The sequence below is a fragment of the Burkholderia sp. BCC0405 genome, from assembly GCF_902833075.1.
In the GTDB taxonomy this organism is placed as follows: domain Bacteria; phylum Pseudomonadota; class Gammaproteobacteria; order Burkholderiales; family Burkholderiaceae; genus Burkholderia.
Window position 1 is genome coordinate 1 of sequence record NZ_CADFEO010000030.1, and the last position, 56,472, is coordinate 56,472.

53 protein-coding genes and 1 pseudogene (1 of these 54 only partly in view) are annotated in these 56,472 nt (G+C 65.7%); 13 read left to right on the forward strand and 41 right to left on the reverse strand.

What is annotated here, in order from left to right; translation table 11 throughout:
- Positions 1-322: 322 nt before the first annotated feature.
- The 4 genes and pseudogenes from HWX36_RS33660 to tssI form a co-directional block, all read right to left on the reverse strand.
- The gene (locus tag HWX36_RS33660; protein WP_175958080.1) at positions 323-610 is read right to left on the reverse strand and encodes a PAAR domain-containing protein; all 288 of its coding nucleotides are present in this window, start codon (positions 608-610) and stop codon (positions 323-325) included.
- Positions 611-622: 12 nt separating this feature from the next.
- Positions 623-1,585, reverse strand: coding sequence for a T6SS immunity protein Tli4 family protein (locus tag HWX36_RS33665; protein ID WP_244136598.1), 963 nt, complete (start codon positions 1,583-1,585; stop codon positions 623-625).
- Positions 1,586-1,659: 74 nt separating this feature from the next.
- Positions 1,660-3,588, reverse strand: coding sequence for an alpha/beta hydrolase (locus HWX36_RS33670; RefSeq protein ID WP_175958081.1), 1,929 nt, complete (start codon positions 3,586-3,588; stop codon positions 1,660-1,662).
- A 36-nt stretch (positions 3,589-3,624) separates the two neighbouring features.
- Positions 3,625-6,406, reverse strand: a pseudogene (gene tssI, locus HWX36_RS33675) (type VI secretion system tip protein TssI/VgrG).
- A gap of 475 nt (positions 6,407-6,881) precedes the next feature.
- Here tssI and HWX36_RS33680 point away from each other — a divergent pair.
- Positions 6,882-7,316, forward strand: a complete 435-nt coding sequence (locus HWX36_RS33680) for a hypothetical protein (protein WP_175958082.1) — start codon at positions 6,882-6,884, stop codon at positions 7,314-7,316.
- 89 nt (positions 7,317-7,405) lie between these two features.
- Here the strand turns inward: HWX36_RS33680 and ppx are convergent, their stop codons facing one another.
- Entirely contained in the window at positions 7,406-8,920 is a 1,515-nt protein-coding gene (gene ppx, locus HWX36_RS33685) for an exopolyphosphatase (RefSeq protein ID WP_175958083.1), read from the reverse strand.
- Between the two features lie 277 nt (positions 8,921-9,197).
- On the opposite strand from ppx, the gene ppk1 reads away from it, so the two are divergent.
- The gene (gene ppk1 / locus HWX36_RS33690; RefSeq protein WP_175958084.1) at positions 9,198-11,261 is read left to right on the forward strand and encodes a polyphosphate kinase 1; all 2,064 of its coding nucleotides are present in this window, start codon (positions 9,198-9,200) and stop codon (positions 11,259-11,261) included.
- 126 nt (positions 11,262-11,387) lie between these two features.
- On the opposite strand, the gene phoR is transcribed toward ppk1, so the two are convergent.
- The 11 genes from phoR to HWX36_RS33745 form a co-directional block, all read right to left on the reverse strand.
- A complete protein-coding gene (gene phoR, locus HWX36_RS33695) occupies positions 11,388-12,707 on the reverse strand; it encodes a phosphate regulon sensor histidine kinase PhoR (protein ID WP_175958085.1) in 1,320 nt (439 codons plus the stop codon).
- Between the two features lie 57 nt (positions 12,708-12,764).
- Positions 12,765-13,466, reverse strand: a complete 702-nt coding sequence (gene phoB, locus HWX36_RS33700; RefSeq protein ID WP_027787869.1) for a phosphate regulon transcriptional regulator PhoB — start codon at positions 13,464-13,466, stop codon at positions 12,765-12,767.
- Between the two features lie 31 nt (positions 13,467-13,497).
- On the reverse strand, positions 13,498-14,202 hold the full coding sequence (phoU, locus tag HWX36_RS33705) for a phosphate signaling complex protein PhoU (RefSeq protein ID WP_175958086.1): 705 nt from the start codon (positions 14,200-14,202) through the stop codon (positions 13,498-13,500).
- 18 nt (positions 14,203-14,220) lie between these two features.
- Positions 14,221-15,069 (reverse strand): phosphate ABC transporter ATP-binding protein PstB, encoded by an 849-nt coding sequence (gene pstB / locus HWX36_RS33710; RefSeq protein ID WP_175958087.1) that lies wholly within the window; start codon positions 15,067-15,069, stop codon positions 14,221-14,223.
- Positions 15,070-15,084: 15 nt separating this feature from the next.
- Positions 15,085-15,978 carry a phosphate ABC transporter permease PstA gene (pstA, locus tag HWX36_RS33715; RefSeq protein WP_175958088.1) on the reverse strand — a complete coding sequence of 298 codons (894 nt, stop codon included), beginning with the start codon at positions 15,976-15,978 and terminating at the stop codon, positions 15,085-15,087.
- Positions 15,975-16,961, reverse strand: coding sequence for a phosphate ABC transporter permease PstC (gene pstC, locus HWX36_RS33720; RefSeq protein WP_175958089.1), 987 nt, complete (start codon positions 16,959-16,961; stop codon positions 15,975-15,977). The genes pstA and pstC overlap by 4 nt, the downstream gene beginning before the upstream one ends.
- Before the next feature lie 94 nt (positions 16,962-17,055).
- Complete coding sequence (pstS, locus tag HWX36_RS33725) at positions 17,056-18,090, reverse strand: phosphate ABC transporter substrate-binding protein PstS (RefSeq protein WP_175958090.1); 1,035 nt, start codon at positions 18,088-18,090, stop codon at positions 17,056-17,058.
- 453 nt (positions 18,091-18,543) lie between these two features.
- Positions 18,544-19,899 carry a phosphoglucosamine mutase gene (gene glmM, locus HWX36_RS33730; RefSeq protein ID WP_175958091.1) on the reverse strand — a complete coding sequence of 452 codons (1,356 nt, stop codon included), beginning with the start codon at positions 19,897-19,899 and terminating at the stop codon, positions 18,544-18,546.
- A 28-nt stretch (positions 19,900-19,927) separates the two neighbouring features.
- Positions 19,928-20,869: a dihydropteroate synthase gene (gene folP, locus HWX36_RS33735; RefSeq protein ID WP_175958092.1), complete on the reverse strand. Its 942-nt coding sequence runs from the start codon at positions 20,867-20,869 to the stop codon at positions 19,928-19,930.
- Positions 20,870-20,897: 28 nt separating this feature from the next.
- Entirely contained in the window at positions 20,898-22,796 is a 1,899-nt protein-coding gene (ftsH, locus tag HWX36_RS33740) for an ATP-dependent zinc metalloprotease FtsH (RefSeq protein WP_175958093.1), read from the reverse strand.
- Between the two features lie 166 nt (positions 22,797-22,962).
- Positions 22,963-23,625, reverse strand: coding sequence for an RlmE family RNA methyltransferase (locus HWX36_RS33745; protein WP_046545366.1), 663 nt, complete (start codon positions 23,623-23,625; stop codon positions 22,963-22,965).
- 193 nt (positions 23,626-23,818) lie between these two features.
- Here HWX36_RS33745 and HWX36_RS33750 point away from each other — a divergent pair, with 193 nt between their 5' ends.
- Positions 23,819-24,346, forward strand: coding sequence for a YhbY family RNA-binding protein (locus tag HWX36_RS33750; RefSeq protein ID WP_175958094.1), 528 nt, complete (start codon positions 23,819-23,821; stop codon positions 24,344-24,346).
- Positions 24,347-24,426: 80 nt separating this feature from the next.
- On the opposite strand, the gene HWX36_RS33755 is transcribed toward HWX36_RS33750, so the two are convergent.
- From HWX36_RS33755 to gloB, 8 genes are all read right to left on the reverse strand, one after another.
- Positions 24,427-24,885, reverse strand: coding sequence for a DUF4149 domain-containing protein (locus tag HWX36_RS33755; protein ID WP_046545365.1), 459 nt, complete (start codon positions 24,883-24,885; stop codon positions 24,427-24,429).
- 14 nt (positions 24,886-24,899) lie between these two features.
- Entirely contained in the window at positions 24,900-25,376 is a 477-nt protein-coding gene (gene greA / locus HWX36_RS33760; protein ID WP_057927897.1) for a transcription elongation factor GreA, read from the reverse strand.
- 118 nt (positions 25,377-25,494) lie between these two features.
- Positions 25,495-28,749 carry a carbamoyl-phosphate synthase large subunit gene (gene carB, locus HWX36_RS33765; RefSeq protein ID WP_175958095.1) on the reverse strand — a complete coding sequence of 1,085 codons (3,255 nt, stop codon included), beginning with the start codon at positions 28,747-28,749 and terminating at the stop codon, positions 25,495-25,497.
- A gap of 49 nt (positions 28,750-28,798) precedes the next feature.
- Positions 28,799-29,458, reverse strand: coding sequence for a leucine efflux protein LeuE (gene leuE, locus HWX36_RS33770; RefSeq protein ID WP_175958096.1), 660 nt, complete (start codon positions 29,456-29,458; stop codon positions 28,799-28,801).
- Between the two features lie 37 nt (positions 29,459-29,495).
- Positions 29,496-30,641, reverse strand: coding sequence for a glutamine-hydrolyzing carbamoyl-phosphate synthase small subunit (gene carA, locus HWX36_RS33775; protein ID WP_175958097.1), 1,146 nt, complete (start codon positions 30,639-30,641; stop codon positions 29,496-29,498).
- A gap of 363 nt (positions 30,642-31,004) precedes the next feature.
- The gene (locus tag HWX36_RS33780) at positions 31,005-32,222 is read right to left on the reverse strand and encodes an MFS transporter (RefSeq protein WP_175958098.1); all 1,218 of its coding nucleotides are present in this window, start codon (positions 32,220-32,222) and stop codon (positions 31,005-31,007) included.
- A 156-nt stretch (positions 32,223-32,378) separates the two neighbouring features.
- Positions 32,379-33,953 (reverse strand): transglycosylase SLT domain-containing protein, encoded by a 1,575-nt coding sequence (locus HWX36_RS33785; RefSeq protein ID WP_175958099.1) that lies wholly within the window; start codon positions 33,951-33,953, stop codon positions 32,379-32,381.
- A gap of 151 nt (positions 33,954-34,104) precedes the next feature.
- Positions 34,105-34,911 (reverse strand): hydroxyacylglutathione hydrolase, encoded by an 807-nt coding sequence (gloB, locus tag HWX36_RS33790; RefSeq protein WP_175958100.1) that lies wholly within the window; start codon positions 34,909-34,911, stop codon positions 34,105-34,107.
- Positions 34,912-34,929: 18 nt separating this feature from the next.
- Here gloB and HWX36_RS33795 point away from each other — a divergent pair, with 18 nt between their 5' ends.
- The 3 genes from HWX36_RS33795 to dnaQ are packed head-to-tail and all read left to right on the forward strand — an operon-like array spanning position 34,930 to position 36,955.
- Complete coding sequence (locus HWX36_RS33795) at positions 34,930-35,742, forward strand: class I SAM-dependent methyltransferase (protein ID WP_089439696.1); 813 nt, start codon at positions 34,930-34,932, stop codon at positions 35,740-35,742.
- A complete protein-coding gene (rnhA, locus tag HWX36_RS33800; RefSeq protein ID WP_039347704.1) occupies positions 35,739-36,182 on the forward strand; it encodes a ribonuclease HI in 444 nt (147 codons plus the stop codon). The genes HWX36_RS33795 and rnhA overlap by 4 nt, the downstream gene beginning before the upstream one ends.
- 38 nt (positions 36,183-36,220) lie before the next feature.
- Positions 36,221-36,955, forward strand: coding sequence for a DNA polymerase III subunit epsilon (gene dnaQ / locus HWX36_RS33805; protein WP_175958101.1), 735 nt, complete (start codon positions 36,221-36,223; stop codon positions 36,953-36,955).
- A 27-nt stretch (positions 36,956-36,982) separates the two neighbouring features.
- Here the strand turns inward: dnaQ and HWX36_RS33810 are convergent, their stop codons facing one another.
- The gene (locus HWX36_RS33810) at positions 36,983-37,315 is read right to left on the reverse strand and encodes a YnfA family protein (protein ID WP_175958102.1); all 333 of its coding nucleotides are present in this window, start codon (positions 37,313-37,315) and stop codon (positions 36,983-36,985) included.
- 539 nt (positions 37,316-37,854) lie between these two features.
- Here HWX36_RS33810 and proP point away from each other — a divergent pair.
- Positions 37,855-39,345 carry a glycine betaine/L-proline transporter ProP gene (gene proP / locus HWX36_RS33815; protein WP_175958103.1) on the forward strand — a complete coding sequence of 497 codons (1,491 nt, stop codon included), beginning with the start codon at positions 37,855-37,857 and terminating at the stop codon, positions 39,343-39,345.
- Positions 39,346-39,455: 110 nt separating this feature from the next.
- Here proP and HWX36_RS33820 read toward each other — a convergent pair whose 3' ends face one another.
- Together HWX36_RS33820 and HWX36_RS33825 are read right to left on the reverse strand one after the other, a co-directional pair.
- Positions 39,456-39,662, reverse strand: a complete 207-nt coding sequence (locus tag HWX36_RS33820) for a hypothetical protein (RefSeq protein WP_175958104.1) — start codon at positions 39,660-39,662, stop codon at positions 39,456-39,458.
- Positions 39,663-39,835: 173 nt separating this feature from the next.
- Positions 39,836-40,465, reverse strand: coding sequence for a glutathione S-transferase (locus tag HWX36_RS33825; protein ID WP_175958105.1), 630 nt, complete (start codon positions 40,463-40,465; stop codon positions 39,836-39,838).
- Positions 40,466-40,718: 253 nt separating this feature from the next.
- On the opposite strand from HWX36_RS33825, the gene HWX36_RS33830 reads away from it, so the two are divergent.
- Positions 40,719-41,936 (forward strand): polyhydroxyalkanoate depolymerase, encoded by a 1,218-nt coding sequence (locus HWX36_RS33830; RefSeq protein WP_175958106.1) that lies wholly within the window; start codon positions 40,719-40,721, stop codon positions 41,934-41,936.
- Between the two features lie 7 nt (positions 41,937-41,943).
- Here the strand turns inward: HWX36_RS33830 and HWX36_RS33835 are convergent, their stop codons facing one another.
- From HWX36_RS33835 to madL, 11 genes are all read right to left on the reverse strand, one after another.
- Positions 41,944-42,588 (reverse strand): phosphoribosyltransferase family protein, encoded by a 645-nt coding sequence (locus tag HWX36_RS33835; RefSeq protein WP_175958107.1) that lies wholly within the window; start codon positions 42,586-42,588, stop codon positions 41,944-41,946.
- Positions 42,589-42,713: 125 nt separating this feature from the next.
- Entirely contained in the window at positions 42,714-43,235 is a 522-nt protein-coding gene (locus HWX36_RS33840) for a phospholipase D-like domain-containing protein (RefSeq protein WP_175958108.1), read from the reverse strand.
- 117 nt (positions 43,236-43,352) lie between these two features.
- On the reverse strand, positions 43,353-44,285 hold the full coding sequence (locus HWX36_RS33845; protein WP_175958109.1) for an acyltransferase domain-containing protein: 933 nt from the start codon (positions 44,283-44,285) through the stop codon (positions 43,353-43,355).
- Positions 44,282-45,148 carry a triphosphoribosyl-dephospho-CoA synthase MdcB gene (mdcB, locus tag HWX36_RS33850; RefSeq protein ID WP_175958110.1) on the reverse strand — a complete coding sequence of 289 codons (867 nt, stop codon included), beginning with the start codon at positions 45,146-45,148 and terminating at the stop codon, positions 44,282-44,284. The genes HWX36_RS33845 and mdcB overlap by 4 nt, the downstream gene beginning before the upstream one ends.
- Positions 45,145-45,813 (reverse strand): malonate decarboxylase holo-[acyl-carrier-protein] synthase, encoded by a 669-nt coding sequence (gene mdcG, locus HWX36_RS33855; protein ID WP_175958111.1) that lies wholly within the window; start codon positions 45,811-45,813, stop codon positions 45,145-45,147. The genes mdcB and mdcG overlap by 4 nt, the downstream gene beginning before the upstream one ends.
- Positions 45,800-46,507: a biotin-independent malonate decarboxylase subunit gamma gene (mdcE, locus tag HWX36_RS33860; protein ID WP_175958112.1), complete on the reverse strand. Its 708-nt coding sequence runs from the start codon at positions 46,505-46,507 to the stop codon at positions 45,800-45,802. The genes mdcG and mdcE overlap by 14 nt, the downstream gene beginning before the upstream one ends.
- Entirely contained in the window at positions 46,494-47,429 is a 936-nt protein-coding gene (locus tag HWX36_RS33865; RefSeq protein ID WP_175958113.1) for a biotin-independent malonate decarboxylase subunit beta, read from the reverse strand. Before HWX36_RS33865 ends, mdcE begins: the two co-directional genes overlap by 14 nt.
- Positions 47,426-47,740, reverse strand: a complete 315-nt coding sequence (gene mdcC / locus HWX36_RS33870) for a malonate decarboxylase acyl carrier protein (protein WP_027787896.1) — start codon at positions 47,738-47,740, stop codon at positions 47,426-47,428. The genes HWX36_RS33865 and mdcC overlap by 4 nt, the downstream gene beginning before the upstream one ends.
- Positions 47,741-47,750: 10 nt before the next feature.
- Positions 47,751-49,397, reverse strand: a complete 1,647-nt coding sequence (gene mdcA / locus HWX36_RS33875) for a malonate decarboxylase subunit alpha (protein WP_175958114.1) — start codon at positions 49,395-49,397, stop codon at positions 47,751-47,753.
- A gap of 132 nt (positions 49,398-49,529) precedes the next feature.
- Positions 49,530-50,297 carry a malonate transporter subunit MadM gene (madM, locus tag HWX36_RS33880; protein ID WP_175958115.1) on the reverse strand — a complete coding sequence of 256 codons (768 nt, stop codon included), beginning with the start codon at positions 50,295-50,297 and terminating at the stop codon, positions 49,530-49,532.
- Between the two features lie 11 nt (positions 50,298-50,308).
- A complete protein-coding gene (madL, locus tag HWX36_RS33885; protein ID WP_034186756.1) occupies positions 50,309-50,704 on the reverse strand; it encodes a malonate transporter subunit MadL in 396 nt (131 codons plus the stop codon).
- Positions 50,705-51,033: 329 nt separating this feature from the next.
- Between madL and HWX36_RS33890 the strand changes: the two genes are divergently transcribed.
- Positions 51,034-51,882, forward strand: coding sequence for a LysR substrate-binding domain-containing protein (locus HWX36_RS33890; protein WP_175958116.1), 849 nt, complete (start codon positions 51,034-51,036; stop codon positions 51,880-51,882).
- A gap of 166 nt (positions 51,883-52,048) precedes the next feature.
- Entirely contained in the window at positions 52,049-52,330 is a 282-nt protein-coding gene (locus HWX36_RS33895) for a DUF4148 domain-containing protein (protein ID WP_175958117.1), read from the forward strand.
- 15 nt (positions 52,331-52,345) lie between these two features.
- On the opposite strand, the gene HWX36_RS33900 is transcribed toward HWX36_RS33895, so the two are convergent.
- Positions 52,346-53,263 carry a 3-hydroxyacyl-CoA dehydrogenase NAD-binding domain-containing protein gene (locus HWX36_RS33900; RefSeq protein WP_175958118.1) on the reverse strand — a complete coding sequence of 306 codons (918 nt, stop codon included), beginning with the start codon at positions 53,261-53,263 and terminating at the stop codon, positions 52,346-52,348.
- Positions 53,264-53,510: 247 nt separating this feature from the next.
- Here HWX36_RS33900 and HWX36_RS33905 point away from each other — a divergent pair, with 247 nt between their 5' ends.
- The gene (locus HWX36_RS33905) at positions 53,511-53,948 is read left to right on the forward strand and encodes an Hsp20/alpha crystallin family protein (protein WP_175958119.1); all 438 of its coding nucleotides are present in this window, start codon (positions 53,511-53,513) and stop codon (positions 53,946-53,948) included.
- Between the two features lie 16 nt (positions 53,949-53,964).
- A complete protein-coding gene (locus tag HWX36_RS33910; protein ID WP_175958120.1) occupies positions 53,965-54,375 on the forward strand; it encodes an Hsp20/alpha crystallin family protein in 411 nt (136 codons plus the stop codon).
- An 87-nt stretch (positions 54,376-54,462) separates the two neighbouring features.
- Here the strand turns inward: HWX36_RS33910 and HWX36_RS33915 are convergent, their stop codons facing one another.
- Together HWX36_RS33915 and HWX36_RS33920 are read right to left on the reverse strand one after the other, a co-directional pair.
- Positions 54,463-54,798: a zf-TFIIB domain-containing protein gene (locus tag HWX36_RS33915; RefSeq protein WP_175958121.1), complete on the reverse strand. Its 336-nt coding sequence runs from the start codon at positions 54,796-54,798 to the stop codon at positions 54,463-54,465.
- 91 nt (positions 54,799-54,889) lie between these two features.
- A complete protein-coding gene (locus HWX36_RS33920; protein ID WP_175958122.1) occupies positions 54,890-55,645 on the reverse strand; it encodes a TerC family protein in 756 nt (251 codons plus the stop codon).
- A gap of 108 nt (positions 55,646-55,753) precedes the next feature.
- On the opposite strand from HWX36_RS33920, the gene HWX36_RS33925 reads away from it, so the two are divergent.
- Positions 55,754-56,472, forward strand: the 5' portion of a protein-coding gene (locus HWX36_RS33925; protein ID WP_175958123.1) for a LysR family transcriptional regulator. 175 nt of this gene lie beyond the right edge of the window; the window shows 719 of its 894 coding nt (coding positions 1-719); its start codon is at positions 55,754-55,756; its stop codon lies beyond the right edge, outside the window.

Here is a 56,472-nt window from a genome sequence, read left to right on the forward strand (position 1 = left end):
GACGCCCGACGAGTTCAAGCAGCGGTATTGTTTAACTGAAGTAACCGAGGCCATTCCCCAAGATTGAAATGGCCCGAAGAAACCAGGCAGGTCAAACGGAATCGATACTGATGATGTACGGTATGCCACTTGCGGTCGAGTAATACAAAACCCGCGTCCGCAAGGTAAGCCCGAAGCATTTCGAAACGTTCGTCACGGGTTGTCACTGAAACAGGGTCTCGCTATCGATAGAGTAGAAAAGAAGCCGGCATCTCGATATCGGCCCAGTGCCAAACGGAGTGCCACTTGATCCGTTCAATATTCCGCTCGTATCACCTGCCGTTCAGACCTCGACATACGATACCGACTGCGACGCCACCAGCTTCGGCGGCGTCGGACATGCGCACCGACAGAGGTCGTCACTCAGCGCCGCCTGTCGGCCATCCGGCCCGGTACTTGAATAACGTGGCCCGTCGCACTCAATCACGCCGAGTGTCTTGCACACTGGGCACCACACCGGATCGTGTTCATACGCTTGTTCGCGGTCGTGCAGAATGTCTTGCCCGTCACCACCCTGCACGATGCCTCCGACTGTCGTCGTGTCACCCTTCACGATGTCATAACGCCTCATCCGCTGGCCCCCTTAAACCGCGCCAGGCCGCAGCCTCAAGCTATTCAGGAGCGTATCCCATGACTGCAACGCCCCCGCCTCGTCGACCGGAGAAGTTCGCTCTTCAGTCGGCATATCATGACCAGCTACATCCCCAAGGATCATCTGGATCGACGTATGCGGTTTCGCTAACGTGCTCGGGTCACCCGGCGCAAGCAGAGAGAAACGGTATTCGGTAACGCCGCCATCTTTAACTTCGAACAGTACTTCTTCCGCATCCATGCCCGCAATCTTGCGATGGCCTTGGCGCAAAATGCGATAGGGTGCCCCAATTGCATCCAATTTTGCGCGCAAATCAGGCAGGGTCTTCAGGAGGGATGCAGCAGGATCACGATCTTGACTAACTGAATCGCGCATTTGAATCAACAGTAACGCTGGGCGACGTTCTGGCATCAACGCAAACGACTGCGTGACCTCCTCACTGTAGGTCGACGAACCGGTCACAATTCCGCCATCGATGCAAAACCCTGACTCTGTCGGCACCGACCAGTTATCACGACTCTTGATACGACGATACGTATCCTTATAAATCTCTTCGACCTGCCCGAGCGCATCTGCTCCAATCCCGCCAACAGTATGGAAAAGATTTCCACCATCAAAAAAATAACCTTCCGTTTTAAAATCAAGGCCAGATTTCGAATAATACTCCTGATAAACAAATACCGCAGAATCGTTTCGCGGATGCAGCTCCCTCTCCAACCACGCGCGATTAATTTCCACACCAGTCCCGGGATTTACTCGCCTATGACCGCTCAACTTGGAATTCAAAGATTTCACCTTTGAATCATAATCTGCCATCGAAGACTTGTGCGTAACATCAATTTTTTCACCACGAAATTCATACCCTTGGCTACTTATTTCACTCGCCACTGGCCGATCAAACACAAAGCGACCAACACACCACGGGCGCGACTTGGACAGCAGAGGGTTAGTCATCGCCGACTCTCCAGAAAAGGCAATTGGGCTTGCACACATACTCGCAAGAAATACCAAAAAAAATACAATACGGTTCAGCACATTGACTCCGGGACGTTCCACACAATCTGCACAATACTATAAAGAACAGACCAACGCGTCCACGGATGGTCGTAACTAAACTGATGCTGATACCCGCCTTGCTCAAACACCATCTGCATGCCTTTCGCCGTCCCTCCGCTCACACCCGGCTTTAACCCACGGGCTTGCGCACGCGCCGACCACACCGGCACCGTCCCGTCCCCTGGAATAATACCGTTAGACGTCTTTTCTAAATCGTTGGCAGCCCGCGGCAACGTCGGCGTCCTCTGGACCTGAAACTCGACAGCCACTTTCCGGGATTCCAGATACACCCGCAAAGTCCCGTTACGAGAGTCAGACAAAGGAGTTGCAGCAAGCAGTTCCTCCTCCGTAACCCCCGCCGGAATGTTTCCAGTCCACACTGCGTTCCCCCACGTCAATAGCTTGTCAAGCGGTTGCCCCTTCTCGATGCTTGGCTTACCTCCGTTCTTTTCAGGTGCGCCATCCGGCGATTTAGCATTGAGTTCACCATTCGCGTACGCAGCATACGTATAGTCATGGTACTTATTGATAATCTTTCGTTGATTCTCAACAGCTTTGGACAGTACATCCTTAAAATTGCCCAACACCGTCTTATTGACCTTATTCCTCTTGAGCCTATCTTGGACAATTCCAGCAGGATCTAGCATTGACGCGTCCGGAACAAGCCCATACCACTTTGAGTTTGTGTATATGTCGTCGTAAGCATTACCCCCTTTCGGCAGTTTAGCGACAGGGTCACCATTTATTCTTGCAAATATCCACCACGACTCTCCGTTGTTGTAATCAGGCATTGGTAAAAGCTCAAGCGGACCCGGAGCGTTCGCGGTCACTGCGACGAATTCATTCTCGTCTCTTCCCATCAATGCAGCATTTTGATACCCGGTTTGAATCGGAATCATGGACGGCCCCTCAGATTCAGCTCCAGTTCGGAATCGCTTGGCCGCCAACGGAGCCCCTGTTGCGGGCTGCACTCCATGAAAGACACCGTGCATCAAACTTCCAGCGCCATGCATCGCGATTGCCATGCGTGCCACGAGCCCGCCCATCGAATGCGTTAAGATAATCGCTTTACCACTGTGGTTTTCGGCGATGATCTCATTGATTCCCATTAGATGGGTTTTCTTCTTTGATTTCGGATTGTAATAATCCTTACCCGTCAACACATCTTTTGCCGAGTCGGCATTCGATTGAAGCCAGTTATATCCAATCGCATACACTCGATATCTGAATTTTGCGAAATGATTGAACCTTGTCGAATCTGCCTCAATCGGTCCTCCCTCACCAAAGCCGCCATATTTTTTCGGATCGGTCCCGAGCACCGGATGAAGTGCCCACGTCTCGCCAGTCGGATCTGGAGTGATCCACGGACCTACGATCTTGCCGAAAAATTTCGGAGAGTTCAGAGTCTGCTCAAGCCACAAAAGAAATGGGTGATAGCTCCAGCGATGTATGGACCCCCAGCCCCGTCGTCTGGCCTCATCCTCACTGATTGCCTTTCCGTCACCAACATTGATGGGGCCAAGCGTCGTGACTTTTGCGACCAGTGGGTTGAATTTCGTCTCCCGCTCAGCCGCGTTCTGATGGTAAGCACCGTACAACCAAGCTCCCGCTGAAGCCTTTGAATCGCCGGGCCCCGCATTCGGCGGGAAAAACATCTCATCACCGGTATTCTCATTGACCAATAGAGTACCCATCACGCCGGGAATAAAAATCACCGGAATAATTGGGCGCACGTCGCACAGAAGCTCCTTGCTTCGTGTGTCGCTGGCTGGCGTCAACGTAAATTGCCCGAAAGACGACCCGTCAGGGGCAGTACGGCCCATGAGCTGCACGGCCTCTTGATCGAAGTTGTCATTGAACGGCGAGACGACGTTTGGATTACCTGTCGGATTGGTGCCCATAGCATTCGCAAAGTTAGTTTGGACTGAGCAGCGAACTTATTCCGCAGCCCCACCTGTGCCCGGCGTTCGCCTCAACGCGTGAAGCATCAGCGATTCAACGTCATCGCTCTTCTGTTCAGCAACCTGCCCCAGCTCGTTCGTCATTCCCGTCAAACGCGTACCATCGCCTCGCACCAATTCGTATGGGTGATTCTTCAACACCTCGCCAGTGATGCTATCCCGAAGCACATAGGGATCGTTAAACTTGGCCTGCGGCAGACTGTTCATGTGCTGCGCGATCGAGCTCGGCCCCTGACGACTCAGTGAAGCCGACTTGATCGTTCGCGGGCCTTGCGTGCCATCCTCGATGCCAGCAGCAACCCACCTCGTGTACGAGCCGCCAGCCTTGATGATGATTTCATCGGCATCAAGCACAATGCGCTTGGCCTTAACCGTCACATCTTTGCCTGCATTGACGTTCACATCATCCGTGTTAGCCGACAGCTTGATCGGGCCTTTCGCCGTCACAAAGAACGCGCCAAGTTTCTGTGCGAAGAAGCTCACCTTTTCCGCGGCCGCCACGACAAACGACTTGCCCGTCGCAACGTACGTGTTCTCGTTACTGACAACGTTGACCTCTTTCTCGGCTACGATATGCGTCGAGCTGTCTGCGACTAGTGCAATGTCTTTCGGCGTTGATACCAATATGTTCGGTTGCGCAAATCCATTGGCGCTACCGGTACCACCGCCTGCCGTTACCCCTCCCGACGTATCGCCCGATACTGGGTGCTGGATATTCTTCGAAAGTGCCTTGAGCGCGTCCTGCCCTGTTTGCAGCGATTCCGCCTGGGCAGTCGTGCTCGCGCTAGACAGCGACTCGACCAACATCCCGGCCTGCTGCAACTGCGATCGCGCCTCATCCACGCCCATCTGCTCGTCGTCGTAGGATTTCGAGTGAGCACTGATGGACAGCCCCTTGCTGGCACGAACCGCACCGAACTCGTCGGCGTGCAAGATGAAACCGGCCCCCAGATACTGCCCTCGCGTGTTGCCGTCATGCTTGATCAGGTAGCCCTGCGTCAGTGCCGCATAGCTCTTGCCCGTATAGCTGACCAGCCGCGTCCCGCTTTGATTCGTGGAATCATCATGGACGAACGAGTTGTAGGCGCCTGTTTTGCCGAACCCTTCCGACTTGAACCCGGACAGTAATGCGTTCGAATGCCATTGCGAAGGCGTCGTACCGCCATTGATCCGCCCCAACACGAACGGCTTGTCACAATCCCCGTTCCAGTAACCGACGATGACCCACTCCCGCGCCCTCGGCACGTGAACCGATCCATAGCCGTTACCCGTATCGGATTGAAGCGTCGACAGCAGCGGTGAGGAATTGAAGGCGTCCGGTGGATTCTTGCGATCCCATGCAAAATGCACCCTGATCTGGTTCCGGTCGTTCGTCCACGCCTCCGCGCCATCCGGTGTCACAACAAGCGCGTGTTCGATCGACATGACAGGCTTCGGATGATCCAGCGGGCTCCGGTACTCGACAGCCGTAGGTTGCGCCTCGACTTCGAGCACGAAAAATCCGGCCGAACCATCCGCCTCATGCCCCAGCGTCTTGAATCGCTCACGGTGAATCGCCTGCTGCTCGGCCAGCGTTGCGCGAAGACTTTGCGGAAACTCGGCCGTCTGCGGGCCAATCGGGACGTTGTTCTCGATGAACCACCGGGCCTCGACCACCAGAAACTCTCGCTTCTTCGAATCGCCGTCCTCGTGGCGGGGATGACCATTCAAGACGAACCGCAAACCGGCATCCAGCCACCGCACACCGCCTACGCCGAAATATCGGCTTGCACGTGCATCCCATATCTCCACTCGCCGTCGCGCTCGCACCTCACCCGTATCTGAGCTGGAGTAGCCGTAAGCCGTCGATTCGTAGACCGTCATCGGCGCGTCGGGAACGCTATGCTCGGCTTTCTGGCGGCGGTCCTCCGTGACATAGCTCGTCGCGGCAAGCCCAGTCTCCACCTGAAAATTGGACGCGGGCCGCTTGTAATCAAACGCACGCGACATGTAGCGCGTGCTCTGCATCGTCTGCACCGCTGCCCAATGCGCGAAACCGTCAGATTCGTTGCTGTCGTTCGCCCGAATGAATTCAACCGACTTGGCGTCGGGAAGTGTCGAGACACGGTCAACGATAATGAGCGTCGTCTTGGGAGCGTCACCTTCGCTAACGTTTTCGTGGACCCAGTAGAAATACCAGCCCTCGGCTTCGGCCAAGCGGTTCACGAAGTGAAGATCGGACTCGCTTTGCCTGCACCACGAACGCTTGCCAGGATCAGACGACAGCGAGAAACGGTACTGTCCGCGTAGCTGCGGATACCGATCAAGCACGTCGGAAATGATCTCGCGGGCGTCTTTCTCGAGCCAGCCCTCTTCGTTGTGGGTTTTCTCAAGGAAGACCAGCGCCGATGAAAACTCGATCTGGTACGTGGAAAGACCACCGTTCCCCCCCCAAATAGGCGACCCGATGCACGAAACCGTGGATCGGACGATAGACGGGAACCGCAAAGGGGGCCGTGACTTGCTGAATCTGTAGGGTCACAGGCTGGTGCATCAGCGACAGCAGCGCAGTATCATCACGCGTCGACGCAACGTCGATCGTGTACGAGTAGTCACGCCCAATTCTGGCCGATCCGCGCGCACGTAACGGCACCAGCGCATTCTCGCCGAGCGGCGTATTCAGCATCAACAACCGCCCCTGCTGCAAAACGCCCTTACTGATCGCCTCGTAGAGGTCGCGTGCCTTCAAGTCCCCGAGTGCGGACGGTCTGATATCCATTTTCGTTATCTCTCTCAGGTTCGACCGTCAAGAAAGTGACACAAAGTGACGGTCAGCCATTCGCGACAGCAAGTCGCTCGCGCGATTTTATCTAAAGTCTGAGCAATATGTGCCGGCTTGACAGAAATTGAAGCCACGCTGCCTAGCGATGCAGGGGATCGAGCTAAAGGTCGCCCACTTGCGCTCTCAGCCGAGAAAGCGAGCGCGCAACATCGGTGCTCCGGCACAATTGCGGGGCATCGACGCCAAACGATCCACACAGCCCTCGGCGGCCATTTTTCAACAGTCAACACGAAGCAAATGGCTTATGGCCTTTCGCGCTCGATGCAGGAAAGACTGACTGGAGATGATCAAGGGCCCGCCTCGCCCGGCACGTCGGAATGCCGACAGCATACGTGCCAACGTGCCACCCGCGGCCCGCATACGGCACTTGCCGGAACACGCGATAATGCGCGTGAACAACCCGCATCCGCGCATGAAAAACAACATTCTGAACACCGCCCTCTGCGCATCGCTGCTCGCGCTCGCGACTGCCGGCACCGCGTCGGCCAAGGCGCTCGACGACGCACTCGACTGCCACTCGACCGGCCACAAGTTCGTCGCGCCGCTGCTCGCCGCCGGCGACATCCAGTCGGAGCCGATGCACGTCGAATCGAACTCGGTCAATGCATTCCGCACCAGCCACTCACTGACGGCGTACGGCTTCGGCGTCTATGTCGTACTCGGATACCAGGCGAACGACCCGCTCTTCCGCACGGGCGACGGCACGCCGATCGGCGACTGGGCCTATGGCGTCGTGGTGCGCGGCACGAAAAGCGCGGTGGAGGAAGCCGTGCGCAAGGCAGGGAGCGACGCGACCGTCAAGCAGGCGTTTCCGTTCCTGACTGCGATCGTCTGCTCGTCGGACTGAGCAGCCGTCAGGACGATCATGCGGCATTCATGAGGGGGCACAACCCAAGCCGTCTGCTGCCGCCCCCTTCCGGCCCCACTTTCAACCCTTTACGCGCCGGTATACACCACGCGATACGGGATACCGACCTTCTCCCACTCCGCCGCCTCCTGGCTGAGGCTGTAGTCGGTGAGCGGGTTCTGCTCGACCCACGCGCTCGGCAGGCGCACTTCATACCCGCCCTTCTTCATCTGCGAGACGGAAATGTCCGGCAGCCCGGCATCGGTCCGGCGCCGGCACAGCAGCGCCGCGAGCCGCAGGCAGAACAGCAGCGGCCACTCGACGTCGCGCGCCTGCGACAGCTTGCCGAGCTTGCCCGCGTGACCGAGCACGAGCGCGGCGAGGCGCGCCTGGTCGGTGCGCGAAAAACCCGGCATGTCCGCGTTGCTCGCGATATAAGCCGAGTGCTTGTGATACGCGCTGTGCGAGATCGACAAACCGATCTCGTGCAACGCGGCCGCCCAGCCGAGGAACATCCGCCCTTCCTCGCGCGCTTCTTCGTCGGCTTCTTCGAGTTCGTCGTAGAAGCGCCCCGCCAGCGCGCCGATCCGCTCGGCCTGCGCACGATCGACACCGTAGCGGCGCGTGAAGCCCTCGACGGTCACCGCGCGCATGTCCTCGTGCTGCGTCCGGCCGAGCAGGTCGTACAGCACACCGAGGCGCAGCGCGCCGTCGGTCGTATCGACGTAGTCGACACCGAGTTCCTCGAACACCGCGAGCATGATCGCGAGGCCGCCCGCGAGCACCGGCACGCGATCGGGCTTCAGCGCGATCAGCTTCAGCCGGTTGACGTTCTCCGACTTGATCAGCGCACGCTTCAGCCGCTCGAGGCCGCCGCGCGAAATGCCGTGCGTGATGCCCGGATCGTTGAAGCCGTTTGCCTCGACGAGTTCCGCAAGCGCACGCGCGGTGCCCGACGAGCCGATCGCCTGGTCCCAGCCGGCCTTCTTGTACTCGCTTGAAATGATCTGGATCTCGCGCTTGGCCGCGAGTTCGGCCTGCCGCATCGTGTATTCGTCGACGTTGCCGGCCGGGAAGAAGGTGCGGCTGTGGCTCACGCAGCCGATATACAGGCTCTCCATCACGATCGGCGTGTAGTGCGAGCCGATGATGAATTCGGTGGAGCCGCCGCCGATGTCGACGACGAGCCGCTTGCCGGCGCTCGCCGGCACCGAGTGCGCGGCGCCCGCATAGATCAGCCGCGCTTCTTCGCGGCCCGCGATCACTTCGATCGGGAAACCGAGCGCCGCTTCGGCCTCGCCGAGAAATTCGGCCGCGTTCTTCGCGACGCGCAGCGTGTTGGTCGCCACCGCGCGCACATGATCGGGATGGAAATCGCGCAGGCGCTCGCCGAACCGCTTGAGCGCCTCCCAGCCACGCTCCTGCGACGCGCGATCGAGCATCTTGTCGCTCGACAGGCCCGCGGCCAGCCGGACGGGCTCGCGCAACGCATCGACGGGATAGATCTGGCTGCCCGCCGACGTTTCCTCGACACGCCCGACGATCAGCCTGAAGCTGTTCGAGCCGAGATCCACGGCAGCCAGCAAGTGGGGGGTTGTAACCATCGAATGGGGCTCCGTGCGCGTTCGCCCGCGGCGGCCGGTCGGCCATCCTGGGCGATCAATCAAAGGCGACATTTTAAGCGTGGAACGCTTGCCATTGCCACGCTTCACGGGCATGCATACTGCTCGATTGCATATAGCCGAAACATTTATGAGACGAAACGGTTGCGGCGTAGAATTTCCCGATATAAATACATTATTGTCATCAGCACGTCATCGTACCGTGAGAGTTTCCGAGCGTCCTTTCGAATCATCGCCCGAATCACCCCCTACTCTGCCGATGTCCGTCCGTTATCCGCTTCTCAATCGTGAACTCGGCATCCTCGGTTTCAACGAGCGCGTGCTGGCCCAGGCGGCCGACCCTCAAGTGCCGTTGCTCGAGCGCCTCCGCTTCATCTGCATCACCAGCAGCAATCTCGACGAATTCTTCGAAGTCCGGATGGCCGGGCTGCAGGAGCAGATCCGCGACAACCCCGGCGCACTGACGCCCGACGGCATGTCGTTACAGCATGCTTACGACCTCGTCGTCGAACGCGCACAACGGCTCGTCCATCGACAGTACACGATGCTGCACGAAACCGTGCTGCCCGCGCTCGAACAGGAAGGCATCTACTTCCACGCGAGCGACATGTGGAACGACGAGCAGCTCGAATGGGCGCGACAGTACTTCCTCGACGAACTGCTGCCCGTACTGACGCCGATCGGCCTCGATCCGGCCCACCCGTTCCCGCGCGTGCTGAACAAGAGCCTGAATTTCGTCGTTGAGCTCGAAGGCCGCGACGCGTTCGGCCGCCAGGCCGTGATGGGCATCGTGCAGGCCCCGCGTGCGCTGCCGCGCGTCGTGCGCATGCCGCACGCGCTGTCCGGCTTCGAGCACGGCTTCGTGCTGCTGAGCTCGTTCATGCAGCGCTTCGTCGGCGAACTCTTCCCGCAACTCGTCGTGAAGAGCTGCAACCAGTTCCGCATCACGCGCAACAGCGAGCTGTTCGTCGACGAGGACGAAATCACGAACCTGCGCGTCGCGCTGCAGGGCGAACTGCCCGCGCGCCACCTCGGCAATGCCGTGCGTCTCGAGGTGTCGGCCGACACGCCGTCGCACATCGTGCGACGCCTGCTCGAGGAAAGCGAACTCGGCGAGAAGGACTGCTATCGCGTGACCGGATCGGTGAACCTCGTGCGGCTGATGCAGATTCCCGATCTCGTCGACCGTCCCGACCTGAAGTTCGCGCCGTTCACCGCGTCGACCCCGGCAGTGATCACGAATGCGCCGACGATGTTCGACGCGATCGACAACGGCGACATCCTGCTGCACCACCCGTACGAGAGCTTCCAGCCGGTGCTCGAACTGCTGCAGCAGGCCGCGAAGGATCCGAGCGTCGTCGCGATCAAGCAGACGATCTACCGCACCGGCACCGATTCGCCGCTGATGGACGCGCTGATGGAAGCCGCGCGCAATGGCAAGGAAGTGACCGTCGTCGTCGAGCTGCTCGCGCGCTTCGACGAGGAAACCAACATCAACTGGGCGTCGCAGCTCGAAGCCGTCGGCGCGCATGTCGTGTACGGCGTGGTCGGCCACAAGTGCCACGCGAAGATGATGCTGATCGTGCGACGCGTCGTGCAGGCCGGCAAGGCGTCGCTGCGCCGCTACGTGCACCTCGGCACCGGCAACTACCACCCGCGCACGGCACGCCTCTACACCGACTTCGGGTTGATGACGGCCGACCAGAAGATCTGCGAGGACGTCCATCACGTGTTCCAGCAACTGACCGGCATCGGCGGCGAACTCACGCTGCACGAGCTGTGGCAGTCGCCGTTCACGCTGCATCCGCGCATCATCGACGCGATCCGCGCGGAGATCGACAATGCGCGTGCCGGCAAGCGCGCACGCGTCGTCGCGAAGATGAATGCGCTGCTGGAGCCGACGGTGATCGCCGCGCTGTACGAAGCGTCGCAGGCCGGCGTCAAGGTCGACCTGATCGTGCGCGGTGTCTGCGCGCTGAAACCCGGCGTGCCGGGGTTGTCGGAAAACATCACCGTGCGCTCGATCGTCGGCCGCTTCCTCGAGCATCACCGGATCTACTATTTCCACGCGAACGGTGCCGAAGACGTCTATCTGTCGAGCGCCGACTGGATGGACCGCAACCTGTTCCGCCGCGTCGAAGTCGCGTTCCCGATCCGCGATCGCAAGCTCAAGCGGCGCGTGATCGCCGAAGGCCTGTCGGTGTGCCTCGGCGACAACCAGTCGGCATGGCAGATGCACAGCGACGGCCACTACCGCCGCCGTCGCGCCGGCAAGACGATCCGCAACGCGCAACTCGGGCTGCTCGCGAAGTTCTGTTCTTGAACCGGCGGCGCGGCGCAAGTCGCGCTCGGCGCTACCCATAAAAAGCGCAGCCCGCGGGCTGCGCTTTTTTGTTGCGGATCCGGCATGCCGCCACTCGCCGAACGAGCGACGAATGCGGTGACGCGATCATGCCTCGTATGCGGCCGGCCGGATCGCGATGATGCGCGAGCCCGGGAACCGCGCGGTGAACGTGCTGCCGCGCCCTTCCTCGCTCTGCACATACAGGTGCGCGTCGTGCCGCTGCAGCACGTGCTTGACGATCGCAAGGCCGAGCCCCGTGCCGCCCGTGTCGCGCGAACGGCTGCGATCGACGCGATAGAAGCGTTCGGTGAGCCGCGGCAGATCAGCGGCCGGGATACCGAAGCCGCTGTCCGTGACGGAAAACACGCCCTGCGCGCCTTCGCGCCGCCACGTCACGACGATCTTGCCGCCTTCCGGCGTATAGCGGATCGCGTTGGTGACGAGATTCGCAAACGCGCTGAACAGCTCCGTCTGCGCGCCGGTGACGCCGAGCGTCTCGTCGATCGAGAACGCGATGTCGTGATGCCCGTTCGACAGTGTCTGCGCGTCCTCCTTCAGATGGTCGAACACGGCACGCATGTCGATCGCACGATCGACCGGCGGCTTGCTCTCGCCCTCCAGCTTCGCGAGCACCAGCAGGTCGGTCACGATGTGGCGCATCCGCGAGGCCTGCTGCTCCATCATCTCGAGATAGCGCGCGCGGTCTTCCTCGTTCAGCGGCAGCTCGCGCATCGTCTCGAGGAAACCCGACAGCACGGTGAGCGGCGTCTTCAATTCGTGCGACACGTTCGCGACGAAGTCGCGCCGCATCGCGTCGGTCCGCTCGAGCTCGGTGATGTCCTGCGTGAGCAGCAGCTTGCGGTTCTCGCCGTACGGAAACACCTGCACTTCCAGCACGTTCTGCCGCGAATCGCCCATGCCGCGCATCACCAGGGTTTCGTCGTAATGCTGCGCGTTCAGATAGCGTACGAACTCGGGATGGCGAACCAGATTGGTGATGTGCTGGCGCAGATCGCGCTTCGCGTCGAGGCCGAAGTGGACCTCGGCGATCGCATTGCACCACTCGATCTGGTCGTGGTCGTCGAGCATCGCGACGCCGTTCGGCGACGCCTGGATCGCCTGGATGAAGCGCGAGTGCTGCTGCTCGACCTGACGCACCTGTGCATGCCACTGCTTCGCGAGCTTGTGCAGACGATAGTAGATCTCGCCCCAGATGCCCGGCGCGCTCGGCACTTCGCCGTAGACCGGCGCATCGAGCAGCCGCCACAGACGCTGCGTATGAAAGGTGCTGAAAAAGCCCTGCGCGACCAGCATCACGACCACGAACACGAGGCCCGCGATCGGGCCGGCGAAGACGCCGACCAATACGCCGATCAGCACGAGCAGCACGAGCGACACCAGAAAGCGCGCCCAGATGATGTTCATGATTCAGCGCCCGAAAGAATGAACGGCATGCCGCGGCACACGGCATGCGTGAATACGTTACGCGTGCTTGGCGAGCCGGTAGCCGCTGCCGCGCACGGTCTCGATCATCGCATCGCAGCCGGCCGGTTTCAAGGCCGCGCGCAATCGTTTGATGTGCACGTCGACGGTGCGCTCCTCGACGAATACATGGTCGCCCCACACCTGGTCGAGCAGTTGCGTGCGGCTGTGCACGCGCTCCGGATGCGTCATGAAGAAATGCAGCAGGCGGAACTCGGTCGGGCCGAGATCGAGCTTGATCTCGCTGCCTTCCGCGTGCGCTGCGACACGATGCGTGGCCGGGTCGAGGCGCAGCCCGTTGATCGACACGACGTCCTCGGTCAGTTGCGGCGCGCGGCGGCGCAGCACGGCCTTGATCCGCGCCATCAGCTCCTTCGGCGAGAACGGCTTCGTCACGTAGTCGTCCGCGCCGATTTCGAGGCCGAGCACCTTGTCCTGCTCGTCACCGCGCGCAGTCAGCATGATGATCGGGATGTGCTTGGTCCGTTCGTTGTTGCGCAGGTCGCGCGCGAACGCGATACCGGACTTGCCCGGCAGCATCCAGTCGAGCAGCACGAGATCGGGCAGCACGTCGCTGATCAGGTTCTGCGCCTGTTCGGCGTTGTACGCGCGAATCGGGCAGTGACCGGCGTGCTGGAGATTCACCGAGATCAGTTCGGAAATCGCGGGCTCATCTTCAACGACGAGAATGTTGCTGGGCATCGGCACCTCTTTTTTTCCTGTATGGAGTCGATTAACTGTTGGCTTCGCGATCGAGCGTGTCGCGCGGCTGGTGCCGCACGTCCGTGCCCTTCACGATATAGATGATGAATTCGGCGATGTTCTTCGCATGATCGCCGATCCGTTCGATCGCCTTCGCGATGAACAGGTATTCGAGGCCGACCGAGATCGTGCGCGGATCTTCCTGCATGTACGACACGAGCTTGCGCACGAACGCACGGAATTCCTGGTCGATCTCCTTGTCGTCCTTGACGATCTGCGCGGCGGCCACCGTATCGAGACGCGCAAACGCATCGAGCGCGCGGCGCAGGATCGTCACGGCCATTTCGCCCGACACCTTGATCTCGGCGATGTTGACCGCGCGCGCGGCCGGCTCGTCGACCAGGCGGCGCACGCGCTTCGCGATCTTCTCGGCCTCGTCGCCTGCGCGCTCGAGGTTCGTAATCGTTTTCGAAATCGACATCAAAAGGCGCAGGTCACGCGCGGCAGGCTGCCTCCGCGCGATGATGTTGCCGCACTCCTGGTCGATGTCGACCTCCATCGCGTTCAGCGTTTCCTCGGCCGTGATGACCTTCTCGGCCGCATCGCGATCGAATTCGTTCAGCGCGTGCATCGCGCCGACGATCTGCGACTCGACGAGCCCGCCCATTTCCAGCACTTTCGACGACACGGCATTCAGGTCCGCGTCGAACTGGCTCGACAGATGTTTATCCGACATGGCTGTTGTTCTCCGTCATCAGCCGAAGCGGCCGGTGATGTAGTCTTCCGTTTCCTTGCGCACCGGCTTGATGAAGATCTTTTCGGTCTCGCCGAATTCGATCAGCTCGCCCAGGTACATGTAGGCCGTGAAATCCGAGCAGCGTGCGGCCTGCTGCATGTTGTGCGTGACGATCACGACCGTGTAGTCGCTCTTCAGCTCCGCGATCAGCTCTTCGATGCGGCCCGTCGAGATCGGGTCGAGCGCCGAGCACGGTTCGTCGAGCAGCAGCACTTCCGGACGAATCGCGATGCCGCGCGCGATGCACAGACGCTGCTGCTGGCCGCCCGAGAGGCCGTAGCCGCTCTGGTTCAGCTTGTCCTTCACTTCGTTCCACAGCGCGGCCTTCGTGAGCGCCCACTCGACGCGGTCGTCCATTTCCGAGCGCGTGAGTTTTTCGAACATCTTCACGCCGAACGCGATGTTGTCGTAGATCGACATCGGGAACGGGGTCGGCTTCTGGAACACCATGCCGATACGCGCGCGCAGCAGCGAGATGTCGCGCTTCGTCGTCAGCAGGTTCTCGCCGTCCATCAGGATTTCGCCTTCGGCGCGCTGCTCCGGATAGAGCGCGAACATCTTGTTGAACGTGCGCAGCAGCGTCGACTTGCCGCAGCCCGACGGGCCGATGAACGCCGTCACCTTCCCTTCGGGAATGCTCAGGTTGACGTTCTTCAGCGCATGGAACTTGTTGTAGAAGAAGTTGAGGTTGTTGACCTCGATCTTCGCGTTCAGCGGCTCGAGCGGACGGCCGTGCGCCGCTTCTTGCACGCCGGCCGACGCTGCGGTGCGCTCGACAGGATTCAGGTGGCTTTCTGCCATATTCATCGGATTGCTCCGCCGTTACTTTTTCGAGAAGATCGAGCGCGCCAGGATGTTGAGTCCGAGCACCCCGAGCGTAATCAGGAACACGCCCGCCCATGCGAGCGACTGCCATTCCGCGAACGGGCTCATCGCGAACTTGTAGATCGTGACGGGCAGGTTCGCCATCGGCTGGCTCATGTCCCACGAGAAGAACTGGTTCGACAGCGCGGTGAACAGCAGCGGCGCCGTTTCGCCGGCGATCCGCGCGACGGCGAGCAGCACGCCCGTCACGATCCCGCCGACCGATGCGCGCAGCGTGATCTTCATCACCATGCGCCACTTCGGCGTGCCGAGCGCGAAAGCCGCTTCGCGCAGCGCATTCGGCACGAGCTTCAGCATGTTCTCGGTCGTGCGGATCACGATCGGAATCTGCAGCAGGGCGAGCGCGATCACGCCGGCCCAGCCCGAGAAGCGCCCCGACTTCGCGACGACGATCGCGTACACGAACAGGCCGATGACGATCGACGGCGCGGACAGCAGGATGTCGTTGATGAAGCGGATCGTGCCCGCCAGCAGGTTCTTCTGGCCGTATTCGGCAAGATAGACGCCCGCGAGAATGCCGAGCGGCGTGCCGACCAGCGTGCCGAAACCGCACAGCAGCAAGCTGCCGACGATCGCGTTCGCGAGACCGCCGCCTTCCGTGTTCGGTGCCGGCGTCGACTCCGTGAACAATTGCAGCGACAGGCCGCTGACGCCGAGATGCACCGTCGTGTAGAGAATCCACACGAGCCACAGCAGGCCGAAGGCCATCGCGCCGAGCGATGCGGCCAGCGCGATCGCGTTGACGGCCTTGCGCTTGCGCTGCAGGCGATTGCGCATCGCGTCGAGCGCGGCGCCGTCCGGCCCCGGGAAATTCATGATGGGCTCGCTCATTTCTTGCCCTCTCCCTTCTCGAGACGAAGCAGCAGCAATTTGGAGATGGACAGCACGATGAACGTGATCACGAACAGGATCAGGCCCAGTTCCATCAGCGCGGACGTATGCAGGCCCGGTTGCGCTTCCGCGAATTCGTTTGCCAGCGCCGACGTGATGCTGTTGCCCGGTGCGAACAGCGACACGCTGTCGAGCAGGTTCGTGTTGCCGATCACGAAGGTCACGGCCATCGTCTCGCCGAGCGCGCGGCCGAGGCCGAGCATCACGCCGCCGATCACGCCGGTCTTCGTATAGGGCAGCACGACCTTCCACATCACTTCCCAGGTCGTGCAGCCGATCCCGTACGCCGATTCCTTCAGCAGCACGGGCGTGACTTCGAACACGTCGCGCATCACCGATGCAATGTACGGGATGATCATGATCGCGAGGATCACGCCGGCCGCGAGGATGCCGATGCCGATCGGCGGGCCGGACGTCAGCGGCCCGAGCACCCACACGTCCTTGAACAGGCGGCCGAGCGGCTTCTGGAAATATTCCGCGAAGATCGGCGCGAACACGAGCAGGCCCCACATGCCGTACACGATCGACGGAATCGCGGCGAGCAGCTCGATCGCGATGCCGAGCGGGCGGCGCAGCCACACGGGCGACAGCTCGGTGAGGAACAGCGCGATGCCGAAGCTGACCGGCACGGCGATGACGAGCGCGATGATCGACGTCACGATCGTGCCGTAGATCGGCACGAGCGCGCCGTAGATGTCCGAGTTGGGATCCCACTCGGATTGCCACAGGAAGCCGAGGCCGAACTTCTGGATGGTCGGCAGCGACGCAACGATCAGGGAAACGATGATCCCGCCGAGCAGCAGCAGGGTCACGATGGCGGCAAGCCGTGCAAGGCCGCCGAATACGACATCCCCGAGGCGGCTCGGCGCGCGTTGCTGCGCAACGTCGGCGGACCGTGAGGACGGATAGGAAATATCAGACATGGGTGCCTGCTTTTGATTGCCGGACGCCGTAACGCCCGGCTTTACCGCACACACTGCCCGACCGGTGCGGCCGGGCAGCGAACCGCTGCAATGCTTACTCGGCGGCGACCGACTTGCCCGAAGCGTCCGTCACCTTCACCTTCCACTGCTTGCGGATTTCCGCTTCGACTGCCGGCGGCAGCGAGATGTAGTCGAGGCTGTCGGCAGCCTTCTCGCCGTTCTTGAACGCCCAGCTGAAGAACTTCAGCGTTTCCGCGCCCTGCTCCGGCTTGTCCTGCTTCGCGTGCAGCAGCACGAACGTCGCGCCGACGACCGGCCATGCGTCCTTGCCCGGCTGGTTCGTCAGGATCTGGTAGAACGACTTCGACCAGTTCGCGCCGGCAGCAGCGGCCTTGAACGTTTCCGTCTTCGGCTCGACCACGGTGCCCGTCGAGTTCTTCAGGGCCGTGTAGACCATGTTGTTCTTCTTCGCGTACGCCCATTCGACGTAGCCGACTGCGCCCGGCAGGCGCTGCACGAAGGCCGCGACGCCGTCGTTGCCCTTGCCGCCCGTGCCCGTCGGCCAGTTGACCGTCGTGCCTTCGCCGACCTTCGACTTCCACTCGTCGTTGACCTTCGACAGGTAGTTCGTCCAGATGAAGCTCGTGCCCGAGCCGTCGGCACGGCGAACCACGGCGATGTCCGTGTCCGGCAGCTTGACCTTCGGGTTCAGCGCGGCGATTGCCGGGTCGTTCCACTTCTTGATCTTGCCGAGGTAGATGTCGCCGAGCACCGGGCCCGACAGCGTCAGTTCACCGGCCTTCACGCCCGGCACGTTGACGACCGGCACCACGCCGCCGACCACCGTCGGGAACTGGAACAGACCTTCCTTCGCGAGTTCGTCATCCTTCAGCGGAGCGTCCGAACCGGCAAAATCGACCGTCTTCGCGACGATCTGCTTCAGGCCGCCCGACGAACCGATACCTTGGTAGTTGACCTTCGCGCCGCCGGTCTGCTGGTAGTCGGCAGCCCATTTCGTATAGATCGGCATCGCGAACGTGCTGCCTGCGCCCGTGATGTCGGCAGCGTGAGCGGCGACGGCGAAAAGCGCGCCAGCCAGGCCGGCAATCGCGGTTTGCATCAATTTCATGAGACCTCCAGTGTGTGAGCGGATGACTACGGCACCGCGAAGGTTAGGGGCTCCTCATGACGGTAATGTGACAATCGATGAAACTGGCGTGACAGTAACATGACTGGTTGAAAGGGAGTATCGGGGGCGGTGCGCGCGGCGCCCGGGCGGTGCCGAAACGGCGGTGGCGGCAAGAATTGCCTGCCTGGAGGGGACGGGAGACTACCCGTTTCGCCTGAGTGCGAGCGGATCGTAGCGCAGTGCCTGCGCCACGGAAAGCCCCCGCTCGAGGCGAGTCCGCCATCAGGGGTCTGACGATTTTTCAACCGTGGCATACGGTGGGCGACGCGCCCTTCTCATCGGTATCGCAAACCTTTGCGTCTGATGGAATCGCGGCGCCCCGAAGGCGCCGCATGCGGGTTCACAGGCGGCCGGCGCGCAGGCGGTTGACCGCCCCCGCGCCGGGCCTGCGCATCAGGTCGTCGCTGCGCGCACTGCGTCGGCGATCGTCTCCGCGTGGCGGACCGCGTCGGCCGCCTGCTGCGCCTCGACCATCACGCGCAGCACGGGCTCCGTGCCCGATGCGCGGATCAGCACGCGGCCGCTGCCGGCGAGCGCGGCCTCGGCTGCGGCGATCGCGGCGCGGATCGACGTGCTGCCCTTCCAGTCGGCGCCCGGCTTCATCCGCACGTTGATCAGCTTCTGCGGGAACAGCGTGACGCCGTCGAGCATCTGCGCAAGGGTCCGGCCGCTGCGCTTCAACGCGGCGAGCACGAGCAGCGCCGACACGATGCCGTCGCCGGTCGAGTGGCGGTCGAGCGACAGGATGTGGCCCGAGCCTTCCGCGCCGAGCTGCCAGCCGTGCTCGCGCAACTGTTCGAGCACGTAGCGATCGCCGACCGCCGCCCGGACGAATTTCACGCCCTCGCGCTGCAGCGCGACTTCGATCGCGAGGTTCGTCATCAGCGTGCCGACCGCGCCTTCGACCTTGCCGTCGGTCGCGATCCGGTCCTTCACGAGCACGTAGAGCAGCTCGTCGCCGTTGTACAGGCGACCGGTCGCGTCGACGACCTGCAGGCGGTCCGCATCGCCGTCGAGCGCGATGCCGAGATCGGCGTGGTTCGCACGCACCGCGCGCACCAGCGCGTCGGGCGCGGTCGCACCGACACCGTCGTTGATGTTGAAGCCGTTCGGCGCGACGCCGATCGGGATCACGTCCGCGCCGAGTTCGTGGAACACGTGCGGCGCGATCTGGTACGCGGCGCCGTGCGCACAGTCGATCACGAGCTTCAGCCCGCGGAGGTTGAACGCGGCCGGGAACGTGCTCTTGCAGAACTCGATGTAGCGTCCGGCCGCATCGTCGAGGCGGCGCGCCTTGCCGAGACCGTCGGACGATGCGCATTCGAGCGGCTTGTCGAGCCACGCTTCGATCGCGGCTTCGGTGTCGTCCGGCAGCTTGTTGCCGTCAGCCGAGAAAAACTTGATCCCGTTGTCGTGATACGGGTTGTGCGATGCGCTGATCACGACGCCCGCCGACAGGCGCAGCGCGCGCGTCAGGTACGCGACGCCCGGCGTCGGCATCGGGCCGGCCAGCATCACGTCGACGCCCGCCGCCGAGAATCCGGCCTCGAGCGCGGCTTCTAGCATGTAGCCCGACACGCGCGTGTCCTTGCCGATCAGCACGGTCGGACGCGAGCCCGCCGCGACGTCGGCCGAGCTGGCCAGTACCTTGCCGGCCGCGTAGCCGAGACGCAACACGAAATCCGGCGTGATGGGCGCCTCGCCCACCGTGCCGCGAATGCCGTCCGTGCCGAAATATCGACGTCCCATAGCGAATCTTCCTCCTTCGTCTTCTGACTTATCGTTGCCGCGCGGCTTCGCGCACGGCATTCCAGATTTTCAGCGCATCGACCGTCGCGGCAACGTCGTGCACGCGCACGATCGCCGCCCCGCGCTCGACTGCGCACAATGCAGCCGCCACGCTCGCCGCGACGCGCTCCATCGGCGGCTTGCCGCCGATCACCGCGCCGAGCATCGACTTGCGCGACATGCCCGCGAGTATCGGATACGCGCGCCCGTCGGGCCGTGCGGGCGCCGTGTCCGGCAACGCGGCCAAGAGCGCATAGTTGTCGACGACGACCGCCTTGCCGAATCCGAAGCCGGGATCGACGCAGATCCGCTCCGGTGCAATCCCGGCATCGCGCAGCGCCTGTGCGCGCTCGGCGAGAAAATCGCGCACGTCGGCCACGACGTCGCCGTAATCGGGTTCGCCGACCTGCATCGTTTGCGGCTCACCCAGCATGTGCATCGCACACAGTCCGCAATTGCCGTCTCGCACCGCGTCGATCGCGCCCGGCTGGCGGAACCCCCAGATGTCGTTGATCAGGTCGGCGCCTGCGGCCAGCGCCGCACGCATCACGGCCGGCTTGTAGGTATCGATCGACAGCGGCACGTTCAGCGGCCGCAGCGCCTCGACGAGCGGGATCACGCGCGCGAGTTCCTCGTCGAGCGGCACGGGCGGCGCGCCGGGGCGCGTCGATTCGCCACCGATATCGAGGAGGTCCACGCCTTCGGCAATCATCCGCTCCGCCTGGCGCAGCGCATCGTCGCGCGCGAGGAAGCGGCCGCCGTCGGAGAACGAATCGGGCGTGGCGTTGAGGATGCCCATCACGAGCGGGCGTTCGAACGTCAGTTCGAAGCGGCCGCACTGGAGTGGCGCGGGAATGAATGGAAAAACAGCGGAGTCGGACACGAGCAACTGGCGTGAATGAATGCAAAACGGGCCGGTGTGAAGCCACACCAGCCCGTGAAAGGCACTAAAGCGGAGATTATGCCGCCGGCGTAGCAGGCGCCGGCGCGGTGCCGGGCTTCACCTCGGCGCTGCTGCCGCCACCCGACGCATCGCCGCCGACAGCCGGCGAGCTCTTCGGGGAGCGCGGCGGACGGCCGTCCATGATGTCGTTGATCTGATCGGCGTCGATCGTCTCCCACTCCATCAGCGCGGCCGTCATCGCTTCGACCTTGTCGCGGTTCTCTTCGAGCAGGCGGCGCGCAAGGCCGTACTGCTCGTCGAGCACGCGGCGGATTTCCGAGTCGACCTTCTGCTGCGTCGCTTCCGAAATCGTGCGCGTGAAGCCGCGGCCGAACGGCGATGCATCGTTTTCGTCGTCGACGTAGACCATCGGCCCGAGCGCGTCGGTCATGCCGAAACGGGCCACCATCGCCCGCGCCGTCTGGGTCGCCTTGTTGAAGTCGTCCGATGCGCCGGTGCTGACGAGGTTCATGAACAGCTCTTCCGCCACCCGGCCACCGAACAGGATCGCGAGGCGGTCCAGCAGGTAGTCCTTCGAGTACGTTTCGTTGTCATGCTCCGGCAACTGCCACGTGACGCCCAGCGCACGGCCGCGCGGGATGATCGTGACCTTGTGCACGGGGTCGGCCTTCGGCAGCAGCTTCGCGACCACCGCGTGGCCCGACTCGTGGTAAGCGGTCGCACGCTTCGCTTCCTCGCGGATCACGGCCGACTTGCGCTCCGGACCCATGAAGATCTTGTCCTTCGCGTCCTCGAAATCCTGCATCTCGACGATACGCTTGCCGCGGCGTGCCGCGAACAGCGCAGCCTCGTTCACGAGGTTCGCGAGATCGGCGCCCGAGAAACCCGGCGTGCCGCGTGCAATGACTGCCGCATCGACGTCGTTCGCGATCGGCACCTTGCGCAGGTGCACACGCATGATCTGCTCGCGGCCGCGGATGTCCGGCAGGCCGACGTAGACCTGGCGGTCGAAACGGCCCGGCCGCAGCAGCGCCTTGTCGAGCACGTCGGAACGGTTGGTCGCAGCGATCACGATCACGCCCGAGTTCGCCTCGAAGCCGTCCATCTCGACCAGCATCTGGTTCAGCGTCTGTTCGCGTTCGTCGTTGCCGCCGCCCATGCCGGCGCCGCGATGACGACCGACCGCGTCGATTTCGTCGATGAACACGATGCACGGCGCATGCTTCTTCGCCTGCTCGAACATGTCGCGCACGCGGGCCGCGCCGACGCCGACGAACATTTCGACGAAGTCCGAACCCGAGATGCTGAAGAACGGCACCTTCGCTTCACCGGCGATCGCGCGAGCGAGCAGCGTCTTGCCGGTACCCGGCGGGCCGACGAGGAGCACGCCGCGCGGAATGCGGCCGCCCAGCTTCTGGAATTTCTGCGGATCGCGCAGGAAGTCGACGAGCTCGGACACTTCTTCCTTCGCTTCGTCGCAGCCCGCGACGTCGGAGAAGTTCACTGCGTTGTTGTTCTCGTCGATCAGCCGCGCTCGCGACTTGCCGAACGAAAAGGCACCGCCTTTGCCGCCCCCCTGCATCTGCCTCATCATGTAGAACCAGAACACGATGATCAGGATCGTTGGCCCGAGGTAGTACAGCGCGGACATCAGCGCGTTCGGCTCGTCATCGGCCTTGCCGCTGACCTGCACGCCGTACTTCATCAGATCGCCGACCATCCAGATGTCGCCGGGCGACACGATCTGGTATTTCTGGCCATCAGCCGGAGTGACGGTGAGGTTGCGCCCCTGAACGATGACGTTCTTGACCTTGCCGTTCTTGGCGTCGTCCATGAACTGCGAATAGGACACGCCTTCCTGGACGCGGGGCTTGTCGAACTGCTTGAACACCGTAAACAGCACCAGTGCGATCACCAGCCACACCGCTGCCTTCGAAAACATATTGTTGTTCAAAGCACCACTCCTTCACTCGTAGACGAGCGCCTACATTTTCCTTGCGGCGCCCCTCGGTCATTCTAATCCAGTCCGACCACCCTCGCCATAAGCATTGACAACCGCCGCGATAGCGCTTCGCTTGTCTGGCAAGGGCCGGAGCCCGTTTGCGGCACCCCGTCGCGCATCAGCGCGGACGTTTCAGATGCCGACCCAAAATGAACGTTTCGGACGATTTGTCGCGGGACGCCTTCGGCTTGCGCGGCGCGACGGTCTTAAACTGCTGTTTGAATTTCTCGACGATCTGGCTGTAGCCGCTGCCGTGAAAGCATTTCACGAGCAGCGCACCGTCCGGCTTCAGATGATTCTGCGCGAATTCGAGCGCCAGATCGCAGAGATGCTCGATGCGCGCCGCGTCCGCCGAGGCCACGCCGGAGAGGTTGGGGGCCATGTCGGAAATAACAAGGTCCACCGCGCGCCCTTCGAGCACTTCCTCGAGCTGGTGGAGCACTTCATCCTCGCGGAAGTCACCCTGGAGGAAGTGGACGTCGGCGATCGGCTCCATCGGCAGGATATCGAGCGCAACGATCGTGCCGTCGATGCCGCCTTCGCGCTCCGCGTCACGCTTCTTGCCCTGCGCGAGCTTGTTGCGGGCATACTGGCTCCAGCTGCCCGGCGTCGCGCCGAGATCGACGATCACCTGGCCCGGACGGATCAGCTTGTCCTGCTCGTCGATTTCCTTCAGCTTGTACGCGGCGCGCGCGCGATAGCCCTCCCGCTGCGCCATTTTGACGTAGGGGTCGTTGATGTGGTCGTGCAGCCAGTGCTGGTTGAAGCGGTTTTTTGCCATTCGAGAGAGAGATTGCTGCCAATTGCTTCGTGAAGCCGCGCTTTTAGCGGATAATACGCGTCTTCTTCGCGCGGCTGCGGCCCCTTTTCAGGCCCAAGCCGCGATTTTACGTGGTTTCGGCGCACGGCTGACGCGGTAACTTCCCGCGATTGCTATTCAGTCAGCGCGCCCTTATTTAGATTTCGACATTTCCATGCCCGCCCTTTCGCTTTCTCCCGCCGAGCGCTCCGCGCTGCGCTCCCAGGCCCATGCGCTCAAGCCCGTCGTGCTGATCGGCGCCGAAGGGCTGACCGACGCCGTGCTGAAGGAAATCAAGGTGCACCTCGACGCGCACCAACTGATCAAGATCCGCGTGTTCGGCGACGAGCGCGACGAGCGCATCGCAATCTACGACGAGATCTGCGATCGCCTGAGCGCGGCGCCGATCCAGCACATCGGCAAGCTGCTGGTGATCTGGAAGCCCGAAGCCGCCGCAGCGGCCCCGGCCCGCGGCCGTCGTGCCGGCACCGTGCCGAGCGCGGCTGAAGTCGTCGACGACAAGAAAGGCCGTGCACCGCGCACCGTCAAGGTCGTCAAGGTGTCGCCGAACGCGAGCCCCGTGCGTCGTCCGAAGCCGACGAAGGTCGTCGTGCGCGGCAACGAGCGCGTGACGGCAGGCGGTAACGTGAAGCGCGCCAAGAAGCGCCAGGCCAGCACCAAGCGTCCGTTCCAGGACAAGTAAGCATCGGGGCGGCACGGCTTACGCCGTACCGCCACCCTGCCCGCAGGCCCGGCATCGACCGGGCCTGCGCGGCGCTCGCCTCAGGCGTCGCGCGCCGGCAAACGCCAGATCAGCATCAGCCCCAGCACGCTCTCGACGAGGTAGAACACGCTCGAGACGCCGTGCAGCATCCCGAAGCGGCTCGCATACGGCGAGTTCGCGATATCCGTGCCCGCATCCATCGCAGCCACCCGCAGCGCGTTCATGAACGGCTGCAGCGCGAAATACCCGACCAGCACGCACACGACCATCGCGGCGACGATCCAGCGCACGCGGCGATAGTCGCTGCTGCCGCGCCGCACCTGCTGGTTCGACAACGCGAGCAGCAGCACGCCGCACACGACACCGAGGATTGCCTCGATACGGAACAGCTGGGCGGCGACCGAACCGGCCGTCATCCGCTCGAGCGTCTTGAACAGCACGGGCGCGACCGCATACCCGATCGTCAGCAGGCTGCCGACCCACACGGCCGACAGCAGGCGGAACACGCGATGCGGCATCACGTCGCCCCGCGTCAGATGTAGCTGACCGAGATGATTTCGTACTCGCGCACGCCGCTCGGCGCCTGCACGGCAGCGACGTCGCCTTCGGACTTGCCGATCAGCGCGCGCGCGATCGGCGAGCTGACCGAGATCAGGCCGTGATCGATATCGGCTTCGTCGTCACCGACGATCTGGTACTTGACGGTGTCGCCCGACTCGAGATCCTCGAGTTCGACGGTCGATGCGAAGACCACACGGCCTTCGGCATCGAGCACGGTGGGATCGATGACCTGCGCGGCCGACAGCTTCGATTCGAGTTCCGCGATACGACCCTCGATGAAGCCCTGCTTTTCCTTAGCGGCATCGTATTCGGCGTTTTCGGACAGGTCGCCCTGTGCGCGGGCCTCCGCGATCGCGTTGATCACGGCCGGCCGCTCGACGGACTTGAGGCGCTGCAATTCATCGCGCAGGAGTTCTGCGCCACGCTTTGTCAACGGAATGGTGCTCATAAACGGCTCAATCGCTAAAAACGGCTTTAAAAAAAATCACCGCGATTAAGCGCGTTTCCGATGAACCGGAAACACCGCTTAACCGCGGCACGTATTGCTTCGACAGGAAACTGACCGCTTAGTTTAGGCGAGCGTGAAGACCTTGTAAATCATAGACTTCCAGATCCTTCAGGTAGCGCAAGCCTTCAACCGCCGCGCGCGCGCCCGACATCGTCGTGTAGTACGTGACCTTGTGCGCCTGCGCGCTCATGCGGATCGAACGCGAATCGGCGATCGCCTGGCGCGTCTCGTCGACCGTCGTGAACACGAGTGCGATCTCGCCGTTCTTGATCATGTCGACGATGTGCGGACGGCCGTCCTTCACCTTGTTCACGACCTTCACCGGCACGCCGGCCGCTTCGATCGCGGCAGCCGTGCCCTTGGTCGCGACGATCGGGTAGCCGAGGTCGTGCAGCATGCGCGCGACTTCGACTGCCTTCGGCTTGTCGGCGTCCATCACGGTCAGCAGCACCGTGCCCGACTCCGGCAGGCGCGAACCGGCCGCGAGCTGCGACTTGAACAGCGCTTCGCCGAACGTCTGGCCGACGCCCATCACTTCGCCGGTCGAACGCATTTCAGGCCCGAGGACCGGATCGACGGTCGGGAACTTGACGAACGGGAACACCGCTTCCTTCACGCTGAAGTACGGCGGCTCGACTTCCTTCGTCACGCCCTGCTGCGCGAGCTTCTGGCCGACCATCGCGCGCGCCGCGATCTTCGCGAGCGGCAGGCTGGTCGCCTTCGACACGTACGGCACCGTGCGCGATGCGCGCGGGTTCACTTCCAGCACGTAGATGATGTCCTGCTTCGAACCGTCCGCCTGCGGCACCTGCTGGATCGCGAACTGCACGTTCATCAGGCCGACCACGTTCAGCGCCTTCGCCATCGCGCCCGTCTGGCGCTTCAGCTCGGCCACGGTTTCCTTCGACAGCGAGTACGGCGGCAGCGAGCATGCCGAGTCGCCCGAGTGGACGCCCGCCTGCTCGATGTGTTCCATCACGCCGCCGATGAACACGGCTTCGCCGTCGCAGATGCAGTCGACGTCGCACTCGATCGCGTCGTTGAGGAAGCGGTCGAGCAGCACCGGCGAATCGTTCGACACCTTCACGGCCTCGCGCATGTAGCGCTCCAGGTCGCGCGGCTCGTGGACGATTTCCATCGCGCGGCCGCCGAGCACGTACGACGGGCGCACGACCAGCGGGTAGCCGATTTCCTCGGCGAGCTTGAGCGCCTCGTCTTCGGCGCGCGCGGTGCGGTTCGGCGGCTGGCGCAGGCCGAGGTCCTGCAGCAGCTTCTGGAAGCGTTCGCGGTCTTCGGCCGCGTCGATCATGTCCGGCGACGTGCCGACGATCGGCACGCCGTGCGCCTCGAGGTCGAGCGCAAGCTTCAGCGGCGTCTGGCCGCCGTACTGGACGATCACGCCGACCGGCTTTTCCTTGTCGACGATCTCGAGGACGTCCTCGAGCGTCAGCGGCTCGAAGTACAGGCGGTCGGACGTGTCGTAGTCGGTCGACACCGTTTCCGGGTTGCAGTTGACCATGATCGTTTCGTAGCCGTCCTCGCGCATCGCGAGCGCCGCGTGCACGCAGCAGTAGTCGAACTCGATGCCCTGGCCGATCCGGTTCGGGCCGCCGCCCAGCACCATGATCTTCTTGTTGGTGGTCGGCTGCGCCTCGCACTCTTCCTCATAGGTCGAGTACATGTACGCGGTTTTCGTCGCGAATTCCGCCGCGCAGGTGTCGACGCGCTTGTAGACCGGGCGCACGTTGAGTTCGACGCGGCGCTTGCGGACGTCTTCCGGCGTCGCACCGAGCAGCTTCGCGAGGCGGCGGTCGGAGAAGCCGCTCTGCTTCAGGTAGCGCAGTTCGTCGAACGACAGCGACGCGAGCGTGCGGCCGCCGAGCGCCTTTTCCTTCAGGATGATCTGCTCGATCTGCTCGAGGAACCACGGGTCGATCGCGGTTTCCGCGAAGATTTCCTGGGCCGTCATGCCGATGCGGAATGCATCGCCGACGTACCAGATGCGGTCCGGGCCCGGCTCGTGGATCTCGATCGCGATCTCGTCGCGGTTGGTCGACTTCTCGTCGAGACCGTCGACACCGACTTCGAGGCCGCGCAGCGCCTTCTGGAACGATTCCTGGAACGTGCGACCGATCGCCATCACTTCGCCGACCGACTTCATCTGCGTCGTCAGGCGCGAATCGGCTTCGCGGAATTTCTCGAACGCGAAGCGCGGGATCTTCGTGACGACGTAGTCGATCGTCGGCTCGAACGACGCCGGGGTCTGGCCGCCGGTGATTTCGTTCTTCAGCTCGTCGAGCGTGTAGCCGACGGCCAGCTTCGCCGCGACCTTCGCGATCGGGAAGCCCGTTGCCTTCGATGCGAGCGCCGACGAACGCGACACGCGCGGGTTCATCTCGATGACAACCATGCGGCCGTCCTTCGGGTTGATCGAGAACTGCACGTTCGAGCCGCCCGTGTCGACGCCGATCTCGCGCAGCACCGCGAGCGACGCGTTACGCAGGATCTGGTATTCCTTGTCGGTGAGCGTCTGCGCCGGCGCGACCGTGATCGAGTCGCCGGTGTGCACGCCCATCGGGTCGAGGTTTTCGATCGAGCAGACGATGATGCAGTTGTCGGCGCGGTCGCGCACGACTTCCATCTCGTATTCCTTCCAGCCGAGCAGCGATTCTTCGATCAGCAGCTCGCGCGTGGGCGAAAGATCCAGGCCGCGCTTGCAGATTTCCTCGAACTCTTCGCGGTTGTAGGCAATGCCGCCGCCCGAACCGCCGAGCGTGAACGACGGACGGATCACGACCGGGTAGCCGCTGCCGCCCGTCTCCGCCATGATCTCGGCGTGCACCTTGGTCGCCTCTTCCATCGAGTGCGCGATGCCCGACTTCGCCGAACCGAGACCGATCTTGGTCATCGCTTCCTTGAACTTCTGGCGGTCCTCCGCCTTGTCGATCGCTTCCGGCGACGCGCCGATCAGCTCGACGCCGAACTTCTCGAGCACGCCGTGGTGGTGCAGGTCGAGCGCGCAGTTCAGCGCGGTCTGGCCGCCCATCGTCGGCAGGATCGCGTCCGGGCGCTCCTTCTCGATGATGCGCGCGACGACTTCCCACGTGATCGGCTCGATATAGGTCACGTCGGCCGTGTTCGGGTCGGTCATGATCGTCGCCGGGTTGCTGTTGACGAGAACGACCTTGTAGCCCTCCTCACGCAACGCCTTGCAAGCCTGCGCGCCCGAATAGTCGAACTCGCACGCCTGGCCGATGATGATCGGGCCGGCGCCGATGATGAGGATGCTCTTGATGTCTGTGCGTTTTGGCATGGCTTGTGAATTCAATAAGTAATCGTTGTCGTGGGTCGGCCGGCTGCGCTCAGCTCATCGTGGCGAGCGCGAGCTTCACCGAGAATCCGATGAACAGGCCGCCCACGCTGCTCGCCGCGCCTGCTGCAAGCTTGCGGCGGCGGCGGAAGTGCTCGGCGAGCCGCGCACCCGCGAAGATCAGCGTGCTCAGGTACAGGAAGCTCGCGCATTGCGCGATCGCCCCGAGCACGCCGAACGACAGCGCGGGATGCGGGAATGCCGGGTCGACGAACTGGATGAAGAACGAGATGAAGAACAGGATCGCCTTCGGATTCAGCAGGCTCACGATCAGCGCTTTCCGGAACGGCCGCTCACCGTCGACGGCCGGCGGTGCATCGACCGGCACATCGCCACGCGCGCGCAGCTTGCTCCACGCGCTGCGCAGCATGCCGGTGCCGATGTACAGCAGATACGCGGCGCCGCCGTACTTGACGACGGAGAACAGCAGCGGATTCGCCTTCAGCAGCGACGCGACGCCGGCGGCGGACAGCACCATCAGCACCGTATCGCCGACGAACACGCCGCACGCCGCCCGATAGCCGGCCTTCACGCCGCGCTGCGCCGCGAGCGACAGCACGTACATCGAGTTCGGCCCCGGCAGCAGGATGATGAAGATCACGCCGAACACGTAGGTCCAGATATCCGTGATGCCGAGTGCGTGGCCGAACATGATGCGAATCTCCCGAGCTTCAGTTGCGTCGTTGACGTTAGGCGTTGCGCTGCTTCGCCGCGTCCATCAGCGCGGTGAAACGGTCGAACAGATAGCCGATGTCGTGCGGGCCGGGCGACGCTTCCGGGTGGCCCTGGAAGCAGAATGCCGGCTTGTCGGTCAGCTCGAAACCCTGCAGCGTGCCGTCGAACAGCGACACGTGCGTCACACGCGCATTGACCGGCAGCGAATCCGCATCGACCGCGAAGCCGTGGTTCTGCGACGTGATCACGACACGACCGTCGCCGAGATCCTTCACCGGGTGGTTCGCGCCGTGGTGGCCCGTCTTCATCTTCAGCGTCTTCGCGCCGACCGCGAGGCCCATGATCTGGTGACCCAGGCAGATGCCGAAGGTCGGCACGCCGCGCTCGATGAATTGCTTCGTGGCCGCGATCGCGTAGTCGCATGGTTCCGGATCGCCGGGGCCGTTCGACAGGAAGACGCCATCCGGATTCAGCGCGAGCGCATCTTCCGCGCTCGCCTGGGCCGGCAGCACCGTCACGTGGCAGCCGCGCTCCGCGAGCATGCGCAGGATGTTGTACTTGACGCCGAAATCGTAGGCGACGACGCGGTACTTCGGCGCTTCCTGCATGCCGTAGCCGCCTTCGAGGCGCCATTCGGTCTGCTTCCACTCGAACGGCTTCGTGGTCGACACGACCTTCGCGAGATCCATGCCCGCGAGACCCGGGAACGAGCGCGCGAGCTCGATTGCCTTCGCTTCGTCGTCCGAGCCCGTCAGGATGCAGCCGTTCTGCGCGCCCTTGTCGCGCAGGATGCGGGTCAGCTTGCGGGTGTCGATACCGGCGATCGCGACGACGCCTTCGTCGCGCAAGTAATCGCCGAGCGTGCGGTCCATGCGGAAGTTCGATGCGAGCGAGGGCAGATCACGGATGATCAGGCCGGCGGCATGGACTTTCGTGGCTTCGACGTCTTCGGCATTGACGCCGACGTTGCCGATATGCGGATAGGTGAGCGTGACGATCTGGCGCGAGTAGCTCGGATCAGTCAGGATTTCCTGATAGCCGGTGATCGCGGTATTGAACACGACTTCGCCGATCGTGTGGCCTTCGGCCCCGATCGAATAACCACGAAAGACCGTGCCGTCGGCGAGTGCAAGCAAGGCGGGAGTAAAAGACGGCAACACGGGAGGCTCCTTGGGGAACACCCTGCTGCCGACCTGTTTACCCTGCCGCGCGAGCGCCGCGCTGCGTGAGCGCGCGTGGTCGCTTGCTGGACGCGGCCTGCGCTGTCGAGACGCGAACCCGGCGCGTGGCGCACGAGGCTTCGCGGCATCGCCCGGCAGGCGGCGTGCGGCGGATGAACGGGATGAATGAGGTAGGCGCTAGGGTGCGAGGTTGATCAGCACAAACTTTCAAATTATAGCCTGAAAATGGCCCTATCTTCAATTGATATGGCCGTCCGATCGTGCGCATGCCGCGCCCGGCGACGCGACGCATGCGCTGCGGCCCCATTTACGTGCCCGCCCTGCCCCCAGCGTACCGCCGGATCAGTGTGCTTGACCAGCGCCGCGCGCAGGCCAGACGTACCAGACTGCACTCGCGAGCTGCAGCGCGAGCAGCACGCCCCATGCCGTGAAGTGCGCGGCGGCCGGATAGTGGCCGTCGACCGCGGGCCAGCGCGACAGCACCGCGCCGACACCGATCTGGAACGCAAAGATCAGCAGGAAGATCACGAGCGTGAGCGTCGTGTTCGCGCGACCGATCAGGTGAGCGGGAAAATGCCCGGCCATCACCGCGTAGGTCAGGATGCCGACGCCACCGAACATCCCGTATGCGGCCCACAGCACGGCGGGCGGCAACGGCACGCGCGCGACGATCGCGGCCTGCGTCGCGACGAACAGCGCCATGCCGACCCCGCAGAACGCGTATACGGACACGCCGCGCCGCTCGAGCACGCGCGCGGCGGCGCCGAAGCCGACGCAGCCGGCCATCATCGCGAAGCCGAGCACCGACACGAGGCGCGCGGCATGCGGCGCATCGAACCCCGCGACGTCGCGCAGGTACGGCCCGACCCACAGCGACTGCATCGCGTAGAACACGCCCTGCGTGACGACGGAGAACGACGAGATCTTCCAGAACGCACGGCTGCTCAGGATATGCCACGTGCCCTTGAACTGGCTGACGATCCCGCCCTGGTGGCGCACCTGCTTCGCTTCCGGCGCGCCCAGCCCGATCGACGCCGCGACGATCACCGTCAGCACCGCAAGGCCGAAACAGATCGCGCGCCAGCTCGTCCAGCCGAGCAGCCAGGTCAGCGGCGAGCCGACCACCACGCCGCCGAGGCCGCCCACGGCCATCACGAGGCCGTTGACAAGCGGCAGCCGGCCGACCGGAAAATGCTGCGCGAGCGCCTTGAACGCCGCGCCGAGACACACCGATACGCCGACACCGATCAGCAGCCGGCCGGCCATCATTGTGCCGAGGCTGTGCGCGGCGCCGAACACGGCCGCGCCGGCGGCCGCGAACAGCAGCATGCCGGCCGTCACGCGCCGCGGGCCGAAGTGGTCGAGCATCACGCCGGCCGGGATCTGCGCGCCGGCGAAGCCGAGGAAATAAAGACTGGTGAGCAGACCGAGATCGGCGGCCGACAACCCGAGCTCGTGCGTGACGAACGGCGCGAAGCCCAGATTGACGCCGCGAAACACATACGACACGAAATACCCGACCGAAAACAGCGCGAGCACCCTGACCTGCACCGACGACATCACTTCCCCTTGTTATAGGTAGACATTCACGGCGGCACCCGGCGCCGTACACAAACAAAAACGCCGTCACCTCGGTGACGGCGTTTCGTCGCATTTCGTCGGATGATAGCGCAATCGCGCGAACCGGGCCGGCCGCACGATGCGCTCGCGAGTGCGTTACTTCTTCTTGCCCTTGTGCGCTGCAGCCTTGGCCGGCGCCGCTTTCGCAGGCGCCGCCTTCGCCGGTCTGGCTGCCGGCTTTGCCGCGCCGCGCTTCGCGCCGTGCGACTTGCCGCCCACCGCCAGGCTCGCGCGCTCGATGTGCGCACCGCCGGCCGACGTCGCGATCCGTTCCGGACCGGGTTCCGCCGGCACCGACCGGCCGACCGGCACGTGCAGCACGAGCGCCTGGCCCGGCATCACGAGATCGCGGTGCGTGCGGTTCCACGCCTTGAGCTGGCCGACCGACACGCCGTAGCGGCCGGCGATCGCCGCCATCGACTGCTTGCGGCGCACGCGGATCAGCATCTTGCGCGTGTCGGGCACGTCGGGTTCCATCGCGAGCACGCCGTTTTCGGCGACGTCGGCGCTGATGTCCTCGTCGTCGTCATCGCCGCGCGGCACGACGATCGTCGAGCCGGGCTTCAGGCGCATGCCGGCCGGAATCTTGTTGATCGACATCAGCGTATCGGCGTCCACGCCAATCTTCTCGGCGATCGCGGCCGGCCGCGCACGCTCGCTGACCGTATAGGTGGTCCACGACGAGAGCTGGCCGTTGTACGCCTTCAGGTTTTTCTCGAACGCCGACGCGTTGTCGAACGGCAGCAGGATCTGCGGCTCGGTCGCGCCGAGGATCACCGGCTTCGAGAACGACGGGTTCAGCGAACGGAATTCGTCGAGCGACAGGTTCGCGAGCTTCGCGGCCACCGCCACGTCGATGTCGCGCGACGTCGTGACCGTCACGAAATACGGGTGGTTCGGGATGTCCGGCAGCGTCAGGCCGTACTGCTGCGGATTCGCGATGATGTTCTTCACCGCCTGCAGCTTCGGCACGTAGTTGCGCGTCTCGTTCGGCATGCGCAGGCTCAGGTAGTCGGTCGGCAGGCCGGCCGCCTGGTTGCGCGCGATCGCGCGCTGCACGTTGCCCTCGCCCCAGTTGTATGCGGCCAGCGCGAGATACCAGTCGCCGAACATGTCATGCAGGCGCGACAGGTAGTCGAGCGCGGCGCTCGTCGACGCGAGCACGTCACGGCGCTCGTCCTGCCACATGTTGCGCTTCAGGTTGTACGTACGGCCCGTGCCGGGCATGAACTGCCACATGCCGGCCGCCTTCGCGACCGACAGCGCCTGCGGGTTGTACGCGGACTCGATGAACGGCAACAGCGCGAGCTCGGTCGGCATGTGACGCGCCTCGAGTTCCTCGACGATGTGGTACAGGTACTTCTGCGAGCGCTCGGTCATGCGCTGCACGTAATCCGGGCGCTGCGTATACCACGTGGTCTGCATGTCGACGAGGTCGGTCTGCAGGTCGGGCATCTGGAAACCGCGGCGGATGCGGCCCCAGAGATCGGAATCCGCACTGGTCAGATCGCCGACGGATTGCTTGTCGACGTCGACGGTTTCTTTGGCGGTGGCTGATTTACGGAGGTAGGTGGACGTCGCCTGCGAATCGGCGGCGTTGTTGGCGACAGGGGCCTGGCTCGCACAAGCGGCGAGCAGCAGAACCACCATCGCACTCAATATAAGTCGCATGAAATTCTCTGCTTCCGACGGCTGGAAATTGCAGGCGATACTACGGAAGTGCGTGCTTCACGTCAATAAAAACACCGAAAACTCAGCGAAATCCTACATTTGGAGCAATTTTTACAGGCACCGCATGAGCTTTGGAGTCCTCCGGAAATCATCATCGGAACCGGTTTTTCCACTCGCGCATCAGCGTGAACGCCGTCAGACGATCCGGCACTGTTTCGTGCAACTCGGCCTCGAGCGTCGCGCGGATCGCATCGCTGTCCGCACGCATGAACGGGTTAACGGCACGCTCGTGCGCGATCGTAGTGGGCAATGTCGGCACGCCGCGCGCACGCAGCGCCTGCGCGTCGTCGCGCCACGTGGCGAGCGCCGCATTGCCGGGTTCGCACGCAAGCGCGAAGCGGATGTTGGACAGCGTGTATTCGTGCGCGCAATGCACGTGCGTGTCGCCCGGCAGTGCCGCGAGCGCGTCGAGCGACGCGAGCATCTGCGCGGGCGTGCCTTCGAACAGGCGCCCGCAACCGCACGAGAACAGCGTGTCGCCGCAGAACACGTGCGGCGCCGCGTTGCCCTGCCCGGCCGCCTGGAAATAGGCGATGTGGCCGCGCGTATGGCCCGGCACGTCGAGCACGTCGAACGCGACGGCCGGCGCGTCGAGCGTCACGCGCGCGCCGCCCGAAAGCGGCCGCGTGACCACGCCGATCGCCTCGGCAGCGGGGCCGTAAACGACGAGCGGAACATCGTCCGGTTGGCCATCGCGCAGTGCCGCGACACCGCCGACGTGGTCGGCGTGATGGTGCGTGAGTAAAATAGCGGTCAACCGCCAGCCTCGTTCGGCTAGAACCCGGCGCACCGGCGCGGCTTCACCCGGATCGACGGCGATCGCATCGCGGCCGTCCGAGACGAGCCAGATATAGTTGTCTTCGAATGCCGGAACCGGCACGTATTCCAGCTCGTTCATGGGCGCGCAATCATCGTTATGTCTGACCGTCAAATTATAGACTGGCCCGCCTGGACCGACTCACCGCCCGGCCGCTACGTGCTGGGCTGGGAGCAGGCGCAGCTCGACCGGATCGTGTCCGACGTCTTCGGGTTTCACGCACTGCAGCTCGGCCTGCCGCAGCTCGACGCGCTGCGCGAGAACCGCATGCCGTATCGCGGCCTCGTGCTCGATCCGGCGAGCGGCGCGAGCGCGCCCTACCAGTATCCATGGGCCCGCGAAGCGCATGCACCCGAGCACGCGCCCGACGGCCGCAGCACGACCTGGTGCGACCTGCTCGACCTGCCGTTCGAGTCGCAGAGCGTCGACCTGATCGTGATGCCGCACACGCTCGAATTCACGTCCGATCCGCACCGGCTGCTGCGCGAGGCCGAGCGCGTGCTGATGCCGGAAGGCCAGCTCGTGATCACCGGCTTCAATTCGCTCAGCCTGTGGGGCATGCGGCAATCGTTCGGACGCATGGCAAACCGTCCGTTCGTGCCGGCCACGCGCGACCAGATCGCGTTCATCCGGCTCAAGGACTGGATCAAGCTGCTCGGCTTCGACCTCGAACGCGGCCGCTTCGGCTGTTACCGGCCGCCGCTCGTCACCGACCAGTGGCTGGCGCGCTACGGCTTCATGGAGGCCGCCGGCGACCGCTGGTGGCCGATCTTCGGCGCCGTCTACATGGTGACGGCCGTCAAGCGCGTGCGCGGCATGCGCCTCGTCGGCCAGATCAGGATGAAGAAGCCCGTGCTCGCACCAGGCCTGACGCCGGCGGCCTCCCCGACTACCCACCAAGAACATTCATGACAACCGATACGATCGACATCTATACCGACGGCGCCTGCAAGGGCAACCCCGGCCCCGGCGGCTGGGGCGCACTGATGCGCTACGGCGACAAGGAGAAGGAGCTGTTCGGCGGCGAGCCCAACACGACCAACAACCGCATGGAGCTGATGGGCGTGATCGCCGCGCTCGAGGCGCTGAAACGGCCGTGCCAGGTGATCGTGCATACCGACTCGCAATACGTGCAGAAAGGCATCAGCGAGTGGATCCACGGCTGGAAGAAGAAGGGCTGGGTCACCGCGGCAAAGACGCCCGTGAAGAACGCCGATCTGTGGAAGCGGCTCGACGCGCTCGTCGCGCAGCACGAGGTCGAGTGGCGCTGGGTCAAGGGTCACGCGGGCCATCCGGAAAACGAGCGCGCGGACGCACTCGCGAATCGCGGCGTCGAATCGCTCACGGCCTGAACGCCGTCCACTCCCCTGCTTCCTTTGCTTTCCCCGACATGCGCCAGATCATCCTCGATACCGAAACCACCGGCCTGAACGCCCGCACGGGCGACCGCCTCATCGAAATCGGCTGCGTCGAGCTGCTGAACCGACGGCTTACCGGCAACAACCTGCATTTCTACGTGAACCCCGAGCGCGACAGCGATCCGGGCGCACTGGCGGTGCACGGGCTCACGACCGAATTCCTGAGCGACAAGCCGAAATTCGCGGAAGTCGCGAGCCAGATCCTCGACTTCGTGAAGGACGCCGAGCTGATCATCCACAACGCGCCGTTCGACCTCGGCTTCCTCGACGCCGAATTCGCGCGGCTCGGCCTGCCGCCGTTCACCGAACATTGCGGCGGCGTGATCGACACGCTGGTGCAGGCCAAGCAGATGTTCCCCGGCAAGCGCAACTCGCTCGACGCGCTGTGCGACCGCTTCGGCATCAGCAACGCGCACCGGACGCTGCACGGCGCGCTGCTCGACTCGGAGCTGCTCGCCGAAGTGTATCTCGCGATGACGCGCGGCCAGGACAGCCTCGTGATCGACATGCTCGACGACGCGGGCGCCGACGGCGGCGCAGCGAACGGCCAGCGCGTGTCGCTCGCCGCGCTCGACCTGGCCGTGGTGGCCGCGAGCGACGACGAACTGGCCGCGCACCTCGCGCAACTCGACGAGCTCGACAAGTCGGTCAAGGGCACCTGCGTGTGGCGCAGGTCCGCCGACGCGGACGCCGCCGAAACGGCTTGAAGCGGACGGCACGCGCCGCGGCCGCGCTCACGCGCGCGGCTGCAGCGCGATGACCGCCATCCCGCCGAGCGCGAGCGCCGCGCCGGCTACGTCCCAGCGGGTCAGCGCGACGCCGTCGACCACCCGCAGCCACACCAGCGCCACCGCGATATACACGCCGCCATACGCGGCATAAGTGCGCCCTGCCGCGCTCGGATGCAGCGTCAGCAGCCACGCGAACAGCGCGAGCGACAGCGCGGCCGGCACCAGCAGCCACATTGGCCGGCCCGCCTTCAGCACGAGCCACGGCAGGTAACAGCCGACGATTTCGGCCAGCGCGGTTGCGGCAAACAGGGCCGCGATCCTCATCAGTTCGGTCATCCGGTTCCTCGTGAATTCGACCCCCGTCACCAGGGGCGGCACGGCCCCGCCGCGCGCCGCCGATCATACCCGAGCCGCCCTCGCCGAACGCCCCGCCAGACGGGCGCCTCCCGGCAATTTGCACGATCATCCGTCATCGTGCTATCATGTCGCCTGTTTCAACATTCAATCTCTGTCTATTCGATTTCGAGAGAAGTCCGTCCGCGCGTGGTGGATCGGCCCTTCGACCGGAATTGCACCCACAGGAAAGCCCGCCCGACAGGCCCGCTTTTCTCGTTTCGTTGCCCCTCCGGGGCGCTTGCCGGAACGCCGGACATCGTCCGCACCGGCATCTGCCGCCTGCATCACGCGGCCCATTCTTCATGAGCGCACTGTCGCGACGGCCCATCAGGCCCGCGTCGAAGCAGCCCCTTACGGCCCTTTACCGCCTTTTGTGCTGTAAGTGCTTAATGGCCTGCCCCGACGCGCCGCACGCGACACCGCGCTCACCGGCAAACCGTGTCGGACGGCCCGTCCGTTCGGCGCAGTCAAAGGAGTGCATGACCTTGACCGCAACACACGTCAGCCCGACCGCTGCTGCTTCCTCCACTTCGTCGTCCGGCGAAGCCCCGCTCGTCGCGGACGACATCACCGTCGTCGACCAGAGCCTCCTCAAGCGCGCCGTCAGCGCGATGGCCATCGGCAACGCGATGGAATGGTTCGACTTCGGCGTCTACAGCTACATCGCCGTCACGCTCGGCAAGGTGTTCTTCCCGTCCAGCAGCCCGTCCGCGCAGCTGCTCGCAACCTTCGGCACGTTCGCGGCCGCGTTCCTCGTGCGTCCGCTCGGCGGCATGGTGTTCGGCCCGCTCGGCGACCGCATCGGCCGCCAGCGCGTGCTCGCCGCCACGATGATCATGATGGCCGTCGGCACGTTCGCAATCGGCCTGATCCCCAGCTACGCATCGATCGGCATCATGGCGCCCGTGCTGCTGCTCGTCGCCCGCCTCGTCCAGGGCTTCTCGACCGGCGGCGAGTACGGCGGCGCGGCCACCTTCATCGCCGAATTCTCGACCGACAAGCGCCGCGGCTTCATGGGCAGCTTCCTCGAGTTCGGCACGCTGATCGGTTACATGATGGGTGCGGGCGTCGTCGCGCTGCTCACCGCGTCGCTGTCGCAGGAAGCGCTGCTGTCGTGGGGCTGGCGCGTGCCGTTCCTGATCGCCGGCCCGCTTGGCCTGATCGGTCTCTACATCCGGATGAGGCTCGAGGAAACGCCCGCGTTCAAGCGCCAGGCAGAAGAGCGCGAAGCGCAGGACAAGGCCGTGCCGAAGGCGCGCTTCCGCGAAACGCTGATGCGCAACTGGCGCGCACTGCTGCTGTGCGTCGGCCTCGTGCTGATCTTCAACGTGACCGACTACATGGTGCTGTCGTACTTGCCGAGCTTCATGTCGTCGACGCTGCACTTCGACGAATCGCACAGCCTCGTGCTTGTGCTGATCGTGATGGTGCTGATGATGCCGCTGACGCTCGCCGCCGGCCGCCTGTCCGACCGGATCGGCCGCAAGCCCGTGATGCTCGCCGGCTGCGTCGGCCTGCTCGCACTGTCGATCCCGTCGATGATGCTGATCCATGCGGGCACCACGGTGTCGGTGTTCGGCGGCCTGCTGATCCTCGGCGTGCTGCTGTCGTGCTTCACCGGCGTGATGCCGTCGGCGCTGCCGGCGCTGTTCCCGACCGAGATCCGCTACGGTGCGCTCGCGATCGGCTTCAACGTGTCGGTGTCGCTGTTCGGCGGCACGACCCCGCTCGTGACCGCGTGGCTGGTCGACGTCACGCACAACCTGATGATGCCCGCGTACTACATGATGGGCGCCGCCGTGATCGGCATCGTGTCGGTGGTCGCGCTCGCCGAAACCGCGCGCCAGCCGCTCAAGGGCTCGCCACCGGCCGTCGCGACGCGCCGCGAGGCACACCAGTTGGTGCGTCAGCTGCGCGACGGCGACGAGCGAGAAATCTACGAGCCCGCCGTATCGACCGCACGCGCATAAGCGTTCCAACATGAAAAAGCCCCGGCCGAAGCCGGGGCCCGATCGAATCCGATCCGCCCGACCGGCTTGCGCCGGCCGGGCTTTTTTTCATCCTTCAGCCGCGAGCACCCTCACGCTTGAGCTTCGCAGTGACGGCAGAACAACAGCGCACGCGAGCGCGACACCGCCGCCTGCGCACCGCGTGCCGCGACGATCAGCCCGACCTGACTGAGATTGAAATCGCGCTCGACCATCAACTGCGTCAGCGCGGCAAGCGGCAACACGACGGACGGGTGGTACAGGCTCGATTCGATCAGGGCTTTCATCATCGGCTCCATCTGGCAATGCGTGATTCGATGGAGTGGATTCTAGGGACCGGCCGCTTCCGGATAAACGGCGCGAATGCGAAGTCACTTGTCAGCCGCCGAGAACAATCGGCAAAGGCTTGCCGGACAAGGCCGAGCGGGCGACGGACCGCGACGCGGGGCCGCGTCGCGCGCCGCCGCGACGACTAGACGAGCGGCGTTTCGGCAAACGCCGGCAGCGCTTCCGCCCGCGCCGAATGCGCGGCCAGCGCCGGATAACGGGCCGGATCGATCCGCGCGAGTACCGGGTAGTCGGCCGCCATGAACTGCGTGAAGCGCCACGCGACCGCGGCCGTCACGTCGGACTGCAGCAGGCGCGCGCCGCCGAACCAGCCGTTCGCGGCCGCGACGAGCGGCTCCAGTGCGCCGTATGCGCCCTCGATCTGGCTCAGCACGCGCTCGAGCCACGGCGCATGCTGCTTGTCGGCCGGACGCAGCGCCTGCTCGTAGACGACCTGCACGGTCTTCTCGGCGGCCGCCAGCGCGAAGCCGACCGGCACGAGTGCGCGCAACCGTGCATCGGCGGTATCGGGCAGCAAGCGCCGCTCGGGTGCGACCAGGTGATCGAGATAGTCGACGATCAGCGACGAATCGAGCAGCGTCGCCCCGTCGCCGGTCACGAGCGTCGGCGCCTTGACGACCGGGTTGATCGCCCTGAACTGCTCGAAATGACGGAACACCGAGATCGACTCGTGTTCGAACGGCAGGTCGAGCAGCTTCGCCGAAATGGCGACCCGACGCACGAACGGGGAATCCAGCATGCCGATCAGCTTCATCGCGAACGCTCCGCTTGAGGGAAATGGGAGCGACGACTGTAACAGCATCGCGCGGCGTCGCCCAGGGTCCGTTCCCGGCAGCAACGGGCGGGTGCCGGCGCCACGCACGAGTTTGCCGAATTGACGGAACGAGCGCGGCCAGCCCTGGCGCCCCCGCGCTTGATGCGCATCAGCCGGACGCGCGCGGGACTCACGGTGTCCGGCCACAGTGACCATAATGCAAGTTCACCCCCCTTCCGCCCCAAGGTTCGCCATGTGGTATGCCCTCGTCGAGCAGCAGCGGGAATGGATGCGCGCCTGGCGCACGGCGACGCGGCACGCGTTCGACGCGTGGCCCGCGGCCACGCTGCCGCACGCCGCGTCGTCGTGCTACGACGACCTGTTCGAGCCGCTGCTCGGGCCGCCGGACGGGCCCCCGCACTTCGACATCGGATGGCCGGGCGTCGGCGAGCGCGTGGTCGCACGCACGCCGTTTTGCGACCTGCGGCGCTTCACGCGCGCCGATGCACCGCGCACGGTGCTGCTGTGCGCGCCGCTGGCCGGGCACGCGGCCGTGATGATGCGGGAAACCGTCGAGACGCTGCTCGCCGACGGCGACGTCTGCGTGACCGACTGGCGCAATGCGCGCGACGTGCCGCTCGCGGCGGGCCGCTTCGGGCTCGATGAGTATGTCGCGACGCTCGACGGTTTCGTCGACGGGCTCGCGCAGGACGACCGGCCGCTGCATGTCGTCGCCGTGTGCCAGGCGACCGTGCCGGCGCTCGGCGCGCTCGCGCTGCGCGCGGCGCGCGGCCTCCCGCCGCCCGCGAGCGTCACGTTGATCGGCGGCCCGCTCGACGCACGCCGGAATCCGAGCGCGCTCGGCACCGCCGCTGCCGCTCATTCGCTCGCCTGGTGCCGCCGCCACCTGATCGACATCGTGCCGCCCGGTTTCGCGGGGCACGGCCGCCAGGTATTTCCGACCTATCTGCAGCAGGGCGAGATCGCGCTCGTGTACCCGCAACGCTTCCTGTCGCTGATCGAAGCGTACGCGCTGGCCGCGTCGCGCTTCGACATGACCGGACTCGCCGGCGCGCGGCGGGCGCTGCTCGAATACACGGCGCTGCTCGACATGCCGGCCGAGTATTTCCTCGATATGGTCGACATCGTGTTCCAGCGCATGAGCCTCGCGCTCGGCACGTGGGACGTGGGCGGCCGGCGCGTCGAGCCGGCGGCGTTGCGCGGCGTCGCGCTGCTGACCGTCGAAGGCGCATGCGACAAGGTCACGGGCGCCGGCCAGACCCACGCGGCGCTCGACCTGTGCAGCGGCCTCGCCGACGACGAACGCTACCGGATCGACATCGCCGACTGCGATCACTACGGGCTGTTTACGGGGGCGCGCTGGCATGGGGATGTGCATCCGATGCTGCAGCGCGTGTTCGTGTGGGCCGAAACCCGCCGCCCTCGCCCGCGCCGCATCAGGCGGACGTGATGCCGCGTCAGGGCCGCGCGGCGTCGAGCAAAGCCCGTACCTCGTCGTCGCTCGTCTGCTCGAAGCGCGCGTAGAACTGGCTGATCCCGAAGAACGACAGCGGCAGCGACACCGTGACGAACGCATCGGCGAGATCGTCGAACAGATGGCGCGCGCCGGCCGGCGCGACCGGGACAGCCGCCACGATCCGCGCCGGGTGACGCTCGCGCAACGCCTGCAGCGCGACGCGCATCGACGCGCCGGTCGCGACGCCGTCGTCGACGACGATCGCGATGCGCCCTTCGACCGGCAGGGGCGGCGCGGCACCGCGATACAGCGCTTCGCGCCGATGCAGTTCGGCCGTCTCGCGCGCGATCACGTCGTCGAGCTGTTCGCCGGACACGTGCATCGAGCGGAGCACCGAACGCTGCAGATGCATCGCACCGCCCGTCGCGATCGCGCCCATCGCGAGCTCGGGATCGTCCGGCACGCCGAGCTTGCGCACGACCAGCACGTCGAGCGGCGCATGCAGCGCACACGCGACCGGATACGCGACGGGCACGCCACCGCGCGGCAACGCCAGCACGACGACATCGCTACGCCCCGCGTAATCGCGCAATGCGCCGGCCAGCTGGCGGCCGGCATCGGCGCGATCGGCAAAACACTCGAACACGATCGGCTCCCTGCCGTTGCGCCGGATGCGCGAAACCCGCGCCGGCGCCTGTCAGCGAGCATGATTCATCGGCCGTGCCGATGCAAGCAGGGTCACACCGGCGCGCGCGGCGCCGAGGGCAAGGGTCAGAGGCCGCCGGCCTGCCGGTACAGCCGCCAGAACGACTGCGCATAGGATTGCGCGAGCTCGGGGGCACGCTGGAACACGTTCACCGTTTCCGCATGCGCGGCCGCGCCTTCGGACAGCGTCGTCAGCGCGACGCTGTCGTCGACGATCACGAAGCGCGGCACAGGAGCGCCATGCCGCGAATCGATCGCCACGTCGATACCCGAGGATTTCAGATAGCCCGCGCCGCTGTACCGGCCCGCGCGCGGCGAACGCACGAGCACGGCACGCACCTCGACCCCGCGCGCGCGGGCCGCGCGCAACGCGCTCGCCACCGCCGGCGGCACGTGCGCATAGCCGGCCAGCAACACACGACGATGCGCCTGCCCGATCAGGTCGACGGTCGCGTCGGCCGCTGCATTGTCATACGAAAAGTATGTGCCGACCGATGCGGCATCGGACGGAATCTGGCTGGCGTGGGCGCTCGCCGCGCAGCAAAGCGCGGCGAGAAGGAAGGCGGCGGGTCTCATGGCGGGCGCCATTTTAGCGACGCCAGTTCGCGTGGCAAGCACCGGCTGCGAGGCTGCTGCGCCGGCGCAACACACAGCGCAGAACCCGTGCCCGGCGAACAGGTTACAGGCCCGTTATCACGCCGTCGTTCAGCCCGCCGCGACGCGTGCGAGCCAGCTCGCCACGCCGTCGACGGAACGGAAATCCGCGAGGCTGCGCGCCGGCAGCGCCGGATAGGCGCCGCCGGCCATCTCGGCCAGCGCGCGGCCGGGTCCCAGCTCGAGGAACGCGGTCGCCCCGGCCTCCACACAAGCGGCAAGACAGGCCGCCCACTCGACCGGCTCCGCGATCTGCCGCGCAAGCTTGTCGAGGCCCGCGTCGACGTCGAGCACCGATGCGCCATCGATCCCCGAAACCAGCCGCGTGCCGGGCAGCGGCCGCCGCACGTGCGTCGCGGCGAGCGACGCGCGAAACACCGGCACGGCCGCGGCGAGCCGGCGCGTGTGCGATGCGATCCGCACGCAGACGGGCGCGACACGCAGTGCGCCGGCGCGCGATGCATCGTCGGCCACCGCATCGACATCGACCTGCCGCCCCGCGACCACGAACGCGTCGCCGGGGTTCGCAATCGCGATCGCTGCATCGCGGCCGTCGCACAACCTCGCGAGCTGCGCGCGCGTCAGGCCGCGTACGAACACCATCCGCTCGTCGCCGCCGCTCGCGGCATCCATGGCGCGCGCACGCGCATCGGCCAGGTCAAGCGCGGCGTCCGGCTCGATCATCCCCGCGACGCTCCACGACGCGACTTCGCCGACGCTGTAGCCGGCGACGCAGCGTCGGCGCGGCCACAGAGCGTCGAGCAGCGCGGCAGCCGCAAGCGCCTGGACCGTACAGAGAATCTGCGCGGCACGGTTCTCGCGCAGCGCATCCGGCCCGGCCTGCCGGACCCAGGCGCGCGGATCGTCGCCGAGGAGCCGGCCGGCGTGCGCGAACAACGCGTCGGCCTGCGGCGCGGTGCCGGTCAGCTCGAACATGTCGGCGCGCTGCGCGCCCTGTCCCGAACAGAGGATGGCCAGCGTCATCGTGCGCCCTCGTCGACTTCGAGCGCATCGACGAAGACGCTCATCGCGAGCAGGTCGGCCGCGCCGCCCGGGCTCAGCCGCCGGGCAACGAACGCACGATGCGCGGCAGCCGCGCGCAGCCGCCAATCGCGCGCGCGCACGCCGCCGCGCGCCACGAACGCGCGTGCGGTCGCCCGCGCGAAGTCGAGACCGGCCTGCCCGCCCCGGTGCAGCAGGTTCGTATCGTCGAGCGCGGCGATCAGCGAGAAGCACGCATCGACGCGCGCGGCTTCCGGATCGCCAGGCAGGTCACGCTGCGCGCGACGCAGCGCGGGCAGCCCGACCGCGTAGACGGTCGTGAAACCGTCGGCCGCCTCGCGGCGCGCGCCACCGACGCCGTAGCGGCGGCTCGCGCGTTCGCCGTGGCTGTCGGGCAAGCGCGGGCCGCCGAGGATATCGGCGCCCCAGCGGCGGGAGACGAACGCGCCGAGCGTCGTCCCGGCCGGCATGGTTCCCGGCACCGCGCGCCGGCCCGCCGCCGCGCACAGCAGCCCGAGCCCGAAGATCGCGCCACGGTGCGTATTGACGCCGCCGGTCGCGCCAAGCATCGCGTGCTCGGCACGCAGGCCGATCTTGCGCAGCACGGCCATGTCCGCATCGCGTGCGCCCGCGTCGGCCAACTCGGCGAAGTACGGCCGCAACGCGGCAGCGCTGCGCGCGAACGTCGCGGCGTCCATGTCGGCGTGACTGCCGGTGTCGACGTGACTGACGAGCCCCGGCTTCGGATAGGTCTCGATTTCGAACACGAGGCTGCGCTCGGCCAGTTCGGCGATGCGCTCGGCTTCGGACGGCGCAGGTACGCGGCAGGCAGCCCATGCGCTCATCGCGCCCCTCCGGTGAATGCGTCGGCCGGCATCAGCTCGACGGCGATCGCGGTCTTGACCGCGACTTCAGGCTGCCGCGCCTGCAGTTCGCGCCAGTTGACGCCCGCGCCGTCGTCGCGCAGCAGTTCGCCGTCGATGCGCATCGGCGCGCGCGCGTCGATCGCCGCGAGGCCGTCGAGCAGCGACGCGAGCGATGCGGGAGCCGGCAGCGGGAACACGATGTCGAGATCGGACGACGCTCCCAGATAGGGCTCGCCCGTCAGCGCCTGCCATGCAAGGCTGCCGAACACGCGGCCCTGCACGCCGCAACGCGCGCCAAGCGTATCGAGTTCGCGCAACGCCGTGCGCCATGCGTCGGGCGCGGCGGCGAGCACGTCGGACAACGCGGGCAGCGGCCCGACCGTCGCAAGCGCGTCGGCAGCCGCGTTCAGCGCGATGCGCCGCTTGCCCGCGGAAGGCGGCAGCGGCAGGCCGAGCGGCACGCAGCCGGCATCGGCCTCGTCGGGCGACGCGCGGCGCACGATCAGCGGCCAGCCGCGTTCGGCCCACGCACGCACGAGCGGATCGGCCGCGAGCGCGGGATCACGCGCGAATGCCGCGCCCCACCCCGCCGCCGTCAGCGTGACGAGCGTGTGGCGGCGCAGCGGCAGCTCAGCGTGCGGCACGCGCGAGCGCCTCGACGCGCTGGGCCACATCGGCGGCAACCGGGCGGCCGCGCGCGGCGCGCCGGTCGACGCGGTCGGCCGGCTTGCCGAGCCATTCGCCGACCTGTGCGTCGAGCGCACGGGCCGGATCGAGCACGGCGTCGACGGCGCCCATCTTCACGAGATTGTCGAGCCCCGGCGCGAACACCGGCGTCGAGCGCGCCATCTCCTTCAGCACGTCGATCGGCAGCTTGGTCACGCGCGACATCGACGGCAAGTCCATCACCTCCGGCTCGGCGCCCGGCACCGCCAGCAGCGTGCGCGTCGCGAGCGCGGTCGCGATGAACGCGCCCGCGGCCGTGTGGCCGTACAGCACGCCGATCGTCCGGTGCCCGGCGAGATCCGCGTGCATCAGGCACTTCGCGAGATGCGACAGCCCTTCGTTCAGGCCGAGCAGTTCGTCGCGCTTGCTCATCCGCTGGCTGTCGCTGTCGACGAGCACGAGGATCGGCGTGTCACCGCCGCGCGCGATCGTGTCGAGCACGCACGATGCAAGCGTCAGCGCCTCGTCGATGCCGAACGGCAAACGGTCGGCGACGCCGATCACGTCGACGCGCGTGCCGGCCAGTTCCGCGTGGCCGCTCAGCAGGCCGCCATCAAGGGCGATCGAATGGCCTTTGGGAAAAAGCGAGTTCAGGACTTCATCGAGCGTCATGCTGCGGCTCCTGCAGTTGGTCGGCGAGTTTCGCGAACGCATCGTCGGGCATCCCGGGAATCGCTTCCGGCGCGTCCGCACCGAGCGCGCGCCACACGTCGAGCGCATCCGCGCATGCGCCGAACCGTTCGACGCGCGCTTCGAGGCGCGCCTGTTCCGCGCGCAGCATCGCCGCATCGAACGTCGGCGCACGGCCGATCAGCTCGAGCGCCGCCGCACGGAACGCGTCGGGCGTGTCGGCCACGTAGCGGTCCGCGCCGCCGATCAGCCGCCGGTGCTTGCCGCCCATCGTGCGCCAGATCAGCGCGCGGTCCTTTGCATCGAATTCCTCGACGCCGCGATTGGTCTCGATCACTTCAGGGCCGGACACGCTGATGCGCCCCTGCTCCGACACCGCGAGCGCCGAGCAGCACGCGGCGAGCAACCCGCCGCCGCCATAGCAGCCCGCGCGCCCGCCGATCAGCCCGATCACCGGCACGCCGGCCGCGCGCGCTTCGACGAGCGCACGCATGATCTCGGCGATCGCGAGTTCGCCCGCGTTCGCTTCCTGCAGCCGCACGCCACCCGTATCGAACAGGATCAACACCGGCTTGCCGGTTTCGCGCGCGGCACGCAGCAGCCCGGTGAGCTTCGCGCCGTGCACTTCGCCGAACGCGCCGCCCATGAAGCGGCCTTCCTGCGCGGCGACGAACACCGACCGGCCGTCGAGCCGGCCGTGGCCGACCACCATCCCGTCGTCGAACTGCTGCGGCAGGTCGAACAGCGGCAGGTGCGGGCTCGTCACGCGCTCGGCCGGGCCGAGGAATTCGCTGAAACTGCCCGCGTCAAGCAGGCCGTCGATGCGCTGCCGCGCCGACGCCTCGTACCAGCTCGCGCCATTCGCGACGAATGCGGGCGCGTCGTGGATCGCGTCGTTCATCATGCATCTCCCTCGATCGCTCGCACGGCCTGCGCGAGCCGCAGCGACACCATGTCGGGCCGCGCGCCGCCGTCGTTGATCGACAGCTTCAGGCCGCCCGGCGTGCGCCGCTCGACGAAATCCGTCACGACAGCCTGCCACACCGCGCCGAAACCGACCGCCGCCGTGCGGATGTCGATCTCGCATTCGTTGCCCGGCAACACGCGCTCGACGAGCACTTCGAGATTGCCCGATGCGACCACGCCGACGAGCGCCGCGGCCTGCTCGCCCTTCGCGCGCTCGCGCGCGGTGAAGCGATAGTTCAACTGTTCCATGCCCTCTTCCTCACCAGTTGCGGAACCGGGCCGGCGGCGCATAAAGCCCGCCCGACCAGTGCACGAGATCCTTGATCGAACGCGCGGCGAGCCAGCGGCGATCGGCGTCGAGCGGATCGATGCCGAGATCCTCCGGGCGACGGATCACGCCGCGCTCGCGCAGCCGCTCGACCATCTTCCGGTCGCGGCCGCGGCCGATCTCCGTATAGCCGGCGACGCCGCGGATCGCGTGCTCGCGTTCGTCCTTGTCGCGGCACATCAGCAGGTTCGCGATCCCCTCCTCGGTGACGATGTGCGTGACGTCGTCGCCGTAGACCATGATCGGCGCGAGGTCGAGCTGCAGCTTGTCGGCGAGCTTCAGCGCGTCGAGCTTCTCGACGAACATCGGCACGTTCTTGTCGCCGAACGTCTCGCCGATCTGCACGACGAGCTTGCGGCCGCGCCTGAGCGCCGCCGGCGTGTCGGGGTCGGCTTCCGCGCCCGCCTTCAGCCACGGCTCGCTCGGATGGCGCCGGCCGCGCGCGTCGCTGCCCATGTTCGGCGCGCCGCCGAAACCGGCAATGCGTTCGGCCGTGACCGTCGACGAATGGCCGGACAGGTCGATCTGCAGCGTCGAGCCGATGAACATGTCGCACGCATAGAGGCCGGCGGTCTGGCAGAACGCGCGGTTCGAGCGCAGCGACCCGTCGGGGCCCGTGAACCAGATGTCGGAGCGCGCGCGGATGTAGTCGTCCATCCCGACTTCCGAGCCGAAGCAGTGGATCTGCTCGACCCAGCCCGACTCGATCGCGGGAATCAGCGTCGGGTGCGGGTTGAGCGCCCAGTGCGAACAGACCTTGCCCTTCAACCCGAGCTTCTCGCCGTAGGTCGGCAGCAGCAGCTCGATCGCGGCCGTGTTGAAGCCGATCCCGTGGTTCAGGCGCTTGATGCCGTACGGCGCGTAGATGCCCTTGATCGCGAGCATCGCGGTGAGGATCTGCGTTTCGGTGATCGCGGCCGGATCGCGCGTGAACAGCGGCTCGACGTAGAACGGCCGGCCGGCCTCGACGACGAAATGCACGCGGTCGCCCGGGATGTCGACGCGCGGCACCTTGTCGACGATGCGGTCGACCTGCGCGATCACGATGCCGTCCTTGAACGCGGTGGCCTCGACGACGGTCGGCGTGTCCTCGGTGTTCGGGCCCGTGTACAGGTTGCCGTCGCGATCGGCGCTGACCGCGGCGATCAGCGCGACCTGCGGCGTGAGGTCGATGAAGTAGCGTGCGAACAGTTCGAGATAGGTGTGCACCGCGCCGAGCGCGATCTTGCCGCCGAACAGCAGCTTCGCGATCCGCTGCGACTGCGGGCCCGAATACGCGAAGTCGAGACGCTTCGCGATGCCGCGCTCGAACACGTCGAGATGCTCGGGCAGCACGACGCCCGACTGCACCATGTGCAGGTCGTGGATCTTCGCGCTGTCGACGTCGGCGAGCGCCGTCGCGAGCAGGTCGGCCTGCTTCTGGTTGTCGCCTTCGAGGCAGACGCGGTCGCCCGGCCGCAGCACCGCTTCGAGCAACGCCACGGTGTCGCGCGCATCGACCCGCTTGCCCTGCGCGTAAGCCGCGCCGGCCGCGAGTCGTGCATCGCGCGCCTGCCGCGCGTGATTCCATCCCGTCATGAACTGTTCTCCCGCTTCGATGGTTCAGCGGCATTCTAAGCCTGGCGCCGCCGCCGATTGATGATGTTGACGAATGCGACTCAGAGGACGCCGCGATGGATGCGGCCCGCACGCGGGCCGCGTCGCGCGGACCTATGCACCGACCAGCGCGCGCGTCGCGAAGAACAGCACCGACGGGCCGAGCAGGCAGCCGACGCCCGTATGGAACGTCGCGACCAGCGCGCCGTACGGGACGAGCCGGCGATCGGTCGCGGCAAGCCCCGCGCTCACGCCGCTGACGGTCCCGGCGAGGCCGCCGAAGATCATCGCGGAACGCGGCGTCTTCAGGCCCATGAAGCTGGCCGCGACCGGCGTGCCGACCATCACGATGATCGCCTTCACGAGCCCCGTCGCGATGCTGAGCGCGATCACGTCGGAGCTTGCGCCGATCGCCGCGCCCGTGACGGGGCCGACGATGTAGGTGACGGCGCCCGCGCCGATGGTCGTCATGCTGACCGCGTCGGTGTAGCCGAATGCGCGCGCGATGCACGCGCCGACGATGAACGGCAGCACGGTGCCGAGCAGCAGCGACACGACGCCGACGAGCCCAGCCTTGCGCGCCTCGGCGGGCTGCACTTCGAACGCGGTCGCGACGATCGCGAAATCGCGCAGCATCGCGCCGCCCATCAGGCCGACGCCCGCGAACAGCGGCACGTCGGCGATCCCCTTCTCGCCGCCGGTGAACGCGCCGCCGACGTAAGCCAGCGCGAGGCCGATCACGATCGCGATCGCGGAGCCGTGCACGCGGCCGAACGTGAGCTTGCGCGACGCGATCGACGACAGCCACATGATCAGGCCGACCAGCGCGAACGACGCGACGAGCCCGTTGTGGGCGACGGTTTTTTCGAGCATCTGCAGCATGGCGGCCTCCGTCACTGTTCTTCGAATTGCGGCACGCCCGCGAAGGCCGTGTCGTCGCGCCCGGTGCGCACGAGTACCGCGATGCAGCATGCGCAGATCGCGACCGCGCCGACGGCGGCCAACAGCGCGACCGGGCCGCCCTTCAGCGCGGCGACGACGTTCTGGTTCGCGGCCATCGCGACGACGACCGGGATGTACATCGCGCCCCAGAAGCCGACGCCGGCCTCGGTCTCCTTCGGCAGCCAGCCGCGCCGGTGCAGCCAGAGGCGCAGACAGATCAGCAGCAGCATCGCGATGCCGACCCCGCCGACGTTGGTTTTCACGCCGATCGCGCTGCCGAGCAGGTCGCCGAGGAACAGTCCGGCCAGGTGGCAGAACGCCAGCAGCGCGGTTCCGTAGATGATCATGAATCGTCTCCAGTCTCTTCGTGACGGGCGCCTGACGCGTGCAGAAAGCGGGCCCGCACGTCGATCCCGTGCGCGGACTGTCTCCTGCGGCGGTGCGCCGCGGCCCGGCGGCCCGTCGTGCGGGCGCGTTCTCGGGCGGTCGATGGGATGATGCGGTTTCGGGCCGGACACCGGATGCCGTAGACTGACTGACGCAGCCGCCGGCCCGACACGGGCTACGCATCCGGTTCGCCCCGTTTGCGCGGGCCGCACCGGGGCGTGATCCGATACTAGCGCCGCAATCTCCGGCCATTTATGAAGTTGTCGAAACCGATTCAGTGGATTTAGCAATGCGTCCGTTACCGCCCGAGCTGCTGCGCAGCTTCGTCGCCGTCGCCCAGTCCGGCAGCTTCACCGCCGCGTCCGAGCGCGTGAACCTGTCGCAGTCGACCGTCAGCCAGCACATCCGCCGCCTCGAGGAACTGCTCGACCGGCCGCTGTTCGAGCGCGACACGCGCAACGTGCACCTGTCGCAGCACGGCGACGCACTGTTCCGCTACGCGGTGCGCATCCTCGAGCTGATGGACGAAGCCGTCACGTCGGTATGCGGGCCGCCGCTGTCGGGCAAGGTGCGGCTCGCGATGTCGGAGGATTTCGCGTCGGCGCACCTGACCGCCGCGCTCGCGAGCTTCGTGCAGCGCAATCCGGAAGTCGAGCTTGCGATCTCGACCGGGCTGTCGGGCGACCTGTTCGACGCGCTGGACGAAGGACGGCACGATCTCGTATTCGCGAAGCGCATCGCCGGCAGCCGGCGCGGCCGCGTGATCCGCAGCGAGCCGCTGTACTGGTGCACGGGCCCCGATTCGCGGATCACCGGCCACGAGGCCGTGCTGCCGCTCGCGATGCATCCGGAGCCGAGCGTGTCGCGCCGCCGCGTGCTCGAATCGCTCGAAGCCATCGGGCGGCCGTACCGGATCGCAGTCGTGAGCAGCAGCGTCGCGGTGTTGCGCGCCGCTGCGAGCGCGGGGCTCGGCGTCAGCGCGTTCGCCGGCTACGTGATCCCGGCCGGGCTTGCGCGGCTCGACGCGGGGCTGCCCGAACTCGGCGAACTCGAATACGTGATCGACCGGCCGGCGGCCGCGTCGCGTTCGACGCTCGCACTCGAAGCGACGCTGATTGCCGCCGCGTCGGGGTTGTAACCGCGCCGGGCACGACACGCACACGGGGGCCGCGCCCGCAACTGACAGCTTTGCCCGGAACGCGTCATCGTCCGCGCAGCACCCGCTCGCGACAATGGGACCCATCGGAACGCACGGCCACCCGCCGCGCGCATCCGGTGTCCCGTCCCCTTGATCGGAGCACACCATGAATGTCTTGCGATTCGCCGTCGCGACCGCCGCCGCCGCCCTGCTGTCCCCCGCCTTTGCCCAGACGTCCGACGCCGCGGCGCCCGCGCAGGGGCTGACCCGCGCGGAAGTCATCGCGCAACTCAAGCAGGCCTATCTCGACGGTCAGTTGCCGACGAACGACGGCAACTACCCGCCGGACGCCGCGACACGCGCGCGCAACCGCGAACTCGTGCAGGCCGCGAGCCCGGCATGGCTCGCGCAGACGCCGCAGCCCTCACAAACCGCCGCGCAACAGTAGCGGACCGCGGCGCGGTCACGGCAGGAAGCTGCGGCGCCGCGCGTCGATCAGCTCGACGAGCAGGCGGTCGCGTTCGGCCGCCAGTTCCTGCATCGCGCGCTCGCCCTGGATCGCGCGCAATTCGTCGTTCAGCTTGCGATCGACATCCGGATCGAACGAAGGCGTGCCGAGGTCATCCCACCAGCTCGTGATCGGCCCCGACAGGTGTTCGAGAAAGTGCGCGATCCCGCCCGCGCCGCCGCCGAGGTGATAGGTCAGGCACTGTCCCATCAGCCCCCAGCGCAGGCCGGGCCCCCATGCGACGGCCTTGTCCGCGTCGGCAACGCTCACGACGCCTTCGCCGACGAGGTGATACACCTCGCGGAACAGCGCGGCCGCGAGCCGGTTCGCGACGTGGCCGGTCATCTCCTTGTTGAGGACGATGGTCTGCTTGCCGAGTGCGTCGTAGAAATCCTTCACGCGTGCGATCACGTCCCGGCTGGTCGCGTCGCCGCCGACCAGCTCGACGAGCGGAATCAGGTGCGGCGGATTGAACGGATGCGCGATCAGGCAGCGTTCCGGATGCTTCTCGCATGCGGTCTGGATGTCCGACATCTTCAGGCCCGACGAACTCGACGCGATCGGCACGTGCGCGGGCAGCACGTCGTCCATCTGGCGGTACAGCGCACGCTTCAGGTCGAGCCGTTCCGGGCCGTTCTCCTGCACGAAATCGGCGCCGTCGAGCGCGCGCACGAGATCGGCGTCGAACGACAGCCGCGCGGACAGTTCGGCGGCCCGGTCGCCGAGAAACGCGGCCAGCGCGTCGCGCAGCCGCGCGTCGGCTTGCGGCGCCGTATCGGTCGCCACGACGTCGAAGCCCTTCGTCAGATAGAAAGCGGCCCAGCTCGCGCCGATCACGCCGGCGCCGACGATCGCGATGCGTCGAATGTCCATGATTGTCCCGTGTCGTTGGCCTGCCAATAGATCGCGGCGATTGTCGCATCGAATCGTGCGGGCCTGCGTTGACGCAGATTGCAGATTCCCTCTTGAAATGCGCTTCGGCTGCCACTAATTACGCGTCGTCGGGCAGTGCACCGTTCAACGCACCGCCCCCGTTTCGACCCAGTGGAGCTCCCGCGTCGCGCCCGCCGCAGGCGTCGCGCCGTCACGTCTCCCGTGTTCCCTGTTCAGGAGGACCAACATGAGTATCCATTTCGGCAGCGACCTGTTCGACGAATTTGCCCGCGTGCAGCGGCAAGTAGCGAATCTGCTGGGCGAACGTCCAGCCGGCATTCGCGCAGTGTGGCCCGGTGCCTTTCCCGCGCTCAACGTGGGCGCCACCGACGGCGCCATCGAGATCGTCGCGTTCGCGCCCGGCATGGCCGCGGCCGACTTCGACGTGTCGATCGACAAGGACCTGCTGACGATCAGCGGCGAGCGCAAGCCTGCGTCGCGCGGCGAAGGCGACGATCTGCGCACCTATGCGCAAGAACGCTTTCACGGCGCATTCCGCCGCGTCGTCGAGCTGCCGCGGGACGCGGATCCCGAGCAGGTCAGCGCCCGCTACGAAAACGGCTGCCTGCTGATTCGCGTCGGCCGGCGCGAGGCAGCGAAGCCGCGTGCGATCACCGTTCAATAATAGTCAGGATACCGACATGAATGCGAACCCGACCCTGGCCGAGCGCCAGACGAACACCGTTCACCCCGCTGCCGCCGACGCAGCCCGACGGCCCGCGATCCCACCGGCCGTCGACGTCGTCGAGAATCATCTCGGCGTCACGCTGCGGGCCGATCTGCCCGGCGTGCCGCGCGAAAACCTCGACGTGAAGGTGCACGACAACACGCTGACGATCGAAGCCGACACGCACCTCGACACGCCGGCCGACCTGCGCGTGCGGCATGCCGAAATCCGCGCGACGCGCTATGCGCGCAGCTTCGTGCTGAGCCCGGATCTCGACACGTCGAGGATCGATGCGAACCTGCGCGACGGCGTGCTGACGCTGACGATCCCGCGCCGCGAGGAAACCCGTCCGCGCCGCATCGCCGTGACGACCGGTCACGCATAAGCACCAACGCGGGCGATCGTCCCGCACGCATGAAAAAGCCCCGCCGGGTACGCTCCCGGCGGGGCTTGTTTACGACATGCGGTGCAATCAGTCGAAGTCGAACAGGTCGAACACCGATTTCCGGCGACGCTGGCCGTCGTGCTTGTAGCGCTCATCGTGCGAGCGGCCATCGTGTCTGTCACGGCTGTCATGCGAGCGACCGTCGCGCCCCCACCCGCCGTCGTGGCTGCGCGGCGCCTGCGCATCGTGCCGCACGGGTGTCTCGTCGCGACGCAGCGGCGCGTCGCCGGTCTCGCGTGCGATCAGCTTGTCGAGTTCGCCGCGATCGAGCCACACGCCGCGGCAGGTCGGACAATAGTCGATCTCGATCGACTGGCGCTCGGCCATCAGCAGGTCGGGCGTCTTGCAGACTGGGCATTTCATCGCGTCTCTCCTTTCCGTGCGAATCTCGTCTGGATTCCCTATGAAGCGCGTGAAGCCGGCCGCCGCAGCGGCCGGCGCCACACGCGATGGCTCAGCGGCCTTCCGTCGGTGCCGAGCGCTTCGCCTTCGCGCGCCGCGCCAGCATGTTCATGCCTTCGACGAAAGCCGAGAACGCCATGGCCGCGTAGATATAGCCCTTCGGCACATGCGAACCGAACCCTTCGGCGATCAGCGTCATGCCGATCACGACCAGGAACGACAGCGCGAGCATCACGATGGTCGGGTTGCGGTCGATGAAGCGTGCGAGCGGCTGCGCGGCAAACAGCATCACGGCGACGGCGACGATCACCGCGACGAACATGATCGGCACGTGCTCGGTCATGCCGATCGCGGTCACGATGCTGTCGATCGAGAACACGATGTCGAGCATCACGATCTGGCCGATCGCGGCCCACATCGTCAGGCCGACCGTGCCGCCGGCGCCGCCCTCGCCTTCACCGTCGTGCGACACGTGGTGATGGATCTCGGTGGTCGCCTTCCACACGAGGAACAGGCCGCCGGACAGCAGGATCATGTCGCGCCACGAGAACGCATGGGCGAACAGCGTAAACACGGGTTCGGTGAGGCTCGCGATCCACGCGACGCTGCCGAGCAGCGCGAGGCGCATCACCAGCGCGAGCGCGATGCCGAGGCGCTGCGTGCGGGCGCGCTGCGCTTCGGGCAGCTTGTTGCTGAGGATCGAGATGAAGATCAGGTTGTCGATGCCGAGCACGACTTCCATCACGACGAGCGTCAGAAGCGCAGCCCAGACGGCGGGGTCGACGGCAAGCGTCAGCAGGTAGTCCATGAAATGGGCCGATACGAAAGTGGAAAGCCAGATGATATGCCGCCCCGAACTTCGGAAAAATCAGAGAGAATCTGACTTTAGGTTCGGTTTTTACGAAATTACGATCCGATGCTCAATTTCCGACATCTGTACTATTTCTGGGTCGTCGTGAAGGAAGGCGGCTTTGCGCGCGCGGCCGCGCGGCTCGACATGGCCGTGCAGACCATCAGTGCGCAGGTGCGCGAGCTCGAGAAAGCGCTCGGGCACCAGTTGCTGCGCCCGGCCGGGCGCGGCGTCACGATGACCGACGCCGGCCAGGCCGCGTTTGCGCGCGCGGAGGTGATCTTCGAGATGGGGCGGCTGATTCCCGACGAAGTGCGCGCGGCGGCCAGCCAGCCGACCGTGCGGCTCGCGGTCGGCCTCGCGGACGGCATCTCCAAGCTCGCCGCGCACGCGACCCTCGCGCCCGTACTGGATACGCCCACGCTGCGGCTGCTGTGCCACGAGGGCGAGCACGATGCGCTGCTCGCGGAGCTGGCGCTGCATCATCTCGATCTGGTGCTGGCCGGCCAGGGCGCGCCGTCCGGCTCGAACCTGCGCGTGACAAGCGAGCGGCTCGTCGCGTCGCCGGTCGACTGGTATGGCCCCGCCGCGCTCGTCACGCCGGCCGCGCGGCAGCACTTTCCGCGGTGTCTTGCCGACCTGCCCGTGCTGCTGCCGACCGCGCACTCGGCGCTGCGCGCGCGCCTCGACGTGTGGCTGGAAGGCGAACGGATCGTGCCGCGCGTGGCCGGGGAATTCGAGGACAGCGCGCTGATGGCCGTGTTCGCGGCGCGCGGCCTCGGCGT

Coding starts and splice junctions, on each gene's coding strand:
- HWX36_RS33660 (WP_175958080.1), bottom strand. CDS start 610: ATGAGGCGTTATGACATCGTGAAGGGTGACACGACGACAGTCGGAGGC.
- HWX36_RS33665 (WP_244136598.1), bottom strand. CDS start 1,585: ATGACTAACCCTCTGCTGTCCAAGTCGCGCCCGTGGTGTGTTGGTCGC.
- HWX36_RS33670 (WP_175958081.1), bottom strand. CDS start 3,588: ATGGGCACCAATCCGACAGGTAATCCAAACGTCGTCTCGCCGTTCAAT.
- HWX36_RS33680 (WP_175958082.1), top strand. CDS start 6,882: ATGAAAAACAACATTCTGAACACCGCCCTCTGCGCATCGCTGCTCGCG.
- ppx (WP_175958083.1), bottom strand. CDS start 8,920: ATGGTTACAACCCCCCACTTGCTGGCTGCCGTGGATCTCGGCTCGAAC.
- ppk1 (WP_175958084.1), top strand. CDS start 9,198: ATGTCCGTCCGTTATCCGCTTCTCAATCGTGAACTCGGCATCCTCGGT.
- phoR (WP_175958085.1), bottom strand. CDS start 12,707: ATGAACATCATCTGGGCGCGCTTTCTGGTGTCGCTCGTGCTGCTCGTG.
- phoB (WP_027787869.1), bottom strand. CDS start 13,466: ATGCCCAGCAACATTCTCGTCGTTGAAGATGAGCCCGCGATTTCCGAA.
- phoU (WP_175958086.1), bottom strand. CDS start 14,202: ATGTCGGATAAACATCTGTCGAGCCAGTTCGACGCGGACCTGAATGCC.
- pstB (WP_175958087.1), bottom strand. CDS start 15,069: ATGAATATGGCAGAAAGCCACCTGAATCCTGTCGAGCGCACCGCAGCG.
- pstA (WP_175958088.1), bottom strand. CDS start 15,978: ATGAGCGAGCCCATCATGAATTTCCCGGGGCCGGACGGCGCCGCGCTC.
- pstC (WP_175958089.1), bottom strand. CDS start 16,961: ATGTCTGATATTTCCTATCCGTCCTCACGGTCCGCCGACGTTGCGCAG.
- pstS (WP_175958090.1), bottom strand. CDS start 18,090: ATGAAATTGATGCAAACCGCGATTGCCGGCCTGGCTGGCGCGCTTTTC.
- glmM (WP_175958091.1), bottom strand. CDS start 19,899: ATGGGACGTCGATATTTCGGCACGGACGGCATTCGCGGCACGGTGGGC.
- HWX36_RS33745 (WP_046545366.1), bottom strand. CDS start 23,625: ATGGCAAAAAACCGCTTCAACCAGCACTGGCTGCACGACCACATCAAC.
- HWX36_RS33750 (WP_175958094.1), top strand. CDS start 23,819: ATGCCCGCCCTTTCGCTTTCTCCCGCCGAGCGCTCCGCGCTGCGCTCC.
- HWX36_RS33755 (WP_046545365.1), bottom strand. CDS start 24,885: ATGCCGCATCGCGTGTTCCGCCTGCTGTCGGCCGTGTGGGTCGGCAGC.
- greA (WP_057927897.1), bottom strand. CDS start 25,376: ATGAGCACCATTCCGTTGACAAAGCGTGGCGCAGAACTCCTGCGCGAT.
- carB (WP_175958095.1), bottom strand. CDS start 28,749: ATGCCAAAACGCACAGACATCAAGAGCATCCTCATCATCGGCGCCGGC.
- leuE (WP_175958096.1), bottom strand. CDS start 29,458: ATGTTCGGCCACGCACTCGGCATCACGGATATCTGGACCTACGTGTTC.
- HWX36_RS33780 (WP_175958098.1), bottom strand. CDS start 32,222: ATGTCGTCGGTGCAGGTCAGGGTGCTCGCGCTGTTTTCGGTCGGGTAT.
- HWX36_RS33785 (WP_175958099.1), bottom strand. CDS start 33,953: ATGCGACTTATATTGAGTGCGATGGTGGTTCTGCTGCTCGCCGCTTGT.
- gloB (WP_175958100.1), bottom strand. CDS start 34,911: ATGAACGAGCTGGAATACGTGCCGGTTCCGGCATTCGAAGACAACTAT.
- HWX36_RS33795 (WP_089439696.1), top strand. CDS start 34,930: ATGTCTGACCGTCAAATTATAGACTGGCCCGCCTGGACCGACTCACCG.
- rnhA (WP_039347704.1), top strand. CDS start 35,739: ATGACAACCGATACGATCGACATCTATACCGACGGCGCCTGCAAGGGC.
- dnaQ (WP_175958101.1), top strand. CDS start 36,221: ATGCGCCAGATCATCCTCGATACCGAAACCACCGGCCTGAACGCCCGC.
- HWX36_RS33810 (WP_175958102.1), bottom strand. CDS start 37,315: ATGACCGAACTGATGAGGATCGCGGCCCTGTTTGCCGCAACCGCGCTG.
- proP (WP_175958103.1), top strand. CDS start 37,855: ATGACCTTGACCGCAACACACGTCAGCCCGACCGCTGCTGCTTCCTCC.
- HWX36_RS33820 (WP_175958104.1), bottom strand. CDS start 39,662: ATGGAGCCGATGATGAAAGCCCTGATCGAATCGAGCCTGTACCACCCG.
- HWX36_RS33825 (WP_175958105.1), bottom strand. CDS start 40,465: ATGAAGCTGATCGGCATGCTGGATTCCCCGTTCGTGCGTCGGGTCGCC.
- HWX36_RS33830 (WP_175958106.1), top strand. CDS start 40,719: ATGTGGTATGCCCTCGTCGAGCAGCAGCGGGAATGGATGCGCGCCTGG.
- HWX36_RS33840 (WP_175958108.1), bottom strand. CDS start 43,235: ATGGCGCCCGCCATGAGACCCGCCGCCTTCCTTCTCGCCGCGCTTTGC.
- HWX36_RS33845 (WP_175958109.1), bottom strand. CDS start 44,285: ATGACGCTGGCCATCCTCTGTTCGGGACAGGGCGCGCAGCGCGCCGAC.
- mdcB (WP_175958110.1), bottom strand. CDS start 45,148: ATGAGCGCATGGGCTGCCTGCCGCGTACCTGCGCCGTCCGAAGCCGAG.
- mdcE (WP_175958112.1), bottom strand. CDS start 46,507: ATGACGCTCGATGAAGTCCTGAACTCGCTTTTTCCCAAAGGCCATTCG.
- HWX36_RS33865 (WP_175958113.1), bottom strand. CDS start 47,429: ATGATGAACGACGCGATCCACGACGCGCCCGCATTCGTCGCGAATGGC.
- mdcC (WP_027787896.1), bottom strand. CDS start 47,740: ATGGAACAGTTGAACTATCGCTTCACCGCGCGCGAGCGCGCGAAGGGC.
- mdcA (WP_175958114.1), bottom strand. CDS start 49,397: ATGACGGGATGGAATCACGCGCGGCAGGCGCGCGATGCACGACTCGCG.
- madM (WP_175958115.1), bottom strand. CDS start 50,297: ATGCTGCAGATGCTCGAAAAAACCGTCGCCCACAACGGGCTCGTCGCG.
- madL (WP_034186756.1), bottom strand. CDS start 50,704: ATGATCATCTACGGAACCGCGCTGCTGGCGTTCTGCCACCTGGCCGGA.
- HWX36_RS33890 (WP_175958116.1), top strand. CDS start 51,034: ATGCGTCCGTTACCGCCCGAGCTGCTGCGCAGCTTCGTCGCCGTCGCC.
- HWX36_RS33895 (WP_175958117.1), top strand. CDS start 52,049: ATGAATGTCTTGCGATTCGCCGTCGCGACCGCCGCCGCCGCCCTGCTG.
- HWX36_RS33900 (WP_175958118.1), bottom strand. CDS start 53,263: ATGGACATTCGACGCATCGCGATCGTCGGCGCCGGCGTGATCGGCGCG.
- HWX36_RS33905 (WP_175958119.1), top strand. CDS start 53,511: ATGAGTATCCATTTCGGCAGCGACCTGTTCGACGAATTTGCCCGCGTG.
- HWX36_RS33910 (WP_175958120.1), top strand. CDS start 53,965: ATGAATGCGAACCCGACCCTGGCCGAGCGCCAGACGAACACCGTTCAC.
- HWX36_RS33915 (WP_175958121.1), bottom strand. CDS start 54,798: ATGAAATGCCCAGTCTGCAAGACGCCCGACCTGCTGATGGCCGAGCGC.
- HWX36_RS33920 (WP_175958122.1), bottom strand. CDS start 55,645: ATGGACTACCTGCTGACGCTTGCCGTCGACCCCGCCGTCTGGGCTGCG.